This is a genomic window from Herbaspirillum sp. CF444 (assembly GCF_000282135.1).
Lineage (GTDB): Bacteria > Pseudomonadota > Gammaproteobacteria > Burkholderiales > Burkholderiaceae_D > Herbaspirillum.
This window is the reverse complement of record NZ_AKJW01000116.1, coordinates 1-56121: the sequence shown is the minus strand read 5'-3', so window position 1 is coordinate 56121 and position 56121 is coordinate 1. Positions and strand designations below refer to the sequence as shown.

The following is a 56121-nucleotide window of genomic DNA, read 5'->3' as shown; positions in this document are numbered from 1 at the left end:
TTCGCGCCGCGCTGGCAGCTTTCGTCGAACGAAGCACCGTCGATTGAGCGTCGCGCCATCGTCATCGGCGCCGGCCTGGCCGGCAGTGCTGCGTGCGAAAGCCTGGCGGCGCGCGGCTGGCAGGTGGCGCTGATCGAACAGCATGCACAAGCCGCGCAGGAAGCGTCCGGCAATCTGGCCGGCGTCTACATGCCGACGATTTCGCGCGACGACAATCCGACGGCGCGGCTCACGCGTGCGGCTTTCCTGTTTGCGCAGCAGGTCTGGGCGCGCAGCGGCGTGTTCGACAGTACACGCGAGGCCGGCAAGGCCTGTGGCGTGCTGCAGGTGGCGCGCGATGCCGAACAGGCCGCAGCCTTCGAGCAGGCGGCGCAGCACTGGCGTTATTCCGCCGACTATGCGCAATGGCTGCCGGCGGACGAAGCCAGTGTTCGCCTGGGCATGACGACCGGCAGCGGCTGGTTCTTCCCGACGGGCGGCTGGTTGCGACCGGCGGTCGTGTGCGAGGCGATGCTGGCGGCGTGCGGCGACCGCGTGCAGCGGCACTTCCGGCAAACGGCGGCGTCCTTGCTGCGTGTCGGCGACGCGTGGCAGGTCTGCGATGCGGACGGGAGGGTGATCGCGCGGGCGCCGGTCGTGATTCTGGCGAACGGCATGCATGCCACGCGATTCGCGCAGGCCGATTCCTTGCCTTTGCAGGCCATCCGCGGCCAGGTCAGTCATTTGCCGGCGGCGGTATTGCCGGACTTGCCTTTTGTGCTGTGCGGCGACGGTTATGTCACCGGCGCCGTCGACGGCATGGTCAGCGTGGGCGCCAGTTACGATCAGGATGACGATCCGGCGCCGCGCATCGACAGCCATCGCGGCAATCTCGACAAGCTCGGCCAATTGCTGCGGCAACCGGCGCTGGTGGGGAAATTGATGTCGGTTGCCGAAGAGGCGGCCTTGGCGGGCCGGGTTGGATTTCGCTGCGTGTCGGCCGACCGTTTGCCATTGATCGGGGCCTTGCCGGACAGGGCCGCGCTGGCCGACGCGGGAGAACTGCAACTCAGGGCCGTGCCGCGCCAGCCGCAGTTGCATGGCTTGCTGGCCTACGCGTCGCGCGGCCTGATATGGGCGCCGCTGGCCGCCGAGGTGCTGGCCTGCCATCTGGAAGGGGAGCCGGCGCCGCTCGGCAAGGACTTGCTGAGCTTGCTGGATCCCGCACGTTTTGCGTTGAAGGAACATCGGCAGGATACGCGCTGACCATCATTCCGGCGCACAGGATTTCAGACCATCAAAGGAGAGTTGCATGTTGGCAGACCATCAATTCGATATCGATTCCGTCGAGGTGCTGGAAGCCTTGTTCGGACAACCGGCGCAGGCCTCGCTGGTCAAGGAGCGCGACCATATCGACGCGTACTACCGGCAATGGATCGCGGCTTCGCCTTTCCTTGCCCTGGCCACGTCCGGGCCGGACGGCCTGGATTGTTCGCCGCGTGGCGACCCGCGCGGTTTTGTCGAGGTGGTCGACGCCAATACCTTGATCCTCCCGGAACGTCGCGGCAACAATCGCATCGACAGCCTGCGCAACCTGATCACCGATCCGCGCGTGGCGCTGTTGTTTCTGATTCCCGGTCTGGGCGAGACATTGCGCATCAACGGCCGTGCACGCATCAGCACCGATCCGGCCTTGCTGGAACGCTATGCCGTGGACGGCAAGCAACCCAAGGTGGTGCTGGTGATCACGGTGGAGACGGTGTTCTTTCAATGCTCGCGCGCGGTGGCGCGCGCCGGGCTGTGGGATGTCTCGCGCCATGTGGAACGCGGCAGTCTGCCGACGCCGGGGCAGATTCTGGAGCACGCCAGCCAGGCCGCCATCGATGGCGCGGCGTATGACAGCGCCTTGCCGGAACGCGTCGGGACGACCTTGTATTGATTGCGTCTTTGCTCCAATAAAAAAGCCTGCATGACGATCATGCAGGCTTTTTCTTTTTGGCGAGAGGCCGCCGGCGAGGTTTCCCGGATCAGCGTTCCCAGCCGCCGCGATTGAAGCGCCAGCCGTCGCGGTCCTGATGCCAGCCGGGCGATGCATAGTGGTGGTAGCCGCGGCGCACGCGTTCCCAATGGCCGCCGACCCAGACGTGGCGATGACCGTCCCATGCCCAGTAACCCGGCGCCCACACATAGCCGCGGTGCGGCGGCGGCACGCGTTCATAGCGTGGCGGAGGCGGCGGCGTGCCGATGCGGATATCTACCGAGCTGCGGGCTGCGCTTGCGCGACCGGCGCCGCCAGCATCGCCGATGCGGCGCTCGTGGTCAGCAAGATGGCCAGGACAATGTTCTTGTAGTTCATGATGTGCTCCGTGTTTTGAGGTGAGTCACCGGTTCCGTTTAAAGTCTGCTCAACCGATGGCTCCAATGTAGAGCGGCTGAAATGTACAGACTGTAATTTTGTGTATCCGTCCGTTGCGTCTTGCGCCGAACGGAAATGGCCGGAAACAGATTCTCCTCCAGTCGATTGTCAGAAATACGCAACTGCCGCCACACTTTCCTGCCGCCGTCGCCGTCCTTGCCTTGTCCCTGCCGCGCCGCGCATGCGACGATACGACTGTCACGGTCAACACGCACAGGAGGGAAATCATGAAGAAGCCATCGCAAACCGGTCTGCTGCGCATACGCGACGGCCACGAAGCGCGGGTCTCGTTCGTGGAGTTGTTCTTCGACCTGATTTACGTGTTTGCCGTCACCCAGTTGTCGCACCGCCTGCTGGAAAACCTCACCCTCAACGGCGCCGTCGAAACCCTGGTCCTGTGGTTCGCGGTCTGGCTGGCGTGGCAATACACCTCGTGGGTCACCAACTGGTTCAATCCGGAGACCTTGCCGATCCGGATTTTGCTGTTCGCCATCATGCTGGTCGGCCTGCTGATGGCGGCGGCGATTCCCGATGCCTTTGCCGGACGCGGCCTGGTATTCGCGATCGCCTATGCCGTCATCCAGGTCGGTCGCACGCTGTTCGTGCTGGTTTGCCTCGGTTCGCGCCATGCGCTCACGCCCAACTTCCGCCGCATGTTCGGCTGGCTGGTGATTTCCGCCGTGTTCTGGATTGCCGGCGGCATGTCGCAGGAACACCGCCTGTTGTTCTGGATCATTGCCGTCGCCTGTGAATACTTCTCGCCGATGACCGGTTTCGCCTTGCCCGGCATGGGCCGCTCCGACACGCAGGAATGGACCATCGAAGGCGGCCACCTGGCCGAGCGCTGCCAGTTGTTCGTGATCGTCGCGCTGGGCGAGGCCTTGCTGATCACCGGCGCCACCATCGCGCATTCGCACGAATGGGACGCGCCGATCATGGTCGCGTTCATCGTGACCTTTGTCGGCAGCCTGGCGATGTGGTGGCTCTACTTCGACACCAGCAGCAAGGACGGCAGCGAAGCCATCGTGCTCTCCAACGATCCCGGCCGCATCGGCGCCTACTTTCACTATGTGCACGTGATCATCGTCGCCGGCGTCATCGTGTCTGCGGTGGGCAACGAGCTGGTGATCGCGCATCCGGATCAGCGCATCGCGCCGACCACGCTGCTGGTGCTGATTGCGGGACCCGCCATGTATTTGTTCGGCAACGCCGTTTACAAAAAGGTCGTGTACCGGCGCTTTCCGCTGTCGCATAGCGTCGGACTGGTGCTGCTGGTGATCCTTGCCATGTTCGCTCACGTCACCGACCTGTTGATGGTCGGCGGACTGACGACGGCGGTGCTGATCTTCACCGCGGTGTGGGAAAGCTGTTCGCGCCGCAAGACCGCCTTGACTTATCAGGACGAGCACGCGTCTCAGTGGTGATGTAAAAAATCCAGGCCGCCGACAAGACCCGCTTCCCGCCGAAGCGGGTTTTTGTTGTCATGTTGCCATCCTGCAAACCTACGCAAACTCGCGCAGAGAACGTCGGCACGCCGCGGTAGAGTAAAATGCCGGCTGCCCCGGAGACTGTCTGCAGGCGTGCAGCGGCAAGGCGGCGATGAACAATGGAAAGAAGTAGATGCTGCGAATCAGTGAAATACAACTCCCCCTCGACCATCCTGAAGCCGACCTGCGCGCGGCGATTCTGGCGCGCCTGGGCGTGCCCGATGCGGAGTTGTTGAGCGTGAGCCTGTTTCGCCGCAGCTACGATGCCCGCAAGAAATCGGCGATCCTTCTGAATTACACGGTCGACGTCGAAGTGCGCGATGAAGCCGCCGTCTTGCGCAAGCAAAGCCTCAAGGACAAGTCGCCGATCGTGCCGACGCCCGACACCAATTATCATTTCGTCGCGAAAGCGCCGGCCGGCCTGAGCAAGCGTCCCGTCGTCATCGGCACCGGTCCGTGCGGCATTTTCGCCGGGCTGATCCTGGCCGAGATGGGCTTCAATCCGCTGATCCTGGAACGCGGCAAGACCGTGCGCGAGCGCACCAAGGATACCTGGGGCCTGTGGCGCCAGCGCGAACTGAAGCCGGAATCCAACGTGCAATACGGCGAAGGCGGCGCCGGCACCTTTTCGGACGGCAAGCTCTACAGCCAGGTCAAGGATCCGAAACACTACGGCCGCAAGGTGCTGACCGAATTCGTCGCCGCCGACGCGCCGCCGGAAATCATGTACGTCAGCAAACCGCACATCGGCACCTTCCGTCTGGTGAAGATGGTGCAGCTGATGCGCGAAAAGATCGTCGCGCTGGGCGGCGAATTCCGCTTCGAGCAAAAGGTCGACGACATCGTCATCGAAGACGGCCAGGTGCGCGGCGTGACGCTGGCCGGCGGCGAGCACATCGCAGCCGATCACGTCGTGCTGGCCATCGGCCACAGTGCGCGCGACACCTTCCAGATGCTGTACGACCGCGGCGTCTACATGGAAGCCAAGCCGTTCTCGATCGGCTTCCGCGCCGAACATCCGCAATCGCTGATCGACAAATGCCGCTTCGGCCCCAGCGCCGGCCATCCCATCCTCGGCGCGGCCGATTACAAGCTGGTGCATCATGCTTCCAACGGCCGTTCGGTCTACAGTTTCTGCATGTGTCCGGGCGGCACGGTGGTGGCGGCGACCTCGGAACCGGAGCGCGTGGTCACCAACGGCATGAGCCAGTATTCGCGCAACGAACGCAACGCCAACAGCGGCATCGTGGTCGGCATTTCGCCGGCCGATTATCCGGGCCATCCGCTGGCGGGCATCGAATTCCAGCGTCAATGGGAATCGCGCGCCTACGAACTGGGCGGCCGCAACTACGATGCGCCGGGCCAACTGGTCGGCGATTTCCTGGCGAAGAAGCCGTCGACCCAGCTCGGCAGCGTGATTCCTTCGTACAAGCCGGGTGTGTTGCTGGGCGACCTCGGCCCGTCCTTGCCCGACTACGCGATTGATGCAATCCGCGAAGCCTTGCCGTTCTTCGACAAGCAGATCCGCGGCTACGCCATGCACGATGCGGTGCTGACCGGCGTCGAGACGCGCACCTCGTCGCCGGTGCGCATCCGCCGCGACGACGACACGCTGCAAAGTCTCAATACCAAGGGTTTGTATCCGGCCGGCGAAGGCGCCGGTTATGCGGGCGGGATCATGTCGGCGTCCATCGACGGCATCAAGATCGCCGAAGCGGTGGCGCTGGCCATCGTCGGCGCTCCGGCGCAGTAATCAACCATCAGACGCCGCTGAACCAGTTGTAACCCTGGTCTTCCCAGTAACCGCCGGGATTCTCGTTGCTGACGTGGAGAGCGATGACGTGCTTGGGATTTTTGAATCCCAGCTTGGTCGGCACCCGCACCTTGAGCGGGAAGCCGTAAGGCGTGGGCAGCGGTTCCTTGCCGAAGTCCAGCGCCAGGATGGTCTGCGGATGCAGCGCCGTCGGCATGTCCAGGCTGGAGTAGTAGCGGTCTGCGCATTTGAAACCGACATACTTTGCCGACATGTCGGCCCCCACCGCCTGGAGAAATAATTTCAACGGCACGCCCGACCACTGGCCGATGGCGCTCCAGCCTTCGATGCAGATATGCCGGGTGATCTGCGCGACCTGCGGCAGGGCGCGCAGGCGCTCTGCGGTCCATGGTTTTTTGTCGCGTACCAGGCCGGAAACTTCCAGCCGCCAGTCCGTGATATCGATGTCGGGCGCGTCGGCCTCATCGTAGAAAGCATTGAAGGGAAACGGATTGGTGATCTGGCTCGCGGCATAGGTCGGGGCAAGTTTGTCGCCGCGAAAGAGTGCCGCCTGCACGCGGTCGTTCCAGCGCGACATGGCCCACAGGACCTTGTCCACCTGGTCGTTGTCCTGCAGGTCGCAGCCGGCCAGCAGCGACAGCGCACCCACCGACAGCGATGAACGCAGGAACAGGCGCCGTTCCAGCTTGACCAGCGCCGTGCGGTGATCCGCCAGGCGGATGCCGGCAGGTTTGCGCGAGGATTTGTCGTCTTGCCGGCTCATGGCGTATTCTCCGCATGCTCTGTCGAACGTCCCCGGCCGGTCACCATGGGAAGCAGGGTTTTGGGGACCAGCACCACCAGCAGCAGATGCACAAGGACAAACGCCGCGATCCCCGCCATGGCGGAAAAATGCACTTTGCGCGCGAAGTCGAAACCGCCGAACAGATTGCTCAGGATCTCCAGTTGTACCGGCTTCCAGATGGCAAGTCCCGACAGTACCGCCAGCACGCCCAATGCGATCACCGCCCAGTACAGCAACTTCTGGACGGCGTTGTAGATGCCCGGCCGGTGCGGCAGTTGCATGCGCAACGCCTGGCGTGCATCGGCCATCACGTCGCGCGCGTGCAGCGGCAGGAAATGCCGGCGGAAGTGTCCGCTGAGCACCCCGTAAAGCAGATAGAACAAGCCGTTGGCCACCAGCAGCCACATCGCCGCGAAGTGCCAGGCAATGGCGCCGCCCAGCCATCCGCCCAGGGTGGCCCATGCCGGAAACCTGAAGCCGAAGATCGGCGAGGCGTTGTAGATGGCCCAACCGCTCATCAGCATGCAGCCGATGGCGAACGCATTGAGCCAGTGCGCGACGCGGACCGCCAGCGGGTGCAACAGGATGGACTTGCGCATCATGGGGCTCACGGGGCCTTCTTACATCGGCGGCGTGACGCCGTTCTTGCCTGCGCTGACGGACACTGCCGTCAGGCTGCCGTCCGGATTCTTGCGGGAGCGCGCCACTACTTTGGCGCCGACCACCAGCAGGGAGCGATCGCCCGCTTCGATGTTGACGATAGGCACGTCTTCCGGCACCACGATTTTCTTTTCACCGCCCTTGTACTTGAGCGTGAGCGTGCGGCCGTTGCTGGCGACCACATCGCCGACGGTGCCGTTGGTCATGGTGCTGTTGGGCGCCAGGTCGAACGGACGGTGACCGTCGCCGGTGCCGGCCATCGCTGGTGGAAACACATGCACCTCCAACGCTTTTTGCGATCCGTCCGGTTGTGGAATGCCGGCGGTGCCGATATAGCTGCCGGGCTTGATGTCTTCGATGCGGGCGATGGAGATCGCCGCGACGCGGGTGTCCTTGTCCAGTTTGATGGTCTGTTCGACGCCGCGGTTGGTCTTGACGACGAGATTGTCGCCGCTTGCCGAGACGATGGTGCCGCGTACGCCGGTCGGTGCGGGCGTCTGCGCAAATGCTGCAGAATGGATGAGGCCGCCGGCGAGGGTGGATACAAGAATCGATACTATCGCACCGCGAAGGCGCTTTGGATGGGAGATATTCATTGTAGGGACCGATGGATGGAGGAAAAACCATTCTAGGCATCCAACCGGTCATTATCATGATATTTGGATGACAAAAATGTCATCTTCGGGCGATGTTGCCGACGTTGGCGGTCGATCAACTGTCCGCTTGCCCGGCAGCTTGCGCGGGCAGGAAACGATCTATCCGACGGAAACGTCGCGCATCACGCCTGCAACGGCAGTCATGCAGCGTGGCGCTGACCGGCTGTCCGGTATAGCCGCACCAGCATCAGTTCCGCGGCGCTGGCGTCGACGATGCAATGCTTCTCTTCCGCCGTAAGCATCACCGCATCGCCGGCATGCAGCTTGTTCTCATCCGACAGGCTGCAACTGCCGTTGACCACATAGATCAACACCGCATCGCCATGCATCGGCAGCGCTGTCTGCTGTATGACGGTGATTTGTTCCACCGTGTGGGAGAAAGCGGCGCGACGCGTCATGACGTTGAAGTCGACGATGCCGCCGCCGATCAGCGTGGAATGGACGGTGGTCGCACCGTCAAAGCGCAAGACCGGATCGCGCGGCGTCAGTGTCTGCGAGACGCCGCCGATGTCGAGCGCGATGCCTTTGCCTTCCAGCACCGCCAGCGAGCGGTCGACGCCAGGAAACGGCGAGAACGCGCCGCCTTGCTGCACCGTGGCGACGCTCACGCGCCAGTCGAACGATTCCAGTGAACTGTCTTCCGGAAAACGCATGATTTCGCACGTCATGCCGCCGCCGTTTTTCCAGCGCATCAGGCGTTGCTTGGATTGTGGGATCAGGAGGGACATGAAAGCAGTATAGGACGGGTTCCGGAGGCTTATACGGGTTGCAGAATCAGGTGCGCCAGTCGGGCAGCGACCTTGGCCGTCATGCCGTCGCGGTCGTAGACCGGATTGCACTCGGCGATGTCGGCCGCAGCCAGTTTGCCGCTGGCCTTGATGGTGCTCACCAGTCGTTCGATTTTTTCCAGCGCCATGCCGTAAGCCGCCGGGGCGGAGACGCCGGGCGCCTTTTCGCCGGGCAGCACATCGAGGTCGATGGTCAGGTAGACGTCGTCGACCTGTTGCAGCCGCACATGGAGTTGTGCATTGAGCGTGTTGAGGCTGCCGAGCGCGACGTCGGTGTCCATGACGTAGTCCACATTCAGTTGCCGCGCGCGCTTGAACAGCGCGGGCGTGTTGCCGAGCTGGCTGATGCCGTAGCAGAGGTAGTGGAATTCGACGTCGGCCCATTCGCACCATTCCGCCATTTGCTTGAACGGCGTGCCCGAGGTCGAGCGTTCGGCTTCGCGCAGGTCGAAGTGAGCGTCGAAATTGACGATCAGCAATTTGCGCTGCGCCATGGCCTTGCCGAAATGGCGCATGATGCCGAGGAAGGTGCCGTAAGCCACTTCATGGCCACCGCCCAGCACCAGCGGAAACGCGCCTTGCGATTTGACGTCGGCGATCTTGGCGGCCAGGCGTTGCTGCGCCTGTTCCAGGTCGCCGTCGTGGCAATCGATGTTGCCGGCGTCGGCCAGGGCGTCGATGCGATGCGCCGGCAGGTTGGCCATCATGCGGCGGATGGCGTCCGGACCTTGCGCCGCGCCGACGCGGCCGTGGTTGCGTCGCACGCCTTCATCGGACGCGAAGCCGATCAGCGCGCCGCCGTTCCTGATGCCGTTGTCGAAGGGGCGCACCAGTTGATGCAGGCGCCGTGTGTCGCCTGCGCTGTCATGGTCGAGACGGCCGTTCCAGAGTGAGTGATCCATGTTTTTTCTTGTCTGTCGCTATCTTATGCGGCCGTCGATGCCGGAGCCGATGAATTGTTGCGGGTCAGTACGGCTTGCAGGAAGCTACGTGTGCGCTCCTGCGTCGGATTGACGAAAATCTGGTCGGGCTTGCCGGCCTCGACGATGCGGCCCTGGTCCATCACCACCACCACGTCGGCTACTTCGCGCGCGAAACCCATTTCGTGCGTGACCACGATCATGGTCATGCCTTCGTTGGCGAGCGCCTTCATCACTTGCAGCACTTCACCGACCAGTTCCGGATCGAGCGCCGAGGTCGGTTCGTCGAACAGCATGACTTTCGGCTGCATCGCCAGTGCGCGCGCAATCGCCACGCGCTGCTTCTGCCCGCCCGACAGCGTGGCCGGCATGGCATCGGCCTTGGCGGCCAGTCCGACCTTGGCCAGCAGGCTGCGCGCCAGGGTTTCGGCTTCGTCCTTCGGCGTGCCGCGGATCTTGCGCGGACCGACCGTGACGTTTTCCAGCACCGACAAATGCGGGAACAGGTTGAACGACTGGAACACCATGCCGACCTGCGTGCGCAGATCGTTCAGGGCGTGGTCGGCGATCATCCTGCCGTCGACCAGCAGGTCCTGGTTGCAGATGGAGATGTTGCCTTCTTCCGCGACTTCGAGTCCGTTGCAGCAGCGCAGCAGCGTGCTCTTGCCGGAGCCGCTGGGGCCGATGATGACGACCACTTGCGAGGCGGCGACTTCCAGGTCGATGCCGTGCAGGATGCGATGGCCGGAGAAGGATTTGCCGAGTTTGGCGATATTGATCATGGGCGATGTCGTGGACGGCTGCATCAGACGGCTCCTCCTGCGCGCAGGTGTTTCTCGACCCGTTGCAGGGCCATGCTGGTAAGGCTGGTCAGCACCAGATACACCAGCGCAACCGCGATATAGACTTCCAGCGAACGGTAGGACACGCTGATGATCTTCTGGCCTTCGTGCATCAGATCGGCGATGGTCAGCAGCGACACCAGCGCCGAGTTCTTGATCAGCGCGATGAACTCGTTGCCCAGCGGCGGAATCATGCGCACCACGGCCTGCGGCAGGATGATGGTGCGCATCGCCTTGCCGGACGACATGCCCAGCGAGCGCGCCGCTTCCATCTGACCCTTGTCGATCGACTGGATGGCGCCGCGCACGATTTCGGAGACATAGGCGCCGGAATAAATACCGAGTCCGAGCACGCCGCACAAGAAGGCCGGCAGCAGGATGTCGAACTGCGGCAGGCCGAAGAACAGCAGGAACAATTGCACCAGCAGCGGCGTGCCGCGGATGAAGGTGACGTAAGCAGTACAGATGCCGTAGCGCACGCGCTTGCTGCGGTCGAGCCGCCCCAGGCCGACCAGCAGGCCGAGCATGCAACCCAGCACCAACGAGATGGCGGTGATTTCCACCGTGACGATTGCGCCATGCAGCAGGTCCGGCCAGCCTTCAAGCACCGGCAAAAAATCCAGGCTCATCTGTTCTCCTTACGTCTGTTTTTTTATTGAATTGCGTTGCTGTCGAATTACTTGGCCGACGACAACCACTTCTGCACCAGCTTGTCGTAGCTGCCGTCGAGCTTGACCTTCTTGAGCGCGGCGTTCATTTCTTCGGTCAGTTGCGGCAGGTCCTTGCGCACGGCGTAGCCGTACAGTTCGACGCTGACTTGTTTGTCCAGCACCTTCATGCCGGGACGGGTCTTGGCGTATTCGATGGCGGCAGGCTTGCCGGTGACGGCGGCGTCGGCGCGGCCGATTTCAACCAGGTTGAACATTTCCTGGTTCTTCTCGACTTCGATGCGCTCGGCTTGCGGGTAGTACTCCTTCAGGTAGTTGGCCGACTTGGTGCCGACCTGTACCGAGACTTTCTTGCCGGCCAGGTCCGACGGCTGCTTGATCGCGGTATTGCTGGCCTTGGTCAGCACCACCAGGCCGCCCGGGTAGTAAGGATCGGTGAAGTTGACTACGCGACGGCGTTCTTCGGTGATGTAGATCGCCGAAGAAGCAACGTCGAAGCGGCGCGACACCAGACCGGGGATCAGGCCCTTGAAATCGATGTCGGTCCATTCGACTTTCTTGTGCATGGTCTTGGCCAGCAGTTCGATCAGTTCGATGTCGAAACCGGTGCGCTTGCCGTCCTTGAAGAATTCGAAGGGCGGAAAGGTGGCGTCGGTGGCGACGCGGATGACGTCGACGGTCTGGGCGGAGGCCGGTGCGGCAATGACACTGGCGGCGAAACTGAAAACAAGGCTGACGGCAAGCATGCTGGCAAAGCGACGGCGGTGGATCATGGTTTCTCCCTCGGATGAATGGTTCTGATGACTGCTGGAAACTGCTGCTTTAAAACAAGGAAAGACGTTCGCTGATGGCGGCGGCGGCCTGGACCGTGGCGGCAATCAGCTCGCGCTGCCGCTCTTCGACCCGGATTGCCGGGGCCATCAGGGTAATGGCCCCGGCCGCCTGGCCGGGTTTGTAAAACACGGGAGCGCTCACGCCCCACACACCCAAGTCGACTTCGCTTTCGCTGACCGCATAACCCTGCGCGCGGATGGCGGCGAGTTCTTTTTGCAGGCGGGCGATGTCGTCGTCCTGGCCGTGCAACTGGCGCTGCACGATGTTGTCGGCCATGGCGACGGGCAATTGCGCCAGCACCGCCTTGGCCGAGGCGCCGCGCGACAGCGGATGCGAGCGGCCTTTGGAAAACGAGCAGCGCAGCGATTGTTCGCTTTCGACCATGTCCAGGCAGGTCACCTGGTCGTTGACGGCGACCATCAGGCCGACGCTTTCGCCGCATTTCTTGGCCAGTTGCAGCATTTCCGGCCGGGCGTTGCTGACGAGATAGGAGGTATGGTCGAAGCCCCAGGCCAGTTGCACGCTCAAAGGGCCGGGCGCGTAAAAGTTGTCCTGTTCCTGCACCAGACCCCATTTTTTCAGCGGCAGCAGGTGTCGGTACAGCGTGCTTTGCGGCAAGCCGGTCAGCTCTTTCAGCTTGCGCACGGCGATCGGTTTGCCGTATCGGGCGATGACGGACAGCACCATGAGCGAGCGCTCGCTGGTGGCGACGACGGGTGCTTGCGGCGTGGCGGCGACGGAATTCATGGCCGGATGATTCCTCATTTTTCTCATATTTGAAAATTGAATTCTCGATTTGTGAGAATCCGAGTGTAAATGAGTTGCGGCCGGATTGGCGTAAATGCGGGGGAAGGAAGCGGCAGGGCAATGCGCGGAGCGGGCAATAAAAAACGGACCGCATAGGCGGTCCGTCCGGAGTGTGCAGCAGCAGTCTGACGACTGCGCCGTAGCATTGCTACGGATTACTTCTTGCGGCTGGTGGTCTTTTCAGCAGCTTGCGTGAATTGCTTGGCCGCGTTGCTCAGGTGGCCTTCCAGTGTTTCCACGGCTTGCTTGGTGTTCTTGGTCAATTGCTCGTAGCTGGCGTTGGCGTTGCCGATGGCCGACTTCAGCAGAGCCACGGCGTTTTCCGAACCGGCTGGGGCGTTCTTGGCGATTTCGTCGACCAGGGCGCTGACTTTGCGGCTGGTTTCGGCGACTTGCGCTTCGGTTGCCTTGGTCAGTTCAGCCTGGGTAGCCGACACGATGCTGGCCAGATGACGGCCGTAAGCGGCTGCCTTTTCTGCTGTCGGTTGGGCTTGTGCCTGCGCCAGGGCCAGCAGTTCTTGCGGATCCTTGATGGAGGCGAATTGTTGCGCAGTGGCGGCGGACTCTTCCAGCGATGCCTTGGCGGCGCTCAGGTTCAGTTCAACAATCTTTTCCAGACCTTCGAAAGTCTTGGTGGTCAGTGTGTTGATCAGATCCAGTTGAGCTTGGAAATGGGTCTTGGTTGCAGCGGAAAATTGATCTTGGTACGAAAACATGGACTTCTCCTTTGGTTTCAAAAACAGTTGACGATTGGCGGCTTCGGTCTCGAAAAACTATTTTTGTGCGCCGCAACAAATACTATTTTACGCACTTATTTGGTGAGGTCAAGAACTTTTTGTGCGCCGCACAAAAATGATGGAAATTGCAATTTTAACAACACAATCTGTTATTGCACAGCGTTAATTACCTACGCCGCCGGCCGGCATCAGCCGGTGGTCACTTCCACCAGGGGCGGCAGCTCATGCACCACCACGCCGGTGTCCGACACCTGGAACGGGCAACCATGGCTCACTTCGATACCGCGCATGGCATCCTGATAGCCTTGCTCCCAGCGCCACTCGATCGAGCCGCGCGAGAAGTTGACGTCCTTGGACGCCATGTTCCAGTCGCGCCCCGCATACGGCAACCGCACGATATGGATCGTGGTATCGGCGCCGAGTTCGGCCAGTTGCTTGCGGTCGCCGGGTTGGCGCAGGTCCGCAGGCAGCCGCTCGTACAGCTCGCGCGCCAGCTTGCGCAACTGGTATTGCTTCAGATAGGCCTCGATATGGCGCTGCGAGCGCGAGGCGAAGGTGACGTCTTTCTGGCGCGTCTGGACTTCTTCATAGGTGCGCGGTTCGGGGCCGTCGGCATGCCACAGGTCGACCATCATGCATAGCGTGTCCTGGCGCGGCTCGTCGTTGAGTACCGCTTCCAGCGGCGTGTTCGAATACAGACCGCCATCCCAGTACAGGTCGCCGTCGACGCGCACCGGGGCAAAGCCGGGCGGCAGCGCGCCGCTGGCCATCACGTGGTCGGCGCTGATCGGCTGATTGTTGGTGTCGAACTTGACCAGCGTGCCGCAGGTCACCTTGACGGCGCTGACGGTCAGCCGGATGCCGACATCCTTGTTGTTGAGATAGTCGAAATCGACGTATTTGTTGAGCGTTGCGCGCAGTTCCTCGGTGTTGTAGAAGCTGGCCTCTTCCGGCGGCACCGGCAAGCCGATGGCGAACGGGCTGAAGGAGCGGGGAGTAAAAAACCCCGGCACGCCGCGCGCGAAGGTGTCCATGGTGGTCATCCAGGTCGCCAGCTGGCGCGTGGCGTCGGGGACTTGCTGCAGGTTGACCAGGTCGGCGTGAGAGACGCTTTCCCAGAATTCACGCAGGCGCTGGATGCGGAATTCGCGTTCGTTGCCGGCAATGATGGCGGCGTTGATGGCGCCGATCGAGGTGCCGACCACCCAGTCCGGCGTCAGGTTGTTTTCGTGCATGGCTTGATAAACACCGGCCTGGTAGGCGCCGAGGGCGCCGCCGCCTTGCAGCACCAGTGCAATGCGGTGCTTGCGTTCAGTGGATACGGAGGGCGGGGAAGGGCTTACTGCGGGTTTGCGTCGCATCTTGGTCCTTGCGGTTGGAATACAGCAGACTGCGCATTATCCAAATTGTTCAACGCAGCAACTGATAAAAATCATACGCCACAAATATGACAAGCGAGCCGCAACCCGACATTCAGGCGTTTTGCGGCGTCCGTATCTTGCGCCAGGCATCGATCAGCTGGCGCGCTTCCTTGCCGACGGCGTCAAGGTCGACGGCGTGGGTGCGCTCGATGATCATCACCGCATAGACGTCGGCCAGCGCATTGACTTCGGGCGACAAGGCGCATTCCTCGCCGGTGGCGGGACGCTGGATGCGCCAGTAGTTGATTGCTTCTTCCAGTTCCGTCAGGGAAATAATGGTTTCGCTCATTTGTTTATTGTACGCCTGCGTTCCGGCCGTACAAAAGCATGCCGCCGCTTCTTTAGCGAACGATAAAAATCCCGAGACAACTCGTCGCCTCTGCCGACCAGTTTCGAGAAGTGAATTGGCGGATATCAAGGAAACCGGAATATCTGCATCGCCGTGCCCGAATGCGTTGCATTCAACCGGAGCCAAAACTATATTCGCTGCGCCGACCACAGCAACAAGATATCCCGTTCGATCCGGCAGCCCGCCCATCTTTTTCCCAGCCAGCCAGTCAGTCCTGCCGAATTGCGTCATCCGGAGGTCGGCGCTGACCGTCACTTACTTATCACTGGGAAATTCAATGTCCATTTACATCAAGAGCAGAAAACACGGCGCCGCCGGCCGTCCACTTAACTTGCGCGCTTCGCTGGGCGCTTCCATCACCGCTTCGACGCTGGCGCTGGCCGCGCCGTTCAATGTTTCGGCGCAACAGAACGACGGCAATTTGCCGCCGGTCGAAGTCAAGGAACGCAACGAGTCCTACAAGGCCGAGCGCATCAGTTCGCCCAAATTCACGCAGCCGCTGGTCGACACCACGCAAACCATCACCGTCATCAAGAAGGAGTTGCTGCAATCGCAACAGGCGACCACGCTGACCGAAGCGCTGCAGAACAGCGCCGGCGTCGGCACCTTCAATACCGGCGAAAACGGCAGCACCGCAACGGGCGATTCCATCTTCATGCGCGGTTTCAGCACCGCCAACAGCATCTTCGTCGACAACATCCGCGACCTCGGCAGCGTCTCGCGCGACCTGTTCAACATCGAGCAGGTCGAAGTGGTCAAAGGACCGGCCGGCGCCGACAACGGCCGCGGCGCGCCGACCGGTTACATCAACATGGTGACCAAGCAGCCGACGCTGGAGAACGCTTATTCCGGCACGGCAACCTACGGCACCGGCGACAATAAACGCCTTACCGCCGACCTCAACAGGCACCTCGACGGACTCAACGGCGCGGCATTCCGGCTCAACCTGCTCAAGCAGGACAGCGGCGTGCCCGGCCGCGACCGTGTGGAAAACAATCGCTGGGGCATCGCGCCGTCGTTCGCCTTCGGCCTCGGCACGCCGACGCGGATGCTGTTCAACTATCTCCATCTCGACCGCGACAACGTGCCAGATGCCGGCATCCCGACCATCGGCGCGCCGGGCTTTTACAATGCCACGACGGCAGGCAAGAGCACTGCTCCGGTGGCGGGCAGCAACTACTACGGCATGGCCGGCGACTACGACAAAAGCACCTCCGACATGTTCACCGCGATTGTTGAACACGATCTCAGCGCCGACGTGACGATCCGCAACACGACGCGCTACGGCAAGACCAAACAGAATTATCTGATCGGCAGCCCGTTCACCGTCGATGGCAGCAATGTCAATCCGGCCAACTGGACGGTAAGCCGGGTGTTGCAAACCAGGGATCAGGAAAACGAGATCTTCACCAACCAGACCAATGCCCTTATCAAATTCAGCACCGGGTCCGTCAAACACGCCATGACGACGGGGCTGGAGTTCATTCGTGAAAAACAGACAACGATTCTCTATGCCGGCCCTGCGCTTGCGGCGGCCAATCTGTATGCACCGAATCCTTATGCGCCGGCGAGCGTATCGATCCAGCCCAGCGGCGGCCGCAACCAGGGCGCCACCAACACCATCGGCGCGTATCTGTTCGACACCCTGGAGCTGACGCCGTCCTTCCAGATCAACGGCGGTCTGCGGCTCGATCGCTACAGCACCGACTTCAACGGTGTCGCCGTATCGACCACCGCCAGCAATCCGGGCCTGCCCGTCGGCACGCTGGTGCCCACCACGCTCGGCAAGAACGGCAGCTTGCTGAACTGGAAAATCGGCGCACTTTATAAACCCGCGTCCAATGGCAGCATCTACGCCGCCTATGCCACATCGCAGCAACCGCCGGGCGGCGCCGCGTTTGCCCTGAGCACCAACGGCAGCAGCGCCGACAATCCCAATTTCGCGCCGCAGAAAACCAGCACGACGGAAGTGGGCACCAAGTGGGAAGTCTTCAACAAGAAACTGTTGGTGTCGGCGGCATTGTTCCGTACGGAGGTCAGCAACGAGATCACGCAGGACGCCGTCACCAGCAATCTGTATGTGCAAAACGGCAAGAAGCGCGTAGACGGTCTCGAGCTGTCGGCTTCCGGTGAAATCACTTCGGGTTGGTCGGTCAACGCCAGCGCGGCATGGATGAACGCCAAAGTGTCGAGCGGCACCACCAACGCGTCCGCCACCAGTAATCAGAACAACGCCGCGATGAGTTTCTCGCCAAAAAAGACGATGACGCTGTGGAGCACCTACTTGCTGCCGTCGGGCTTCACCATCGGCGGCGGCGTGCGTTACGTCGACGCCATGGCGCGCACCGCCAGCACCACCATCGGCGGGACCACCAATACTCCCTACGCGCAAAGCTACTGGGTGGCCGACGCCATGGCGGCATATCAGCTCAACAAGAACGTCAACATACAGCTCAACCTTTACAACCTGACCAACGAGCATTACGTTGCCTCCCTCAACAACAGCGGCACGCGCTACATTCCCGGCGCCGAGCGTTCCGCCAGACTCAGTCTGAACCTGGCTTATTGATCTTCCTCGCCCCGCAGCCGGAAAACGCCGGAACGCGGGGCGGGCGTTTGCGGTTCCGGTTCCGATTCCGATTCCGATTCCTGCGCCATTCTTTACAAGGAGTTATTTTGTGTTGCTGCACATTCCTCGTGTCTTGACTGCGGAGCAGGTAGCGCTGTTGCGCACCAGGCTGGACGCTGCCGATTGGACCGACGGCCGTGCCACGGTCGGCTCGCAAGGCGCACGCGTCAAGCGCAATCGCCAATTGCCGGAGCACCAGCCTCAGGCAAAAGAGCTGGGCGGCATCGTCACGGCCGCGTTGGCCGCCAATCCGACGTTCTTCGCGGCTGCTTTGCCGGCACGCACCATGCCGCCCCTGTTCAATCGTTATGAAAGCGGCGAAGAATACGGCGTACATATCGACGGCGCGGTGCGCATGGTTGCCGATACCGGCCATCAATTGCGCACTGACGTGTCGTCCACGCTGTTCCTGAGCGAACCCGATGATTACGAAGGCGGCGAACTGGTCGTGCACGACACCTATGGCGCGCACGAGGTCAAGTTGCCGGCCGGCGATCTGATTCTGTATCCCTCCACCAGCCGCCACGAAGTCACCGCCGTGACGCGCGGTTGCCGCGTCAGCGCCTTTTTCTGGACCCAAAGCATGATCCGTGACGATCACCGGCGCGGCATGCTGTTCGAACTCGACCAGGCCATCCATGCATTGCGCCGGCGGCATGGCGACAGCGAAGAGACCGTCGTTCTGGCAGGGCATTATCACAATCTTTTACGACTCTGGGCCGAGACCTGAACGCAGGAGAGGCATCCCTGTTCATGCAATTTTTGAACTAGGAAATGCGAAATACTTCGTTTTGTAAAAACAAGGACTTTGATTTAATGGCCCATTGCTAATCTTGTCTGCGCTTGCCGCCCTCTGCGGCAATGCGGTCAATCTCGCGGAGCCATCCATCATGTCAGCGGTCATCGAAAAATCGATCGCGGGCGCAGCCGTCTCTACGTCCCGTGCGCCGGCGCACCGCATCCTCAGTGAAACAGAAGCGCTGGATACAGCTCGCAAGCTGGCCCAGGATTTCGCCGCGGAAGCCGCCGAGCGGGACCGGCAGCGCCGCTTGCCGCATGCGGAGATCGAGCGTTTTTCTTCCAGCGGCTTGTGGGCCATCACGGTGCCCAGGGCATACGGCGGCATTGGCGCGTCGTGGGTGACGCTGGCTGAAGTCGTCAAGATCATCTCCGCCGCCGATCCCTCCATCGGCCAGATCCCGCAAAATCATTTCGGTATTCTGAACGTGCTGGCGCAGACGGCCAGCGAAAGCCAGAAACACTATTTCTACGGTGAAGTACTGAAAGGCGCCCGCTTCGGCAACGCCGGTCCCGAGCGCACCAGCAAGAACGTGCTCGACGTCCGCACGCGCATCAGCAAGGATCCGGGCAGCCCCGATTACCTGCTCAACGGCACGCGCTTCTATTCAACGGGCGCGCTGTACGCCGACTGGGTGCCGACGCGCGCGCTCGACGAGGAAGGCAAGGGCGTGTTTGTTTTTGCCGAGCGCCATGCGCCGGGCTTGAGCGTGGTCGACGACTGGTCAGGCTTCGGCCAGCGCACCACCGCCAGCGGCACCGTCGTCTTCGACAACGTACGCGTATCTGCCGGACACATCGTGCCGCTGCATCAACTGGCGCAACAACCCAACAACATCGGACCGGTGGCGCAGCTGATCCAGGCCGCCATCGACGCCGGCATCGCGCATGCGGCCGTCGACGATGCGGTTGCCTTCATCCGCCAGCGTTCGCGTCCCTGGGCCGACAGCGGCGTCGAGCGCGCCGGCGACGATCCGCTGACGATCAATCAGATCGGCGACCTGAAGATTCGCCTGCATGCCGCCGATGCCTTGCTCGAACGCGCTGCCCGCACGCTCGACAATCTGCCGCTGCCGATCGACTACGAACAAATGGCGCAAGCCTCGGTCGCCGTGGCCGAGGCCAAAGTGCTGACGACCGAAATCGCGCTGCATGCCAGCGAAAAACTGTTCGAACTGGCCGGTACGCAGTCGACCCTGTCGGCACACGATCTGGACCGCCACTGGCGCAACGCGCGCGTGCACACGCTGCACGATCCGGTGCGCTGGAAGTATCACGCCGTCGGCAACTACTACCTCAACGACACGCCGCCGCCGCGCCATAACTGGTCCTGAACCGGCCGGTCATTTTCATCGAAAGCACACATCATGAGTCATCCCGCCATTGCCATCGCATCCTCCGATGCGCCATCAGGTTCCGCAGAGCCGCGTCTTGTCGCCAGGATCCGCGACGACGCCGAGGCTATCGAAGTCGCACACAAACTGGCCGTAGAACTGGCGCGCGAAGCCTCCGAGCGCGACCGTGAACGCCGCCTGCCGTGGGCCGAACTGGAACGTTATGTCCGCTCGGGTTTGTGGGGCATCACCGTGCCGAAGGAATACGGCGGCGCCGGCGTCTCCAACGTCACGCTGGCGCAGGTGACGGCGATCATCGCCGAGGCCGATGGCTCGCTCGGCCAGATTCCGCAAAACCATTTTTATGCCGTCGAAATCATCCGCGTCAACGGCAGCGACGCGCAAAAGCGCTTCTATTTCGACCGTGTCTTGCAGGGCGACCGCTTCGGCAACGCGCTGGCGGAAATCGGCACCAAAAACTCCGCGGAGCGCAAGACGCGCCTGAGCAAAGACGACACTAAAGACGGCGATGGTTACCGCATCAACGGCCGCAAGTTCTACGCCACCGGCGCACTCTACGCCGACTGGGTGCCGACCTCGGCCATCGACGACGACGGCGTGCAGCAACTGGCCCTGGTGCCGCGCGATGCGGAAGGCCTGAGCATCGTCGACGACTGGTCGGGCTTCGGCCAGCGCACCACCGGAAGCGGTTCTGCGATCTTCGACAACGTGCGCGTTTCGGCCGATGCCGTGCTGGGTTTCCAGGCTTCCTTCGACCGTCCGACCACGGTGGGTCCGCTCGCGCAGATCCTGCATGCGGCGATCGACCTCGGCATCGCGCGTGCCGCCTACAAGGACCTGATCCGTTTCGTTTCGACGCGCTCGCGGCCATGGATCGACAGTGGCGTCGAACGCGCCGGCGACGATCCGCTGACCATCCGCGAAGTCGGCGACCTGACCGTGCAATTGCACGCCGCCGAAGCGCTGGTGGATCGCGCCGGATTGAAGGTCGATCTGGCCGCCGTCAATCCCACGGCGGATACCGTCGCCGCCGCATCGATCGCGGTCGCCGAGTCGCGCGTATTGACCAACAACGTTTCGCTGGCCGCCGGCAGCAAGCTGTTCGAACTGGCCGGCACGCAATCCACGCTGGCCGAAAACAACCTCGATCGCCACTGGCGCAACGCCCGCACGCATACGCTGCACGATCCGGTGCGCTGGAAGTATCACGCCATCGGCAACTACTACCTCAACGACAAGAAGCCGCCGCGCCACGGCGCGATCTGAGGGGCTCTCCGTTGACTTCGCCGTCCACACAACAAAAAAAGACATCATGCACAATCGCCTCACGACTTCCTTGATTTCCGCACTGGTGCTGGCGTCGCTGCCTTTCATCGCTGCAGCGCAGACGCCCAAATCCGGCGGCACGCTGGTCGCCATCGTCCAGCCGGAACCGGTCACGCTGACCGGCGCCGTCAATACTGCACAACCGACTTCGCTGATCGCCACCAACGTCTATGACGGCCTGCTGTCCTACGACAACGATCTCAAGCCGCACGGCCAGTTGGCCGAACGCTGGGAAGTGTCCAAGGACGGCCTTGCCATCACTTTCCATTTGCGCAAGGGCGTCAAGTGGCACGACGGCAAACCGTTCACCTCGGCCGACGTCAAATGGTCGGTGGAAAACGTGTGGAAGACCATCCATCCGCGCAACAAGGCCATCCTCGTCAATCTGACGCAAGTCGATACGCCGGATGTCAATACCGCCATTTTCCGCTTCACCAAGCCGTCGCTGGCCTTGCTGTCGACGCTCAATTCCTGGGGCGCGCCGGTATTGCCGAAGCACTTGTATGAAGGCACCGACGTCCTCAACAATCCGAACAACAACAAGCCGGTCGGCACCGGCCCGTTCGTGTTCAAGGAATGGAGCCGCGGCAACTACATCACGCTGGAGCGCAATCCGAACTACTGGGATAAGAGTAACGGCGGGGGCAAGCCCTACCTCGATAAGATCATCTTCAAGGTCGTACCTGACGCTGGTGCGCGTGCTGCAATGCTGGAAAACGGCGACGCCCAGTACGCCGTGTTCAGCCCGGTGCCGCCGAAGGAAGCGCAACGCCTGGCCGACTCCGGCAAGGTCAAGGTCGAAACCAACGGCTACCAGTGGTCCTCGCCGGTGCTCTACCTCGACTACAACCTCAACAACAAGTATTTGAAAGACGTGCGCGTGCGCCGCGCCATTGCCCACGCGGCCAATCTGGAAGGCCTGAACAAGGTAGTCTGGTACGGCTATGGCAAGCCGTCGGTCAGCATCGTGCCGACGACCTTGTCGCAGTTCTTCGACAACACCGTGCCGCGTTATCCCTACGACATCAGGAAGGCCGAAGCGCTGCTCGATGAAGCCGGCTTCCCGCGCGGCGCCGACGGCGTGCGCTTCGCCATCAGCAACGACTACCTGCCGTACGGCGACGACTATCGCCGCACCGCCGAATACCTCAAGCAGTCGCTCAAGCGCGTCGGCATCGAAGTCAACATCCGCAGCCAGGACACGGCGGCCTTCACCAAGCGCGTCTACGGCGACCGCGACTTCGATACCGCGATCACCTGGAATGCTTCCTTTCCCGATCCGCAGATCGGCCTGACGCGCATGTACTGGTCGGGCTGGGTCGGCAAGAACATTCCCTGGACCAACAGCTCGGGTTACAGCAATCCGGAAGTCGACCGCGTGATCGAACAGGCGCAGGGTGCGCCTACCCAGGCCGAGCGCATTGCGCTGTTCAAGAAATTCCAGCAGATCACCCAGACCGAATTGCCGACCTTGCCGCTGATCGAACTGCATTTCTTCACCGTGCACTCGCCGCGTCTCAAAGGCATCACGCAGGATGGCGACCAGTCGCAGGGGGCGCTGAAAAACGCGTGGCTGGAGCCGGCCAACGCCAACCTGGCGAAAGCCGGGCAATAAAAATACCGAGGGAAAACACAACATGAACAAGACTGTATTCAAACTGCTGGCGGCCACCGCTGCTGCTGCCATCGCGCTGGCTTTCACCGCGCATGCCTTTGCGCAGACGCGCGGCGGCACGCTGACCGCCATCATCCAGCCCGAGCCGGTGATCCTGACGTCCGCATTGAACACGGCGGCGCCGACCGGCTTCTTCAGCGCCAACGTGTTCGACGGGCTGATTGAATACGACAACGACTTCAAGCTGCGTCCGGCGCTGGCGGAAAGCTGGGACGTTTCCAAGGACAGCAAGACGCTGACCTTCCATCTGCGCCACGGCGTGAAGTGGCATGACGGAAAACCGTTCACCTCGGCCGACGTCAAATGGACGCTGGAGAACGTCTGGAAGAAGTTCCACCCGCGCAACCAGATCATCTTCGGCACCGTCACCGGCGTCGACACACCGGACGACTACACCGTCATCATCCGTTTCAGCGAACCCTCGCTGGCCGTGTTGAGCTCGCTCAACAGCAACGGCGCGCAAGTGCTGCCCAAGCATCTGTACGAAGGCACCGACATCCTCAACAATCCCTACAACAACAAGCCGGTCGGCACCGGCCCGTTCGTGTTCAAGGAATGGAGCCGCGGCAACTACATCACCCTGGAGCGCAATCCCAACTACTGGGATAAAAGTAGCGTCGGGAGCAAGGGCGTGAGCAAGCCTTACCTTGACAAGATCATCTTCAAGGTCGTGCCTGACGCCGGCGCGCGCGCCGCCGCGCTGGAGAAGGGCGAAGCGCAGTACGCGCCGTTCTCGCCGGTGCCCTTGAAGGATGCCGAGCGCCTCGCCAAGCTGCCCGGGCTGAAGCTGGAGACGCGCGGCTACGACTGGATCTCGCCGTGGCTGTTCCTCGATGTCAACGTCGACCGTCCTTATTTCAAAGATGTGCGCGTGCGCCAGGCGCTGGCCTATGCGATCGACCTGAACGCTTTCAACAAGGTGGTCTGGTACGGCTTCGGCAAACCGGCGGTCAGCCCGGTGGTGTCGACGCTCAAGCAATTTCACACCGACGACGTGCCGAAATACGGCTACGACCCGAAGAAGGCCGAAGCACTGCTCGACGAAGCCGGCCTGAAGCGCGGCGCCGACGGCACCCGCCTGCGCATCAACCTCGACTACCTGCCTTACGGCGACGACTACAAGCGCAGCGGCGAATACATCAAGCAGGCCCTGAAACGCATCGGCATCGAGGTCAATGTGCGCGCGCAAGACACGCCGACTTACACCAAGCGCATCTACGGCGACCGCGACTACGACCTGTCGGTGGTGTGGTTCGCCGGCTTTGCCGATCCGCTGGTGGGCGTCACGCGTGCTTACTGGAGCGATTCGGTCGGCAAGAACATCCCATGGAGCAACGGCTCGGGTTACCGCAGCGCCGAGGCCGACAAGCTGATCGAACAGGCGCAATCCTCGGCCAGCCAGAACGAACGCGTCGCGTTGTTCAAGAAATTCCAGCAACGCGTGCAGGCCGACCTGCCGTCGATCCCGCTGCTTGAGCTGCACTTCTTCACCGTGCAGGCATCCAATCTGAAGGACACCGTCACCGGCGTCGATCAGATCTACAGCTCGCTCAAGAACGCCTGGTTCGACAGCGCGCCCAAGGTCGCCAACGCGACGCAAGCTGTTTCGCCATCCACGCAACAGGCCGTCAAATGAAGATCGGAAATGTCGTCGTGCGCCGCCTGTTGCAACTGGTCAGCGTGGCGCTCGGCGTGGCCGTCATCAACTTCTTCCTGCTGCGCCTGGCGCCGGGCGATGCCGCCCAGGTGCTGGCCGGGGAGGCCGGGGCGGCGACGCCGGAATACATGGCGGCGCTGCGCGCGCAGTTCGGTCTCGACCAGCCGCTGCTGGTGCAGTTCTGGAAGTACATCCTTAACCTCGCGCACTTCAATCTCGGCTATTCCTTCCGCCATGGCATGCCGGTGGCGCAACTGATCGGCGAGCGCGTGCCGGCCACCTTGCTGCTGATGGGGGCGAGCATTCTGTTTGCCGTTGTCGCAGGCGCGACGCTGGGCGCGATTGCCGCTTACCGCGCCGGCAAGATCGCCGACGTGGTGATCTCGACATTGGCGCTGGTGTTCTTCGCCACGCCGCTGTTCTGGATCGGCCTGATGCTGGTGGTGGTGTTCTCGGTCTGGCTTGACTGGCTGCCGGTGGGCGGCATGTTCACGATCGAGGCCGGTTATACCGGCTGGGCCCGCATCGTCGACGTGGCGCGCCATCTGGTGTTGCCGGCGGTGACGCTGGGTCTGTTCTACATGGCGGTCTACACGCGCCTGATGCGCGCGACCATGGTCGAGGTGCGTCGCCAGGATTTCGTACGCACCGCCGTCGCCAAGGGCGCGCGGCCGCCGCGCGTGCTGTTCGCGCATGTGCTGAGGAATGCTTTGCTGCCGCTGGTCACGATGCTGGGCGTGCAGGTCAGTTCCATCATCGGCGGCGCGGTGCTGGTGGAGACCGTGTTCTCGTGGCCCGGCCTGGGGCGGTTGGCGTTCGAGGCGCTGTTCCAGCGCGACTTCAACCTGCTGCTCGGCATTTTGTTGTGCAGCTCCATCGTCGTGATCGTGGTGAACTGGGTGGTCGACTTCGTCTACACCCGCCTCGATCCGCGCATTCGTTTTGCCTGAATTGTCCGAAAGAGAATCTGCAATGAGCGAACTTGTTTCCACGCTGGCGTTGAATACCGCTGACGCACCCGCCAGCCTGATCGCCGCACCGACCACGCGCGGCTGGTTCGGTCGCCTGCTGCGTTCGCCGTCGGCGCTGGTCGGCGGCGTGCTGTTGCTGGTGGTCGTGCTGATGGCGGTGTCGTCGCCGTGGCTGTTTCCCGGCGATCCGCTGGACATGGTGGCGGAGCCCTTCCTGCATCCCGGCGTCGACGCGGCGCATCTGTTGGGCAGCGACATGCTGGGCCGCGATCTGCTGAGCGGCATCTTTCACGGCGCGCGCGTGTCGCTGCTGATCGCCGTCGTCTCGACCTTATTGGCGCTGCTGCTGGGCGTGAGCGGCGGCTTGCTGGCCGGCTATTACGGCGGCCTTGCCGATGCGGTCCTGATGCGCGTGACGGAATTTTTCCAGACCATTCCCTCCTTCCTGTTTGCGCTGGCGATCGTCGCCGTGGTGCAACCGACCTTGCTGACGATTGCGCTGGCCATCGGCGTGACCGCCTGGCCGAGCCTGGCGCGGCTGGTGCGCGCCGAAGTGCTCAAGCTGCGTCACAGCGACATGGTGCAGGCCAGCGCCGCGCTTGGCGCGACCGATCTGCGCATCATGCTGCGCGACATTTTGCCCAACACCCTGACGCCGATCCTGGTGTCGACCTCGTTGATGGTGGCCACCGCCATCCTCACCGAATCCAGCCTGGCTTTCCTCGGCCTGGGCGATCCCAACGCGGTGAGCTGGGGCAACATGGTCGGTTCCGGCCGCGAAGTGATCCGCACCGACTGGTACATCACCACGATTCCCGGCATCGCCATCGTGGTGACGGTGCTGGCCTTGAATTTATTAGGCGACGGACTGGCCGACGTGCTCGATCCGCGCGACAGAAAATAGGAGAAACACCATGGCACGCGTATCCACCTTGCTATCCAACCAGTTGCCGGAAGGCGCCGCCCGCACGATCTTCGAGAAGGTCGAGAACGAATACGGCGCCTTCGGCAACATGCTCGGCGTGCTGGCGCATCGCCCGGCGTCGATCGAACACATCTACGGCCTGCTGCTGCAGTTCGCCGCCGAAGGCAACATCTCCAAGCTGCACCTGGAGATCGTGCTGGTTACCGCTTCTAGGGCCAATGAGTGCAGCTACTGCGTGTCGCACCATGCTCCCAAGCTGGCGGCGCAGCACGTGTCGGCGGAGACGGTGGAGCGCATCCTTGATCCTGACGTACCCGGCCTCGGTCCGGTGGAAAAGCTGGTGCGCGACTATGCGCTGGCGGCCACGCGTCAACGCGTCGGCGACAGTCTGGTGACGCGTTTGCGTGAACATTTTTCGGAATCGCAGATCGTCGAGCTGACCTTGCGCGCCGCGCTGTGCGCCTTCTTCGCGCGCTTCAACGAAGCCCTCGACGTGCAGCTCGAACCTGAATATGTCACGGCGGACGCAGCATGAGCACAGACGCCGGCAAGAAGGAGATCCGCCTCAACGCCTTCAACATGAATTGCGTGAACCACATCAACCACGGCTTGTGGACGCATCCGCGCGACCGCTCGCAGGACTACACCGACATCGCCTACTGGATCGACCTGGCGAAACTGCTGGAGCGCGGCAAGTTCGACGGCCTGTTCCTGGCCGACATCGTCGGCGTCTACGACGTGTATCAGAACTCGGTCGACATCACGTTGCGCGAGTCGATCCAGCTGCCGGTCAATGATCCGCTGCTGCTGATTTCGGCGATGGGATTCGTGACCGAACATCTCGGCTTCGGCATCACCGCCAACCTGACCTACGAAGCGCCTTTCCTGTTTGCGCGCCGCATGTCGACGCTCGATCACCTGACCAAGGGCCGCGTCGGCTGGAACATCGTCACCGGCTACCTCGACAGCGCCGCGCGCGCGATGGGATTGTCGGAACAGCTGGAGCACGACCAGCGCTACGACCGCGCCGACGAGTTCATGGAAGTGGTCTACAAATTGTGGGAAGGCAGCTGGGAAGACGACGCCGTCATCCGCGACCGCCGGAACCGCGTCTACGCGCAACCGGACAAGGTGCACAAGATCCGTCACAGCGGCGATTACTACAAGGTCGAGGGCTATCACCTGAGCGAGCCGTCGCGCCAGCGTACGCCGGTGCTGTACCAGGCCGGTTCGTCCGGCCGCGGCCAGGCCTTCGGCGCGCGTCATGCGGAATGCGTGTTCGTCTCCGGCCAGAGCAAGGATGCCGTGCGCAAGCTGGTGAGCGGCATCCGCGAAGGTGCCGTGCGCGAAGGGCGCAAGCCGGACGACGTCAAGGTCTTCATGGGCCTGACCGTGGTGGTGGCGCCGACCGAAAAGGAAGCGCGCGAGAAGTACGCCGAGTACGCGCGTTACGCCAGCCCCGAAGCCGGCCTCGCGCATTTCTCCAGCGGCACCGGCATCGACTTTTCGCAGTACGAACTGGACGAGCCGATCCGCCAGGTCAAGACCAATTCCATCGAATCGCTGGTCAAGACCGTGACCAACCCCGAACTCAATTGGACCAAGCGCAAACTGCTCCAGCAACTGGAACTGGGTGGCCGTTACGCCACCATCGTCGGCTCGCCGCAGCAAGTAGCGGACGAGCTGGAGGCGTGGATACGCGAGACCGACATCGATGGCTTCAACCTGACGCGCACCGTGACGCCGGAGAGCTTTGAAGCCTTCGTCGACCTGGTCATTCCCGAGTTGCAGACACGCGGCTCTTACAAGCACGACTACGCTCCCGGCACCTTGCGCGAAAAATTGTTTACCGGCGACGCGCGCCTGCCGGAACGACATGCCGGCGCAAGCTATCGGGCAGGCAAGCGCGCAGGCGTGCCTGCGTGAGCGTCGATCACGGAAAGATTCCCATGAGCCAGCTCCTCGACATCCGCAATCTCAACGTCTCCTTTCCCGGTCACGACGCCGTGAAGGATCTCAGCTTCGGCATCGCCGCCGGCGAGACGCTGGCGCTGGTCGGCGAATCCGGTTGCGGCAAGTCGACCACGGCCTTGTCCTTGCTGCGCCTGCTGCCGCCGAGCGCGCGCGTATCCGGCAACATTGTGTTCGAAGGTCGCGACTTGCAAGCCTTGCAGGAAGAAGAAATCTGCGCGCTGCGCGGCAATGCGATCTCGATGATCTTCCAGGAGCCGATGACCTCGCTCAACCCGGTGCTGACCATCGGGCAACAAGTGGTCGAAGCCATCCGCCTGCATCAGCCGCTGTCGGCCCGGGCCGCCAGGGCGTGCGCCATCGAGCTGCTGGAACTGGTGCGCATCTCCGAGCCGCAGCGCCGTTTCAACGACTATCCGCATAACCTGTCCGGCGGCCAACGCCAGCGCGTCATGATCGCCATGGCCGTGTCTTGCCATCCGCGTCTGCTGGTGGCGGACGAGCCGACCACGGCGCTGGACGTGACCATACAAGCGCAGATTCTGGAGTTGCTGGATCAACTGCGGCGCGACCTGTCGATGGCGGTGCTGCTGATCACGCATGACCTGGCCGTGGTGGAGCAATGGGCTGACCGCGTCGCCGTCATGTACGGCGGCAAGAAGGTCGAAGAAGCGCGCAGCGATATCCTGTTCGCGCATCCGCAGCATTCTTATACGCGTGGCCTGCTCGGCGCGTCCTTGCAGATGGAACAGGACTATCATTACCGCGACGGACGACTGCCGGAAATCCGTACTTCGCTCGACAAGGATGACGAACGCATCTTCACCCTGACCGGGCGCGCGCATGCGCAGCCCTTGCCGCCGATCGCAACGCCGGCAAAGCCTTTGCTGTCGCTGCAGGACGTGCACACGCATTACCGCTCGCGCAACGGCGTCGTGCACGCCGTCAAAGGCGCGTCGTTCGACATCGCGGCCGGCGAGTCGGTAGGACTGGTCGGCGAATCCGGTTGTGGAAAATCGACGTTGTCGAAAACCATCGTGCGTCTGGTCGCATCCAGCGCCGGCAAGATTCTGCTCGACGGCGACGACATCGCGCAGCTCGACGGTGCACGTTTGCGGCCGTATCGCCGCCGCGTGCAGATGATCTTCCAGGATCCCTACGCATCGCTCAATCCGCGCCACACGGTCGCCGAGATCCTCGACGCCGCGCTGGCGATCCATGACGTCAAGGACAAGACGGAACGCCGCCGCCGCATCGAGCAGATCGTCGACCTGGTCGGCTTGCCGCAGCGCGCCTTGCGCAGCTATCCGCATCAGTTCTCCGGCGGCCAGCGTCAGCGCATCGGCATTGCGCGCGCCCTGGTGCTCAAGCCGGCGCTGGTGATTTGCGACGAACCGGTGTCGGCGCTCGATGTCTCGGTGCAGGCGCAGATACTGAATCTGCTGGTCGACCTCAAGCGCGAATTCGGCTTGTCGTATCTGTTCATCTCGCACGATCTGTCGGTGGTGCGTTACATCGCCGACAAGGTGCTGGTGATGAACGGCGGACGGATTGTCGAATCGGGCGACCACGACAGCATCTGGCAAGCGCCGCGGCACGAATACACGCGGTCGCTGATCGCTGCAGTGCCTTCAGCCGCTGCGCGTCGAGGTGTGGAAGAAGCGTCGCGCGAGTTGCTGATCGCGTGATCGCCGTCGGATTCGGCGGCAATTGAAAAGCAAATATTCAAACGCCGAAAGATTCGTTGGGAACGTCGCAGGCGGCAGATAAATTAGCGCTATTTGAGGATGATTCATGGCGCGATTTTTTACCCGCTTGCTGACGGGCTTGTTGTTGACCGGCGTTGCGGCGACGTTTTCCACGACTGCGGCAGCGCAAGACAAAACACTGAAGGTCGGCGTCACCAGCGGCCCGCACGCACAGATTTTTGAAGTGGTCAAACGCGTCTTCGAACGCAGCAATCCCGGCTACAAAATCCAGATCGTCGAGTTCAATGATTACATCCAGCCGGACGCCGCGCTGGATGCCGGCGAGCTCGACGCCAACAGTTTCCAGCATCGCCCCTTTCTTAACGCGCAGATCAAGACGCGCGGCTACAAGCTGTTCGGCACCGGGCGTACTTTCATCGGGCCGATGGCGATCTACTCCAAAAAGTATCGCGGCCTGAATGACATTCCTGCCGGCGCCAGGATCGGCATTCCCAACGATCCGGCCAATGAGAGCCGCGTGTTGCTGTTGTTGCAGAAGCAGGGGGTGATCAAGCTGCGTGCGGGAATCGATCCGCTGACGGGAGTGAATGCGACGCCGATCGACATCGTCGAGAATCCGAAGAAGTGGAAGTTCATCGAGATCGATGCGGCGCAGTTGCCGCGTACCTTGGACGATCTGGATGCGTCGGCGGTGAATGCCGACTATGCGGCCAAGGCTGGTTTGCATCCGGTGCGCGATAGCCTCGTGGTGGAGAGTGGGGATAGTCCTTATGCTTGCCTGATTGCCGTGCGGGAGAAGGATAAGGAGCAGGTGTGGTTGCCTAAGCTAGTGAAGGCTTATCAGTCGGATGAGGTGAAGAGGTTTATTGATTCGGAGTTTAAAGGAGGGATTTTGGCCGCTTGGTGATTGACGGGTATTTTTGTATGTCGTTTTTTCTTCGATCAACCTTGGTTTGCCGGGCCGCCCCCGGCAGGCTTGATCGAAGAAAGAAAAACCGAAGCTACCTAAAAATGGCAAGTCGGAACAAAACACAGAACATACAACCTATCTCTGCATCCCCCACCGCTTGACAGTAACCCTCTCAATCACATTAAACCCCAGATTCTCCACCAGCAACCCAATCAAAATCACCATCGCCAGCCCCGCAAACACCTTGTCGGTATACAGCTCATTGCGATTCTGAAAGATATACCAACCCAGCCCACCCTTGCCGCTGGACGCGCCAAACACCAGCTCCGCCGCAATCAGCGTGCGCCACGCAAACGCCCAACCGATGCGCAAGCCGGCGAGGATGGAAGGCAAGGCCGCCGGCACCAGCATGAAAAGCACGAACCGCAGTCCGCGCAATCCATAGTTGCGCCCGGCCATGCGCAAGGTATCCGATACGCCCAGAAATCCGGCATAGGTGTTGAGCGCCAACGCCCACAACACCGAATGCACCAGCACAAAGATCAGGCTGTTTTCACCAAGCCCGAACCACAGCAAAGCCAGCGGCAGCATCGCAATCGCCGGCAGGGGATTGAACATCGATGTCAGTGTGCTGAGCAGATCGCGGCCCAATTGCGTGGACACCGCCAGCGTGGTCAGCGCAAACGCCAGCACGATGCCGATCAGGTAGCCCTTGAGCAGCACCTTCAGCGAGATCCACACCTTGCCGATCAGTTCTCCGGTGACGATGCCGTCGACAAAGGCCTGCGCCGTCTGCACAAAGCCCGGCAGCAGCAGGTCGTTGTTCTGGATGCGGGCGACGACCTCCCAGGTCAGCGCGAGGATCAGCAGGATCACGGTCTTGCGCACCCAGCCTTGTTGCCATATGCGTTGCGGCAGCGACAGCGTGCGTTCCAGCGGGACGTTGTCCAGCGGCGTGAGGGTGATTTCGTATTCGTCGCGGATGGGCGGGGAGAGATTCATGGCGGACTTGACCTTGTGGATTGCCGTATGGTGTTGAAAAATCATTCACCCTAGCGAATCTTGTCGCCGGCGCACACGAATCATTTCGCACAAACAAATGCGGATTTTGTATATGGCGGCTTGATACGGTTGTTTTTGCGGGGACGCGAAGGGGAGGTCGATCGTCGCCGGCGCCATGCGCGCGCATGGCTGGGGCGGCGAGATGGGGGGAGGGGAGGTCGGGGGCTGGGGATGCTCAGCTCGGGCGGCCGTGGAAGGCCTTGTTGGCGATCTTCCAGCCGTCGGCTGTTTTCAGCAGTACGAAGTAGTCGGTAAACGTGACCGGACCATGCACCAGTGTGATCTTGGCGGCGGCCGAGAGACCGCCGATGTCGATCCAGTCAACCGTGCGCCGGCGGTCCGCTTCATCGGCGGCGGGGGTGCCTTTGAAGCGCTCGCAGTAGACGTCCAGCGGCCACGAGGTGAACACGCCGTCGCGCATCGATTCGATGTGGGCGGTCGGCAGGAAGGCTAGTCGCATAGGGGCGGCATCGTCGCGGGCATGGCCGAGGAAATACTGTTCGATCGGCTTCAACACTTCGGATTGTTCGGCGTCGCAGGTCGGCTGGGATGCTGTTGCGGTTGTGGTCATGGCGGGTTCCCGGATAGTAAAAATGCCCCATGATGCGCGAACCACACTGCCGTGGGCCGCGCCGTCGCTGATAATGGATATATGCAAAGTCAGATAGTCGTCGCGGCTGTTCTTCCCGCTGGAACGCGGCTTGCCGCCGCGCCCTCGGGAGGAGGGCCACCGCTCAGTAAGAAAAGCGCACGTCCTTGAAATTCACCTGCGCGGCGGGTTCGGCCTGGCCTTCGTCGAACAGCAGGCGATGGATGCGCCGCGCGGTTTCCTGGAAGCCGACGCCGCCCAGGCTTTGCAGGTCGTACTGGTGGCTGTTGATCTCGGCGCGGACGCGGCCCGGGTGCGGCGACAACAGCAGGATGCGGTTGCCGACCACCAGCGCTTCTTCGATCGAGTGGGTGACGAACAGCAGCGTGAAGCGCACTTCTTCCCACAGGATCAGCAACTCTTCCTGCATCTTGCGGCGGGTCAGTGCGTCGAGAGCGGCGAAGGGTTCGTCCATCAACAGAATCTTCGGCTGCATCGCCAATGCGCGCGCGATGGCGACGCGCGCCTTCATGCCGCCGGACAGCGTGTGCGGATAGGCATCGGCGAATTTGCCGAGACCGACTTTGTCGAGATAGTGCAGGGCGCGCTCGGCAGCTTCGCGTTTGCCCAGCGTGCGCGAAGCCAGCAGCGGGAACATGACGTTTTGCTTCACGGTTTTCCATGGCGGCAACTGGTCGAATTCCTGAAACACGACGATGCGATCCGGTCCGGGTTGGTGGATGGCGACGCCGTCGAGACGGATTTCACCGGCAGCCGGCTTGAGGAAGCCGGCGACGGCTTTCAACAGACTCGACTTGCCGCAACCGGACGGGCCGAGCAACACGAAGCGGTCGGCCGGATAGACGTCGAAGCTGACGTCATGCGTGGCCTGCACCACGGCGGTGGCGCTGCGGTATTGCAGGCCGACGCGGTCGACGTGCAACAACGGCGTGCGACCGCTGACGTCACTATTGACGTCGCTGCCGCCGACGACGTGCAAAGCGCTGTGCGCCTGATCAACTGCCTGGTTGTGCATACGCTTCTTCAAAAAAATAGTCTTTCCATGACGCTGCACGGTTCTTCAGCACGCCGATGTCGTGCAGCTTGTCGGCGTAGACGTAGCTGCGTTGCGGCGAGACGGTGAAGTCGATTTCCGGATCTTCGACGATCTTGCGCACGAATTCAGGCGAGAGTTTCGACTTTTGTACGCGGATGAAGGTGTCGGCCGCCTTGGCCTTGTTGGCGCGGATGAATTGCGCCGCCTCGACCAGGGCGTTGTAGAACGCCTTGTAGGTCTTCGGATTGTCGTCGTGGAATTTTTGCGTGGTGTAGAGCACGTTGAAGGTCGCCGGTCCGCCGAGGATGTCGTAGGAACTGAGGACCTTGTGGACGTTCTTGTTCTCCAGCGCCTGGTACTGGAATGGCGGACTGGAGAAATGGGTATTGATCTCGGAACCGCCGGAGATCAATGCAACGGTGGCGTCGGGATGCGGCAGGCTCACCGAGATATTGTCGAAGCGTTTGTAGTCGGCCTTGCCGAACACGCGCGCGGTTTCGATCTGCAAGGTGCGCGACTGGTAGCCGACGCCGGCGGCCGGCACGGCGATGCGATCCTTGTCGCTCAGGTCTTGCAGCGTCCTGACCTTGGGATTGTTGCTCAGCAAATAGTTGGGCATGGAACCCAGCGAGGCGATCGCCTTGACGTTCTGGCGGCCGCGCGTGCGGTCCCACAGCGTCAGCATCGGCGGCACGCCGGCCGAGACGACATCAAGCGCGCCGGCCAGCAGCGCCTCGTTCATGGCGGTCGCGCCGGAGATGCTGTTCCATTCGACCTTGATGTCGATACCTTGCTGCTTGCCGTATTTTTCGATCAGTTTCTGGTCTTGCACGACGTCGAGGATCAGGTAGCCGATGCCGAATTGCTGGGCGATGCGGATCTGGCCTTCGGCGTGGGCGCTGGTGCTCAGGCTGAGTGCTGCGGCGATGGCGGTGGTGGCGATAAGTGAGGCGAAGCGCATCTTAGCTGCCTCCGTTGATGTGGGCGTCGTCGAAGAAGTAGTCCTTCACCGAAGCCGGCTTGTTCTTGATGGCGCCGACGCGTTGCATGAATTCGGCGAGCGGATAGGTGTTTTGCGGCGTGATCTTGAACTGCACTTCCGGGTTCTTGATGATTTTCAGCAGCAGGTCGCGGTCGATCTTGGCGTTGCTGACGCGGATATACGTGTCGGCAGCCTTGTCCGGATTGGCGGTGACGAATTTGGCGGCTTCGTCCAATGCGCCGACGAAGGCTTTATAGGTCTTGGGATTGTCCTTGCGGAATTTCTCGGTGGCGTACAGCACCGTGGCCGACGATGGGCCGCCGAGCACCTGATAGGAACTCAGCACGATGTGGGCTTTGGGATTGCCGGCCAGCTCCTGTTCCTGGAACGGCGGATTGCCGAAGTGCGCGCTGATTTCGGTGCCGCCGTTGATGATGGCGGCGGCAGCGTCAGGATGCGGCACGGCGACGCTGATCTTGTCGAGCTTGTTGTACTGGGCGTCGCCCCATTGCCTGGCGGACGCCAGTTGCAGCACGCGCGATTGCACCGACACGCCGACGGCCGGCAGGGCGATGCGGTCCTTGTCGCTGAAGTCGGCGATGGTCTTGACGCTGGGGTTGTTGCTGACGAGGTAGTAGGGCAGGTTGCCCAGCGACGCGACGCCGCGCACGTTCTGGCGGCCGTGGGTGCGGTCCCAGATGGTCAGCAGCGGGCCGACGCCGGCGCCGGCGATGTCGATGGCGCCCGACAGCAGCGCGTCGTTGACGGCCGAACCGCCCGACAGCTTGACCCAGTCGACCTTGATGTCGACGCCCTGGGCCTTGCCGTGTTTCTCGATCAGTTTCTGATCCTGGGCGACGTTCAGCAATAAATAGACGATGCCGAATTGCTCGGCGATGCGCAGTTGGCCTTCGGCGCGCGCCGGCGATGGGGCTGCGGCGGCCACTGCGAGCACGCTGAAACTGAGCGTGACATTGCGTGCTGCAGAAAGAAAACGTTTGGCGGGCATGGATACTCCGGAGAAAAAACAGTCTTAAGAACAAACAGCAGCGAAAGCCGCAGTTCTTTATGAGCCTGGAGTATATAAAGCCGCCGGAAGAATGGAAAACGCGTTTATTGCATATCTTTATGCGGTTTTCGCAGCATTTTGGAAGCCATTGCCGCGAATTGCGGTTTACAGGAAAAACCGTCGCGCACCGGCCGTCGCAGATGCCCGCTCCGGGTGTAATGTCAAGGCCGGCACGCAGTACAGATGCCTTTGCGCAACGCAGCATCCCACCGGGGAAATAGTGCGATAAAGTACGCGCTTACCGGCTCCGAAATCGACGACTGCGAGAATGCAAACAACTGCGCAACGCCGTCCGGCCTCCTATGCAGCCGCTGCCGGTACGCAACTCGAACTAAAAGCATCAAAACCAAATACGGGAAAACAATGAGTTCATCTCAGGTCAGACCAAATTATTCCTTCCGGTCGCAAAAACTCCACATCATCACTCTGGCGGCACTGGGCGTCGTCTTCGGCGACATCGGCACCAGTCCGCTGTATGCGCTCAAGGAATGTTTCAGTCCGGAACACGGCATCGCGTTCTCGCATGACGCCGTGCTGGGCATCATCTCGATGCTGTTCTGGTCGATCACGATCGTGGTCTCGCTCAAATACGTGCTGTTCGTCATGCGCGCCGACAACAACGGCGAAGGCGGCGTGCTGGCGTTGATGGCCTTGTCGCTGCGCACGGCCGTGAGCGGTTCGCGACGCGCCAAGTTCCTCATGATGCTTGGCGTGTTCGGCGCCTGTATGTTTTACGGCGACGTGGTGATCACGCCGGCGATTTCGGTGCTGTCGGCGGTGGAGGGGATGGAGATCGCCGCGCCGGGTACTTCGCATTATGTGATTCCGCTAACGCTGGTGATTCTGATCGGCTTGTTCCTGATTCAGCGCCACGGCACCAATCTGGTCGGCAAACTGTTCGGTCCGATCATGTTCATCTGGTTCGTCTCGCTAGGCGCGCTGGGCCTGTTCCACATCCTCAAGGCGCCGGGCATCCTGGTGGCGATCAATCCCTATTACGCCGTGCATTTCATGATCGAGCATTCGCTGCAGGCGTTCATCGTGCTCGGTTCGGTGGTGCTGGTATTGACCGGTGCCGAAGCGCTGTATGCCGACATGGGCCACTTCGGCATTCGTCCGATCCGTTTCGCCTGGTTGTACACCGTGATGCCGTGCCTGGTGATCAATTACTTCGGCCAGGGCGCCAATCTGCTTGCCAATCCTGACGCGATCAAGAATCCGTTTTATCTGATGGTGCCGGACCTGCTGCTGGTGCCGATGGTGGTGCTGGCGACGTTCGCGACGGTGATCGCGTCGCAGGCGGTGATTTCCGGGGCGTTCTCGCTGACCAGTCAGGCCATCCTGCTGGGCTTCGTGCCGCGCATGCGCATTCAGCATACGTCGGAAGACGAGCGCGGCCAGATCTATATCCCGTTGATCAACTGGATGCTGCTGGTGCTGGTGGTGGCGGTGGTGCTGGCGTTCAAGAAGTCCGACAATCTGGCGGCGGCGTATGGCGTGGCCGTGACGACGACGATGGTGATCACCACCATGCTGGCGGCGGTGGTCATGCGCATCGAATGGAAATGGCATCCGGTGCTGGTGACGTTGGTGATCGGAGCGTTCTTCATCGTCGACTTCGCGTTCTTTGCCGCCAATTTGCTGAAGATCGCCGACGGCGGCTGGTTCCCGCTGCTGCTGGGCGGCACGGCGTTCTTCTTGCTGATGACCTGGTATTCGGGCCGCATGTTGCTGCGCACGCGCATCAAGGACGACGGCATTCCGTTGGAGCCGTTCGTCGAAGGCTTGCTGGCGCATCCGCCGCATCGCGTCGGCGGCACCGCGGTGTTCATGACCGGCAACATCAACACCGTGCCGGTGGCGCTGCTGCATAACCTCAAGCACAATCGCATCCTGCACGAGCGGGTGTTCTTCCTGAAGATCAGTATCTGGGACGTGCCGTTCGTCGCCGACGCAGAGCGTCTGACGCTCAAGGATCTGGGCGGCAACGTTTATCTGCTGCGCGCCGCGTTCGGCTTCAAGGAAGCGCCGGAAATGCACAAGGTGCTGGACCTGACGGCGGCGCAGTTCAACATGGAGTTCGACCTGATGGACACGTCCTTCTTCCTGGCGCGCGACACCGTGGTGCCGAGCAAGTTGCTGGGCATGTCCTTGTGGCGCGAACAGCTGTTTGCGTGGATGTACCAGAACGGCGCCAAGCCTTCGGACTTTTTCCATATCCCGGCCAACCGGGTTGTGGAATTGGGTACCAAGGTCGAAATCTAAGGTTTCATCCACGTTGGCGCTATCGATGCATCCCCAGCACGATGGCGCCGACAGTGATGACGATGCAGGCGAAGATGCGCCGCATCGTCAGTTTTTCTCCCAGAAAGATCGCACCGATCAACGCTGCAAACAGCACCGACGTTTCGCGCAAGGCTGAGACGGTTCCCATCGGCGCCAGCGTCACCGCCCAGATCACAATGCCGTAAGCCAGCAGAGACATGACCCCGCCGGCGAGGCCGAGCCAGTTTTGCCTGCGTTCCACCGCCATCGGCAGGCGCCGGTGCATCCACATGAAAATCAGCGCCATCGGAAAGCTGTCGAGCACGAATAGCCAGCCCGAATAAGAGATGGCGTTGCCCGCCAGTCGCGCGCCGATGCCGTCAGTCACGGTATAGGCTGCGATGAACGCGCCGGTGGTGAACGCCGCAATCGGACCGGACAGGTTGTGGCGGTCCTTGATGTGCGCCAGGCTGATGATGCCGATCGACACCAGCGCCACGCCCAGCCAGGTGTGGCTGCTCATCTGTTCGCCGACGAAGATGGCGGCGCCGATCGACACCAGCATCGGCGACGAACCGCGCGCAATCGGGTAGGACTGGCCGAAGTCGCCGATGCGATAGGCGCGGACCAGGAACAGGTTGTAGCCGGTGTGCAGGATCGCGGAGAGGATGATGTAGAACCAGGCGTCCGCGTGCGGCAGCGGCGTGAAGACCACCAGCGGAATCGCGCCGATGCCGGCGCCGATGGTCATGACGGTCAGCGAGGCGAGGCGGTCGCCGCTGCTTTTCAGCAAGGCGTTCCATGAGGCGTGCAACAAGGCGGCGCAGAGCACCAGGGCGATGACGGCAAAACTCATGAAAGATATCCGGGAAGAAGGGCCATGTCGGCGAGGATTAAGGGATGGGTATAAGCGAGGAGGGTTGTAGGAGAGGCAAGTCGCTAGCGCACTTGTACCCGGCAACGCCACAGGGAATGACCGGAGGCGAGGTACTTGCGCTCGAACGGCGTGATCGGCGCATCGGTCGCGTAGGCCTCGCTTGCCGCCGCGCGGTCGAGCTTGTCCTGAGCGACCTGATTGAGCGCCGCCGCGAACTCTTCGATGTAGATCTGCCAGTTGCTGCGGCATTCGATATAGCCGCCCAGCGCGACGATGGTCGGGAATACCGCATGCCCTTGCCAGCGGCGCGCCACGTGGCCGATCTTGGGCCAGGGGTTGGGGTAAAGCAGATACTGGCGCGCGGGAAAGATGCCGGCCTCCAGCAGCAGTCGCCAGTAATCGACCAGATCGGCGCGGACGAAACACAGGTTGAGCGGCTCGGGGCCGTTCCAGTGGGTGTTGCGCGCCAGGCGGTCTTCGGACTGATCGATGCCGATGACGAAGTGATCGGGAAACTGCACCGCCAGATGGTAGGAGGAAAGCCCCACGCCGCAGCCGGTGTCGAGGATCAGCGGCGGCGCGCCAGCCGCGCGCCAGGCGACGATGCTGCGGTCGAATGCGCTGCGGTTGTAATCGGTGACGGGTTTGCGGAACGGCGTCGCGACATGCCTGGCGACCAGCGCGGAGAGCTGCTCATGGATGCCGGTCTGGCTACTGGTGATGGGAGACGAGTTCACTTCGGGCCTGGAGGCGAAAGAAGCCTGACATTATAGCCGTCCGGAAAGTGCGTGAGTTTGCGGAAGTCTGAAGGAAGCGGCCGGATCGCCGGCGTTGTTGCGGAAGGGGGGAGATGGGCGCGGTACCCGAGAAGGCAGGCGCGAGGCAATCCCGCTACATTGTCATGCTGCGGGATTGCACCGTGAGAGTTAGTGCAAAGTCATCGGATGACGCATCATCAGATCGTACTTGCTGAGGAAGGTATCGATGTCTTCCATCGATGGTTCCGTCGCAATCAGATCCTGCACGTCCTTGCGAAACAGTTCGGCGGCGGGGCCGTCGATGTAGATTTCGCGCTGGCCCGATTTGTCCATGATTTCATAACCGCCGAAGCGCAGGGCTTCATGGTCGTGGTCGGCACCGAATTCAACGACGCTGTATTGCTCACTGTTGTAGATCAGGTTCATAGTGGCTCCTTGTGCAAATGCTAGCTTTGTGAAGGAAGTGGCGTCATATCCGGGGATTTCAAGGGTAGAGCAGTCCTGCCCGAGAACCTGTTCTTGAATCTCCCTGAGTGTAATTACGGCGTAATTGAGGAGAACTTGTGCCCGGATGACAAAATGACATGAACAAACAGGCGAGCAGCCTTCAACAGTGGATGAGCCTGCGGCGAGAAGGTTCCGGAACGCTTGCCGGGCATCAAGGCAAACAACGATCAGGCAGACGGAAAGGCTGACGGGAAGGGGATGGTAGAAATACGGTAAGCGGCAAAACGGCCAATGCCGCTTTGCCACCGGGCATCAAGGATCAGATGCCTTTTTTGGACAGCTTGCCGGGCTCCACGCCCAGCTGTTTGAGTTTGCGGTACAAGTGGGTGCGTTCCAGGCCGGTGCGTTCGGCCACGCGCGTCATGCTGCCGTTTTCGCGGACCAGGTGATATTCGAAATAAGCGCGCTCGAACGCATCGCGCGCTTCGCGCAGCGGCAAGTCGAAGGAAATATTGGAGGCGTTGTCGGCAATCGGTGCATACGCCGGCGCGGCCGTCATGCCGTGCCCGTGATGCAGCGTGTCCGCGGCGCCCGGCGGTGCGTAGGAAGATTGGGGACTCGGATGGTGGTCGATGCTGTCGGCGCTTGCCGCCACCGTCGGTCGGATGTAGGACACCGGACGCGCCGGTTCGCGGCTGTGCGAGAGACCTTGCTGGACTGCCTTGAGCAGTTTTTGCAGGGCGATCGGTTTTTCCAGGAAATTGAGCGCGCCGATGCGGGTCGCTTCGACGGCGGTATCGATGGTGGCGTGGCCGGACATCATGATGACCGGCATGGTCAGCAGACCGTCGCGCTGCCATTCCTTGAGCAAGGTGACGCCATCGGTGTCCGGCATCCAGATGTCGAGCAGCACCAGATCGGGAACGCTGCCCGATCGCAATTCACGCGCCTGTTGTGCATTCTCGGCGGTTGCTACGACATGTCCTTCATCGCCCAAAATTTCCGAGAGCAATTCGCGGATGCCCATTTCGTCATCGACGACCAGGATGTTAGCCATGTGCCTGCTTTCCTCACTAGATATTTTTGAGATTTTCTGTGCGACCGGTGAATTCTTTGCAAAGCACCGTTGCAAAATCAATCTGGCGTGTCGGCGAGGACGGTACGCATAATCGTACGGCACGCAGACACAAAAAACGCCGGGTTAATTTCGCAACCTTACTCGGTAAAGACCCATGTATCAACGGCAGCTACGGCAAAAATCTTAATCCTTATGCATCGGATGCTAACTTTAACAGCAAAATCAGTATTTTTGCGCCTCTTGTTTCGCTTCGATTTTGTATATCGACGCGGCCCCCATGTTCATCAATGATTTTCTTGACCATTGCGAGGCCCAAACCAGTACCTTTTGGTTTCGATGTTACATAAGGTTCGAATGCGTTCGCCAAAATCTTTGAGGCGAAGCCGGGGCCGTTGTCGGTGATGGTCAATCTCACGGCGCTGCGCGCCGCACCGCCCGAACCCTGATACTTGACCAGTTCCGTGGCCACTTCGATGCGCGGTGCGATGTCGCCGTTTTCGGCCACGGCGTCTTGTGCGTTCTGCAGCAGGTTGTGGATGACCTGGCGCAGTTGCGTGGCGTCTCCCATGACCTTCGGCAGATCCGGCGCCAGCCTGACGTGGATGCTGTCGCGGCCGTCGCCGGCCAGGTACAGGTGCAGAATTTCTTCGGTCAGGGCATTCAGGTCCAGCGCGGAAGGCTTGGCCGGCGGCGTCTTTGCATATTCGCGGAAGTCGTCGACCATGTGCTTCATGGCGGTGACCTGATTGACGATCGTGGTCGTGCCTTTTGCCAGTATTGCTGCGTCCTGCGGCAGCAGCTTGTCGGACAGGCGCATCTGCAGGCGCTCGGCGGACAACTGGATCGGCGTCAACGGATTCTTGATTTCATGGGCCAGGCGCCGCGCCACTTCGCCCCAGGCAATCGAGCGCTGGGCGGAAATCACGTTGCTGATGTCGTCGAACACGACGACATAGCCGACGCCGCTTTCCACCGGCAGGTGCGAGCCGCGCGCCAGCAGGGTGGTCTTGCCGCTGGCCGAATCGCCTTCCTTGTGGCCTTCCTTGCGGTGTTCCGGCGCGGGGACGTCGATGCCGCCGTCAGTGCTGGTGTTTATGCCGCGATGCGGCAGTTCGATCTGCTGCTGCCAGTGCAGGCTGTCTTGCGGCGCGTCGGAGGCCAGCTGCGCGCGCTGTTCGGAAAAAGCCTTGATGATCGCTTCGGCAAACAAGGCCTGGCCTTCGATGGTGTGCAGCGGGGTGCCGATGCGGCCGCTGAAGTCGTAGCCGAGAATCCGGCGCACCGAGTCGTTGACGCTGACGATGCAGAACTCGCTGTCGAGCACCATCACGCCGGCCGACATGTTGGCCAGCACGGACTCCAGATAGGCCTTGGCGTTTTCCAGTTCGGCGCGGTTTTTTTCCACGGAGGTGCGCGCTTCCAGCAATTGCCGCGTCATGATGTTGAAGGACTGCGTCAGCGTGCCGAGTTCGTCCGAGGTGCTGACGATGGGTCGCGGCGACAGGTCGCCCTCGGCTACCGCCTTGGTGCCTTCGGCCAGCAGCAGCAAAGGTTTGGCCAGGTCGCTGGCGATCAGGAAGGCGCTGGCGATGGCGCCGAAGATCGCCAGCAGCAGCGTCAGGGTCAGCGTGACGATGTAGATCTTGCGCAGACCGGAGCGCGCCACCGAGCGTTGCTGGTATTCGCTGTAGGCCAGCCGCAGGGTTTCCGCGTTGGTGGCGAGGTAGTCCGGCACCGGCTGCAGGATCTGCAGGAAGCGGCTGTCGTTTTGCAGGCCCATGGCCTTGGACGAGGCCGGCACCGAGATCACCACGTGCAGGCGCAGGTTGCCGTCCGAATCCGACTCGCCGTTGAGAGGACGCGAGTCGTCGCTTTCCACGACCGAGTAGCCGCGCGTGACCTTGGCCTGTCGCATCATCGCCGTGGTCGGCACGGTCGGCGTGAGCACGCCGATGCGTCCGCCCACGGTCGCCAGCACCTGGCCGCTGGCGCTGACGACGGTGATCTCCATGCTCTGGTCGCGTTGCCGCGACAGATAGGTAACCTGTTCGGAATCGGACATGTCGGCCAGTTCCTGCGCCATCGCGCGGCCGCGCGCGGTCAGGTCGGTCAGCGACGAGTCCAGCGCATTGCGGCCGAGATTGAGGCCGGCTTCCAGCGCGGCTTCCATGCGTACGTCGAACCACGATTCGATCGAGCGCGAGACAAATTGCACCGACACCAGATAAATCACCGCGCCGGGCAGGATGCCGATCAACGCGAACAGCATGACCAGCCGCGCCAGCAGTTTGGAGCCGAACTTGCCGCGCCGGTAGCGCTTGTACAGCCGCGTGAGCAGCAGCACGACCAGGAACAGCAGGGCCACGGCCGCCAGCGCGTTCAGGCCCAGCAGCCAGGGATAGTGCTGATCGAACAGGGCGGAGTTTTCAGAGGCCGAGGCCAGCAGGAACAGGAGGATGCTGATGACGCTGCCGCCCACCACCAGCAGATAGCGCAGGGTACGGGTCATTCGACTTTGAAGGTAAATTCTTTCCAATCGGAGGAAAGGCGCCAGTCGCTGTTATTGAGCGCGTTGATCTGGAACGGTTTGGGCAGCTGGGCCACGTCCAGGCGCATGCGCAGGCCGACGTTGTAGATGTCGCCGGACTTGAGCGTGCTCTTGTCGGCAATGATCCAGCGTGGCGGCCGGCGGATCAGCGACAGGGCATCTTCCAGCGATGAAAAACTTTGTTGCAACTGGCCGCTGGTCGAGGCGTGATACTGGCGCGTCAGCACGTTGAAAGAGATGCGCACCGTGCGCGAAACCGAAATCGACACTTCGTCGAACCAGTACCAGCGCCGCCGCGTGAGTTGCACGTCGGTGGTGAAGTACAGCGGCACGCCGCGCACCAGGGCGTCTTCCAGGCTGCGATTGAGTTCGAACGAATACGACGCCGACAGCCGGTAGCCGTCGTCGGTGGCCTCCAGCGAGGCTTGCGTGATATCGATTTCCGCTGCGTGGCCATGGGGCTGCGAAAACAGCAGGACCAGCGCCAGCATCACGCAGCGCAGTTGCCAAAGCAGTTGCAGGAGCGGACGGATGGCAGTCGACGTCACCGGCGCAGGATGGCGGAATGACGGCAGATGAGTGGAGATAAGGGCCGATTGCGTCAATTCATGGTCCAGTTTTTTGAAACAGCGCATAAAACAGGCCGTCATGGTCGGTTTCTGCACTGGCGGTCGGCAGCAGTTGACCTGGAGCGGGCAGTCGGACGGCCTGGTTGCGCTGGGCGAACGCGGCAGCCTGATCTTCCGACTCCTGCGGCCACAACGAACAAGTTACCAACAGCAATTTACCATCCGGCTTTAGCATCTGCCAAAGATTGTCGAGGATTTGCGAGGAAAGTGTTGCGAGTTGCGTCGTATCAGTTTTGCGGCGCAGCCAGCGAATGTCCGGGTGTCGGCGCACAATGCCCGAGGCAGTGCAGGGGACATCGGCGAGAATGCGGTCGAATTGTTTTCCATCCCACCAGCCGTCGCCAGCACCGTCACTACGTGCATCGCCGGCTTTGAGCACGGCGCTCAATTGCAGGCGCTGCAGGTTTTCTTCGATGCGGCGCAGACGCTTGGGATCATGGTCCAACGCCACCAGATCGATGTCGGCGCATTCGAGCAAGTGGCCGGTCTTGCCGCCGGGAGCGGCGCAGGCGTCGAGCACGTACATGCCGTCGTGCACGTCCAGCAAAGGCGCGGCCAGTTGCGCGGCAGCGTCCTGCACCGACGCCAGGCCATCGGTAAAGCCGGGTATTTGCGCGACCGGCGCGGGTTTGTCCAGGCGCACCGCGTCCGGGCCGACCTGGCGCGCGCCGATGCCTTGCGCGGTCAGCGTCTGCAAATAAGCAGCGACGGTGGTTTTGCGGCGATTGACGCGCAGGGTCAGCGGCGGCGGGGCATTACCGGCGCGCAGGATGTCTTGCCACTGGTCCGGATAGGCGGCCTTGAGCCGGTCGATCCACCAGGTCGGATAATTCCATGCACCGGCCGGCGTCTTTTCCACCTGCGGCAGCAAGGTCGCGCGTTCACGCAGGAAGCGGCGCAGGATGGCGTTGACTACGCCTTTGGCATGGCTCATCTCGGGATCGGCCGCGGCGGCCTCGACTGCCTGATTCACCACCGTGAAATCGTCGTAGGCGGGATTGGCTTGATCCAGCAGCAGGCTCAGCGCACAGGTCAGCAGACCGTGCAGCACCGCCGGTTGCGGCGGCTTGTTGGCCAGCAGGCTGAGCAGGCCGTCGGCCACGCCCAGTTTGCGCATGCTCAGATAGGACAGGTCCTGGATCGCGCCGCGCGCCTGCGGCGTTGCGGCGCCGTGCGAAAAGATGCGCGCCAGCGCCTGCGGCAGGGCGACGCCGTCGCGCACGCTGACGATCGCCTGTGCGGCGCCATGCAGGCCATGGGCCAGGGAATCTGTTTTTAAGGAAACTTGAGTCACGTTAATGCTTGTTAAGGGCTGGTTCGACGCCGAAGCCGACGCCTGTCAAAACGCCGCCGATTGCGCGGTCCGACCTGGCTTGCTCAATCCGGGCGTCCACGCGGAGCGTCAGTGTACCAGCGACCAAGGCCGCGCCGCTATTGCGGATGACCGGTGCGGCAACAAAAATCGGACTTTCACCTTGCAGCAAGGGCGGGATGGGTCTCACCGGCAGGATTTCGCCAATTCGGCTACAGTGTCTCCCTCTTTTCTGACCCGGAAGACCCGTCTCATGGAAACCGCTTCTGCAATACAGGGCAAGCAGCAGGACATCGCCGGCTGGATGATTACGCTGCTGGCTGCCGCTTGCGGCATCATCGTCGCCAATCTTTACTACGCGCAGCCGCTGATCGGCCCGATTGCGGCCGCCACCGGCATCTCGCCCGGCGCCGCCGGACTGATCGTCACGCTGGCGCAGGTCGGCTATGGGCTGGGTTTGCTGTTCATCGTCCCGGCCGGCGACCTGCTCGAAAACCGCAAGCTGGTCGTGAGCCTGATGGTGATCACCTGCATCGCCCTGGTCGGCGCCGCCTATGCGAACAACGCCACGCAATTTTTCCTGGCGGCGTTCATCATCGGCGTCAGTTCCGTCGGCGCTCAGGTGCTGGTGCCGTACGCCGCACACATGTCGCTGCCGGAAACGCGCGGGCGCGCCGTCGGCAATGTCATGAGCGGCTTGCTGATGGGGATACTGCTGGCGCGGCCCTTGGCTAGCCTGGTGGCGGATTTGCTGGGCTGGCACGCGATCTTCGGCTTGTCGGCGGTCGCCATCGCATTGCTGGCGCTGGTGTTGCTGCGCTATCTGCCGCAACGCCGGCCGCCGGCAGGCATGCACTATTTCGCCTTGCTGGCGTCGATGTGGCATCTGGTCAAAACGACGCCGGTCCTGCGCCGCCGTTCGATGTATCACGCGTTGGCGTTTGCCGCCTTCAGCCTGTTCTGGACGACCTCGCCGCTGTGGTTGGCAAGTCCTGCATTCAACATGTCGCAACAGGGCATTGCGCTGTTCGCCTTTGCCGGCGTGATTGGCGTGATCGCGGCGCCGATTGCCGGTCGGGTGGCCGACCGCGGCTGGAGCCGTCCGGCCACCGGCATCGCCATGCTGTCGATCGCCGTCGCATTCTTGCTGACGCATTTCTGGTCGGGCGGACGCGAATCGTCGCTGGCGGTCTTGCTGGCGGCGGCGATTTTGCTCGACTTCGGCGTATCGGCCAATCTGGTGCTGAGCCAGCGCGCCATCTACGCGCTGGGCGGAGAAATCCGCAGCCGCCTCAACGGCTTGTTCATGGCGACGTTCTTCGGCGGCGGCGCGCTTGGATCGGCGCTGGGCGCCTGGATTTATGCCGAAGGCGGCTGGAGCGCCACGTCCTTGCTGGGTTTTGCGTTTCCGGCGATGGCGTTGCTGTATTACTTCACCGAGTTCCGGGCGACGGCCAGATAAGCCTTTTCGGAGGCCAAAAAGCAACACAGGAGCCGCAGCTCCTGTGTTCTCGCCAACTTCCCCGGGTTTGAAACCTCAAACGCCCCAGAGGATGTCGTAATTTCCCTTCTTTGCTTCACGCAACATGTCCAGCAGCGGGTAAGCGCGCGCCGAAAATGTTACCGGCTCGATTTTTTCGTGGCCGTGGTCGTCGCCGTTCTCGTTGTGATGCGCATGCACGTCGCGCTCCAGCGCTGCGACCGCTTCATGCGCCTTGCTGGAGTCGATTTGCTTTTCCAGCAGGGCGAGCGCTTCGCCGCTTTCGGCCGCGGTGATCACGCCGCGCGTGATGTCTTTGCGCAGCAGGTCGAGGATGGGCTTGGCATGCGATTCATACATGACAACATCGGCAGCAGCTTTTGATTTGAACGTAACCAGCATATTTCCTCAGGGTATTGATGTTAGTCAGAGCGTTTCCCTTGAACAGGTTCTTACGGATAACGCTTAATGCAATATTCGGTCTACAACTGTCTTATAGGATACCTCGTCACCGCCGCGCTTGTCATCTTCGCCTTGGAGGGGCGCCTCAGGCGGGCTTGAAGGAGGTGTAAAAGGTTTCGATGTTTTCCGGCGTCAGCGCTTTTTCGCCGCCGACGATCAGCACCTGGTAGATCCGCTTGTCCCTGGCCACCAGCCGCGCCATCAGCACGGCGGGCTGGCCGCGCGCCACGCCGGCGACCACCACGTCAAGCACCTGGCCGCCTTCCACTTTGCCCGGGATGGACGTGTCGCGCACCGTGCCGTCGATATTGTTGATCAGCGCGGTGCGCATCGATTCCAGCGCCTTGGGCGCCTGCGCGGCGTCGGTCAGTTCCGCCGCGCCGACGGCGAAGGTTACGCCGTCGATTTCGGCGGCGGTCATGGTCATCGTCACCGGCAGGCCGTTCAGGTCGATCTGGCGCGAGAACGAGGCCGGCTTGGCGGGCAACAGGACGGTGAACTGGATCTTGTCGCCATGCGCTTCGCGCCAGTTGTACTTGGGCGAGCACGCGGCCAGCAAGGCAAGGGCGCAGCCCGGGATAAGGAATCGGAGTGAACGCATGGGCAGGACTCAGGGTGTGGGTGACGCCGGCGCTTGCCGGGAAAAGGTGCGCACGCCGAACACCACGCCGATGCACAGGAAGGCGACGCCGGCCAGTATTTTCATGCCCGGCGCCGTGCCGCGCAAGAGGAAGGCGTACAGCAGCGCCGCCAGGGTTTCGAACACGATCAACTGCGCCACCAGTGCGGTGGGCAGCAACTGGCTGGCCTTGTTCCACAGCAGCGTGCCGATCCAGGACGCGGACAGGCCGATCAGCAGCATCATCAGAATGTAGACGCCCGGACGCGGCCCCAGCGGGAAGTCGTAAGCGTTGCCGGCGACATGGTTGTAGATGCCGTACAGGACGAAACCGGCCAGCGCCATCGGCAGCGTCGCCAGACCCTGCGCGGTGGCCCAGGTGATTGAGTTGATGCGCGGATGCGCGCGCAGGTAGCGTGAATTGACGATCGGATACCAGGTCCAGCCGGCAACGGCGCAGATCGCGACGATGCAGCCCAGCATGTAGTCCGTGGTCGAGCGGGTATTGCCGGTGTTGTTCCTGAGATGTTCAAGCTCGCTGCTGTTGACCAGCACCAGGCCCAGGCCCAGAATCGCCAGCGATGGCGCCAGACGGCTCCAGGCCACCGATTCCGATACATGTCCAGGACGCCAGTTGGCGCAGACCGAAATGACGATCGGCAAGGTGCCGATCAGCATGGTCGGCAGCGGCGCATCCGCCAGCTGGATTGAGGTGGCCAGCATGGCGTAGTACAACAGGTTGCCCACCAGCGAGAGCTTGAAGGCGACCTTCCAGTCCTCCCGGCTCAACGCGGCGATGCGCTTGCGGTCGAAGCAGGCCGGCACCAGCGCGATCAGGCCGAACGCGACATAGCGCCCCAGCGACAACACCACGCCGGGATAGTCGGCCAGCAACAAGGGCGTGACGAAAACCAGGCCCCACATCAGGCCGGCGCACAGGGCGCAGAGAATGCCAATCAGCATGGAAGACAATCAGAGAACATGAAAAACACGGGCATCATACGTGATCACGAAAATCAGAGTGGAGTATCGCGACGGCGCCAGTATCGCCGCTTACCGGCATTCGCGCTGGAACTGATCTTCCAGCCGCGCGCGCCGGCCATACCGGATCTGGCCCGTGGCGCTGTTGGATGAATTGACCTGCACGCCGGGAATGGATGAGGGCGGCGGGACAAAGCCGCCGTCGCGGCGCCGTTCCTGCGGATAGGTATTGTGCTGTGGTTCCGGTTCGCCATGCCGGGCGCGCTCGATGTCGGCGCGCAACTGGCGGCAGCGCGGGCTGAGTTCGGGTTCTTTCGTGCTGGTGTTTCCGGCATCTCTGGCGGCTTGATCGTCAAGGCTCTTTTGCACATCGGGCGGCAGCAGATTCATGGCCTTGCCGATATCGCGATCGCTGGCAATATTTTCGGCGCCGCAAGCGACTGCGCTGGTCAAAGCCAGCAAGAGGGAAACGACGGCGATGCGGACGTGTTTGTTCATGAGGGGGGACGCAGGTTTATTGTTCGCGCAAGGCGCGGCGGTATTGAATCGCTTCCGCGATGTGCGCCTTGCCGATGACCGGCGCCTGGGCCAGATCGGCGATGGTGCGGGCGACCTTCAGCACGCGATGATAGGCGCGTGCCGACCAGTTCAGGCGCGTCATGGCGGTGCGAAGCAAGTCTTCGCCGGCGGCGTCGGGTTTGCAGTGGGTGTCGATTTCGCTGGTCGACAAGAGATGGTTGCTCTTTTGCTGACGCTGTTGTTGCAGGTCGAAGCTGAGCGCCACGCGCCCGGCGATGCTGGCCGATGTCTCGCCATTGGCTTGCTGCAGCAGTTCCTCATGCGCGAGCGCGCCGACCTGGATTTGCATGTCGATGCGATCGAGCAGCGGTCCGGAAATTTTTCCCTGGTAACGTCCCACCTGATCCGGCGTGCAGCGGCATTGTTTCTCCGGATGGCCGAGAAATCCGCACGGACAGGGATTCATCGCGGCAATCAGTTGGAACCGCGCCGGGAAGTCCGCCTGCCGCGCCGCGCGTGAAATCGTGATGCGGCCGGACTCCAGCGGCTCGCGCAAGACTTCCAGCACCCTGCGATCGAATTCCGGCAGTTCGTCCAAAAACAAGACCCCGCGATGCGCCAGCGAAATTTCTCCCGGACGCGGGGTGCCGCCGCCGCCCACCAGCGCCACGCCGGAAGCGGTATGGTGCGGCGAGCGATAGGGACGGGTTTTCCATCGCGCAGACGAGAAGCCGCCCGTCAGCGATTGCACCGCGGCGGACTCCAGCGCTTCGTCGTCGGTCATCGGCGGCAGGATGCCGGGGAAACGGGCCGCCAGCATGGACTTGCCGGTTCCCGGCGGACCGACCAGCAGGACGCTGTGCCCGCCCGCTGCCGCCACCTCCAGCGCGCGCTTGGCTTGCAACTGGCCCTTGACGTCGGAAAAATCGAGATAGGCCGGCGCGCCGGGGGGCTGCACGGAAGGGCGATGCCGGCTCAGTTTCGCATCCGGGTCATGGCCGGCAAAATGGGCGCACACCTGCAGCAGCGAGTCGGCGGGAAAGATCGTCGCATCGGTGACCAATGCAGCCTCGTCGGCGTTCTCGCGCGGCAGGATGAAGGTGCGTGGGCAACCGTCGCTGTGGTTCGATTTGTGCATGGCGTAGGTCATCGCCAGCGCGCCGCGAATCGGACGCAGGTCGCCGGACAAGGACAGCTCGCCGGCGAATTCGTAGCCGTCGAGCGCATCGCCCGGCATCTGGCCCGATGCCGCCAGGATGCCCAGCGCGATCGGCAGATCGAAGCGGCCGGATTCCTTGGGTAAATCGGCGGGAGCCAGGTTGACGGTGATTCTCTTGGCGGGGAATTCAAAGCGCGCGTTCTGCAATGCCGCGCGCACGCGATCCTTGGATTCCTTGACCTCGGTTTCGGGGAGACCGACGATGGTGAAGGAGGGCAAGCCGTTGGCCAGATGTACTTCCACCGTGACTTGCGGCGCTTCCATGCCCGCCAGCGCACGGCTCTTCAATACGGCAAGACTCATGCAGCCGGCGCCTCAGACCGCTTTCTGGCGTGCTTCCAGTTCCGCCACGCGCGCTTCCAGTTCATCCAGCTTGGCGCGCGTCTTGGCCAGCACCTGCGCCTGGATATCGAACTCTTCGCGGGTCACCAGGTCGAGCTTGGAAAAGCCCTGGCTCAGCATCGCCTTGACGTTTTTTTCGATGTCTTTGGCGGGAGAATTTTCGATGGCTTTGTTGATTTTGGATTGAAGATCTTCGAAAAATTGTGGCTTGTCCATGATGGGTTCCTTTAGGGGTAATGACACTTCGACAAGTGTAGCGCTTTCGTTGTGCCGAGGGAAAACAAAAAGAGAAAAGCGCCCGCTCCTGCTTGGTGTGAATCAGGCGGGCACAGTTCAATGCAATGCGCGGATATTGTCGGGAGCAAGCTCAGCGCAACCGGGGTTCAGCGCTTAGCAGGGGAGGCAGTTCGGTCTTCAGGAAATCGACGAAAGTACGCACGGCCGGCGCGAGGCCGCGTCGCGACGGGAACAGCACCACCAGATGCCCCGCCTTCGGACGCCATGCGGGCAGTACGAGGTTGAGCGTACGGGCTTCCAGTGCGTCGATGCAGAGATAGAACGGCAGCGCCGCGACTCCCATCCCTGCCATGACGGTCTCTTTCAGGATGGACAGATTGTCGCTTTGCAGGCGCAGTTTTTTGATCGGGATGTCGCGCCGCGCATTGTCGCCATCGCAAAGCTCCCAGGCGATCTCCGTGCCGTTCATCGGCGCATACAGCAGGGCGTCGGCTTGCGCGAGCGCTTCAAGGGTGTCGATCCGGCCGTTTTGCGCGAGATAGATCGGGCTTGCCGCCAGCACCCAGCGCGTCGTGCAGAGATTGGCCTTGACCAGGCTGGACGATTCCATCTCGGCGTTGACGCCGCGCACGACGACGTCGATGTTCTCTTCGATCAGATCGACGCGGCGGTTGGCAGCCTGGATGATCAGACGGATTTTCGGATACTTCAGCATGAAACCCGGCAGCAGGCGCGCCAGTACGAGGTCGGCGATCGCCACCGGCAAGCTGGCGCGGACCGTGCCGGCCGGTTCTGCCTGGCGTTGGCGCACGGCGGCTTCTCCGGCCATCGCTTCGGCCACCATCGCGGCACAGTGCACGTACAGCTCTTGCCCGGCGTCGGTCAGGCTCAGGCTGCGCGATGTCCGTTGCAGCAGGCGCGTGTCCAGCGTCGCTTCCAATTGGGAAATACGGCGGGAAATGCTCGATTTCGGCATGTCCAGCGCATCGCCGGCGGCGGTGAAACTGCGGCGTTCGACCACTTGGGTGAAGAGATAGAGATCATTCAAATCAACGGACAGCAGGTTCATCAGAAATCCTGTTTTTGAACGTTCCGTGGGTGGAACGATAGGTTATGGATTTGCGTATTTTTCTTTCAACGTGGCCTGGCTAGGATGGTCGCACATGAAGAAGCGCCGTGTCGGATACCGGGCTTCTGTAGCGAGATGTCTACGCGGCGTCGCTTCTTCATCAGTCGCTGTCAACTCTATCCGCAATTCATTTCTCCGAGGGGAACCGCATGAAGAATCAACGAAAAATCACCCATATTCTGGCCGCAGCAGTTTTTTCCGCATTTGCCATGGCGTCGGCCAGTTCCGCAATCGCCGCCGACGCCGCGACTCCGGTTGCGGCGGTCAAGGCGTCGAACCTGTCTCTGCTGTCGCGCGACAATACCGTTCTGGTGCTGGTCGATCATCAGGTGGGGCTGTTCACCGGCGTGCGCGACATCCCGGTAGCGGACCTCAAGCACAATGTGGTGGCGCTGGCCAAGGCCGCCAAACTCATGGGTATTCCCGTGGTGATGACCGCCACCATGCCGGATGGCATGTGGGGGCCGACCATTCCCGAACTGACCGCGGTGCTGCCCGACGTGCCGGTCATCAGCCGCACCGTCATCAACGCCTGGGACGATCCAAAGGTACGCGAAGCGATCAAGAAGACCGGCCGCAAGCAAATTCTGATCGCCGGCGTTTCGCTGGAAGTGTGTGCCGCATTCCCCGCGCTGTCGGCGACGGCTGCCGGCTACGATGCCCGCGTCGTGCTGGATGCTTCCGGCACCTTCAACGAAGCCAAGCGTGTTGCCGGCCTGCAGCGGCTGACGGTGGCAGGCGTGCCGGTGACGGACTATGCCTCCGCCGGCGTCGAATTGCTGCGTGACAACGCCGATCCGAAAGCGCACGACGTCTACACCGCGCTGGACATCCCGTTTGCCACCCTGGTCTGGCAAGTGACCAATGCCGTTTCCAGGCAAAAATAAATTCCTCTAAAGGGAGACGCCGAGCATGACTGCCGAACTGCATTTTTCACCCGTCGTCGAAGCCGCGCCTTTTGCCATCGGCGCGAGTTTCGAGGCGCGGCAAATAGCCGAGCAGGCCTTCGGCGGTCTGATCGACCCGGTCGTCATGGTCGATCACTTCCACATGAGTGCGCCGACTTTCGCGCCGCACCCGCACGCCGGCATGTCCGCCGTCACCTATATGTTCGAAGATTCGGTCGGACATCATATGAACTACGACTCGATCGGCAACAACGGTCCGATCAAGCCGGGCGCCCTGCATTGGCTGGTGGCCGGGCGCGGCGTGGTGCACACCGAGCAACCCGAAGGGGCGGGGCTGCACATCCACGCGCTGCAGATATTCGTCAATTTGCCCGCCGCTAGGAAATATATCGAACCGCATGCCGTGCATGTCGAGGCGGAAGATATGCCGGAATTTTACGCACCGGGGGTGCGGGTGCGCGTGGTGAGCGGTGAAACCCACAACCTGCGATCGCCGGCGGTGTTGCCGGAGCCGTTTACATTACTGGACGGTTTTCTGGCCGAAGGCGCGTCGTTCGCATATGCGCTGCCCCCGGGCTGGCATGCCCTGGTTTATACCGTCAAAGGCGGTGTGGAGATTGACGACGTGCAGCCGCTCATCGTGCCGGAAGGGCGTGCCGTGGGTATTGGCGGCGCCGGGGCCGTATCGCTGCAGGCGCCCAAAGCCGCGCACTTCGTCCTGCTGGCGGGGCGGGCGCTGAAAGAGCCCTTGGTGAAGCATGGTCCGTTCGTCATGAACAGCGGTGCACAGATTGAAGAACGCATCCGTGCCTATCAACAGGGGCAATTCGGCCGGCTGGAAGGTTTTCCGGGCGCGAGCGCTGAAAGATAGCGATAAGACAGCAAGCGCCAGGTGCTTGCACCATAAAAAACATGAAATTCCCCATGGGAAATGTTGTGGCAAAATTGTTGTGCACTATTGTTGTGCATTGATGTTTGTGTTCAACTTTGATGCACCGTTTTTGGGAAAAAAAGAAAAAATGCCGAATTGGAATGTTGATTTGCGCTAAAAAAAGGAAGGCAAACCGGTCAAAAAGGGGTGGCATGGCTCCTGCTATACAAGTTATGCAGAAATGAATAATTTGTTGTTTAACAGAAACCTAGAGGGACGCCATGAAAAAACTGATTCTTGCAGCAGCAGTCGCAGCATCGTTTGTATCGAGCTTCGCGCATGCCGAGGACGCACCCAAGCCGGATAATGAATTCACTTTCAACGCGGCCGTCGTCAGCGACTACCGCTATCGCGGCCTGACACAAACACGCTTCGACCCTGCATTGCAAGTTGGAGCCGACTACACGAACAACCCGACCGGTCTGTATGTCGGTACATGGATGACCAACATCAAATGGATCAAGGATGCCGGCACGCTGACCGGCACCAACACCAAGGGCAATATCGAGTGGGATATCTATGGCGGCAAGCGCGGCGATATCGGCGGCGGTTTCACCTATGACGTCGGCGGCCTGTACTACTACTACCCGGGCAACACGCTGTCCAACAGCGGCGTCAAGAACGCCAACACATTCGAGCTCTATGGCCAGGTCGGTTACGGTCCTGCTTATTTCAAGTATTCGCAATCGCTGACCAACCTGTTCGGCAACGTCGACAGCAAGTACAGCCAGTACTTCGATCTGGGCGCCAACATCGATACTTGGTACGGTACGGTGCTGGGCTTGCACCTTGGTCGCCAGAACGTCAAGGGCAGCAATGCCGGCGTCTCCAACGGTCAATATAGCTACACCGACTGGAAAATCGGCCTGAGCAAAACGTTCGACGATCTGGCAGGTATCACATTGGGTGTTGCCTACCTCGGCACCAACCTGAAGAACGGCGTGCAAACGACGCCTGTTCAAAATGGCGCCAAGAACGTCGGCAAGAGCGGTTTCGTGGTTTCCCTTAGCAAAACTTTCTAATTGAGGTCGGTATGAAACTGATTACAGCGATCATCAAACCATTCAAACTCGACGAGGTTCGTGAAGCCTTGTCGGCAATCGGCGTACAAGGCATCACCGTGACGGAAGTCAAGGGTTTTGGCCGCCAAAAAGGCCACACCGAGCTGTATCGCGGTGCGGAATATGTCGTGGACTTCTTGCCGAAGACCAAGATCGAAGCCGCAGTCGACGATTCCATCGTCGAGCGCGCGCTGGAAGCCATCGAGGCTGCAGCACGCACAGGCAAAATCGGCGACGGCAAGATCTTCGTGCAAGATCTGCTGGACGTTATCCGCATCCGTACCGGCGAAACCGGCAAAGACGCTCTTTAAGGGGGAACAGTAATGAGTATCAAAAAAATGTTGTCAAGTGCGCTGGCAATCGGCACTTTGTTGTTGGCAGTAGGTTTTGCCGCTCCGGCGCAAGCGCAGGATGCGCCTAAGCCGGAAGCTGCCGCCGCAGCTGCTGCTCCGGCAGCACCAGCTGCCGCTGAAGCACCGAAAGCAGCTGCACCGGCAGCAGCTCCGGCCGCC

General features: G+C 61.7%; 54 protein-coding genes and 1 pseudogene (1 of these 55 only partly in view). 23 read left to right on the top strand and 32 right to left on the bottom strand.

The window, feature by feature from the left end; translation table 11 throughout:
• Both mnmC and PMI16_RS24105 read left to right on the top strand, forming a co-directional pair.
• On the top strand, positions 1-1245 hold the 3' portion of the coding sequence (gene mnmC / locus PMI16_RS24110) for an FAD-dependent 5-carboxymethylaminomethyl-2-thiouridine(34) oxidoreductase MnmC (protein WP_007884473.1). 552 nt of this gene lie to the left of the window's left edge; only the last 1245 of its 1797 coding nucleotides appear in the window; the start codon falls outside the window, past its left edge; the stop codon is at positions 1243-1245.
• 46 nt (positions 1246-1291) lie between these two features.
• Entirely contained in the window at positions 1292-1918 is a 627-nt protein-coding gene (locus tag PMI16_RS24105; protein ID WP_007884471.1) for a pyridoxamine 5'-phosphate oxidase family protein, read from the top strand.
• Between the two features lie 88 nt (positions 1919-2006).
• Here PMI16_RS24105 and PMI16_RS26605 read toward each other — a convergent pair whose 3' ends face one another.
• Complete coding sequence (locus PMI16_RS26605) at positions 2007-2189, bottom strand: YXWGXW repeat-containing protein (RefSeq protein WP_051994722.1); 183 nt, start codon at positions 2187-2189, stop codon at positions 2007-2009.
• A 433-nt stretch (positions 2190-2622) separates the two neighbouring features.
• Between PMI16_RS26605 and PMI16_RS24095 the strand changes: the two genes are divergently transcribed.
• The gene (locus PMI16_RS24095) at positions 2623-3819 is read left to right on the top strand and encodes a low temperature requirement protein A (RefSeq protein ID WP_007884467.1); all 1197 of its coding nucleotides are present in this window, start codon (positions 2623-2625) and stop codon (positions 3817-3819) included.
• 196 nt (positions 3820-4015) lie between these two features.
• Positions 4016-5635, top strand: a complete 1620-nt coding sequence (locus PMI16_RS24090) for an NAD(P)/FAD-dependent oxidoreductase (RefSeq protein WP_007884466.1) — start codon at positions 4016-4018, stop codon at positions 5633-5635.
• 7 nt (positions 5636-5642) lie between these two features.
• On the opposite strand, the gene PMI16_RS24085 is transcribed toward PMI16_RS24090, so the two are convergent.
• The 12 genes from PMI16_RS24085 to PMI16_RS24030 form a co-directional block, all read right to left on the bottom strand.
• Entirely contained in the window at positions 5643-6419 is a 777-nt protein-coding gene (locus PMI16_RS24085) for a molybdopterin-dependent oxidoreductase (protein WP_007884464.1), read from the bottom strand.
• Positions 6416-7042: a cytochrome b/b6 domain-containing protein gene (locus PMI16_RS24080; RefSeq protein ID WP_443134904.1), complete on the bottom strand. Its 627-nt coding sequence runs from the start codon at positions 7040-7042 to the stop codon at positions 6416-6418. The genes PMI16_RS24085 and PMI16_RS24080 overlap by 4 nt, the downstream gene beginning before the upstream one ends.
• An 18-nt stretch (positions 7043-7060) precedes the next feature.
• On the bottom strand, positions 7061-7696 hold the full coding sequence (locus tag PMI16_RS24075; protein WP_007884461.1) for a hypothetical protein: 636 nt from the start codon (positions 7694-7696) through the stop codon (positions 7061-7063).
• A 200-nt stretch (positions 7697-7896) separates the two neighbouring features.
• Entirely contained in the window at positions 7897-8484 is a 588-nt protein-coding gene (locus PMI16_RS24070; protein ID WP_007884460.1) for a HutD/Ves family protein, read from the bottom strand.
• A gap of 29 nt (positions 8485-8513) precedes the next feature.
• A complete protein-coding gene (gene hutG, locus PMI16_RS24065; protein ID WP_007884459.1) occupies positions 8514-9446 on the bottom strand; it encodes a formimidoylglutamase in 933 nt (310 codons plus the stop codon).
• A gap of 23 nt (positions 9447-9469) precedes the next feature.
• Positions 9470-10270: an amino acid ABC transporter ATP-binding protein gene (locus PMI16_RS24060; protein ID WP_007884458.1), complete on the bottom strand. Its 801-nt coding sequence runs from the start codon at positions 10268-10270 to the stop codon at positions 9470-9472.
• Positions 10270-10935 (bottom strand): amino acid ABC transporter permease, encoded by a 666-nt coding sequence (locus tag PMI16_RS24055; RefSeq protein WP_007884456.1) that lies wholly within the window; start codon positions 10933-10935, stop codon positions 10270-10272. The genes PMI16_RS24060 and PMI16_RS24055 overlap by 1 nt, the downstream gene beginning before the upstream one ends.
• Before the next feature lie 47 nt (positions 10936-10982).
• A complete protein-coding gene (locus tag PMI16_RS24050) occupies positions 10983-11747 on the bottom strand; it encodes a transporter substrate-binding domain-containing protein (protein ID WP_007884455.1) in 765 nt (254 codons plus the stop codon).
• A gap of 49 nt (positions 11748-11796) precedes the next feature.
• Entirely contained in the window at positions 11797-12555 is a 759-nt protein-coding gene (locus PMI16_RS24045; protein ID WP_007884454.1) for an IclR family transcriptional regulator, read from the bottom strand.
• A 215-nt stretch (positions 12556-12770) separates the two neighbouring features.
• Positions 12771-13331, bottom strand: a complete 561-nt coding sequence (gene phaP, locus PMI16_RS24040) for a TIGR01841 family phasin (RefSeq protein ID WP_007884453.1) — start codon at positions 13329-13331, stop codon at positions 12771-12773.
• A 209-nt stretch (positions 13332-13540) separates the two neighbouring features.
• Complete coding sequence (locus PMI16_RS24035; protein WP_007884452.1) at positions 13541-14713, bottom strand: patatin-like phospholipase family protein; 1173 nt, start codon at positions 14711-14713, stop codon at positions 13541-13543.
• A 112-nt stretch (positions 14714-14825) separates the two neighbouring features.
• A complete protein-coding gene (locus PMI16_RS24030; protein ID WP_007884451.1) occupies positions 14826-15062 on the bottom strand; it encodes a DUF3717 domain-containing protein in 237 nt (78 codons plus the stop codon).
• Between the two features lie 337 nt (positions 15063-15399).
• Here PMI16_RS24030 and PMI16_RS24025 point away from each other — a divergent pair, with 337 nt between their 5' ends.
• From PMI16_RS24025 to PMI16_RS23970, 12 genes are all read left to right on the top strand, one after another.
• Positions 15400-17691 (top strand): catecholate siderophore receptor Fiu, encoded by a 2292-nt coding sequence (locus PMI16_RS24025; RefSeq protein WP_007884450.1) that lies wholly within the window; start codon positions 15400-15402, stop codon positions 17689-17691.
• A 109-nt stretch (positions 17692-17800) separates the two neighbouring features.
• A complete protein-coding gene (locus PMI16_RS24020; protein WP_007884449.1) occupies positions 17801-18481 on the top strand; it encodes a Fe2+-dependent dioxygenase in 681 nt (226 codons plus the stop codon).
• A 160-nt stretch (positions 18482-18641) separates the two neighbouring features.
• Complete coding sequence (locus tag PMI16_RS24015; RefSeq protein WP_007884448.1) at positions 18642-19883, top strand: SfnB family sulfur acquisition oxidoreductase; 1242 nt, start codon at positions 18642-18644, stop codon at positions 19881-19883.
• Positions 19884-19916: 33 nt separating this feature from the next.
• Positions 19917-21170 carry an SfnB family sulfur acquisition oxidoreductase gene (locus tag PMI16_RS24010; RefSeq protein WP_007884446.1) on the top strand — a complete coding sequence of 418 codons (1254 nt, stop codon included), beginning with the start codon at positions 19917-19919 and terminating at the stop codon, positions 21168-21170.
• A 46-nt stretch (positions 21171-21216) separates the two neighbouring features.
• Positions 21217-22845: an ABC transporter substrate-binding protein gene (locus PMI16_RS24005; protein ID WP_007884444.1), complete on the top strand. Its 1629-nt coding sequence runs from the start codon at positions 21217-21219 to the stop codon at positions 22843-22845.
• A 22-nt stretch (positions 22846-22867) separates the two neighbouring features.
• Positions 22868-24541 (top strand): ABC transporter substrate-binding protein, encoded by a 1674-nt coding sequence (locus tag PMI16_RS24000; RefSeq protein WP_007884443.1) that lies wholly within the window; start codon positions 22868-22870, stop codon positions 24539-24541.
• Positions 24538-25512: an ABC transporter permease gene (locus PMI16_RS23995; protein WP_007884436.1), complete on the top strand. Its 975-nt coding sequence runs from the start codon at positions 24538-24540 to the stop codon at positions 25510-25512. The genes PMI16_RS24000 and PMI16_RS23995 overlap by 4 nt, the downstream gene beginning before the upstream one ends.
• A gap of 22 nt (positions 25513-25534) precedes the next feature.
• Positions 25535-26437 carry an ABC transporter permease gene (locus PMI16_RS23990; protein ID WP_007884435.1) on the top strand — a complete coding sequence of 301 codons (903 nt, stop codon included), beginning with the start codon at positions 25535-25537 and terminating at the stop codon, positions 26435-26437.
• 10 nt (positions 26438-26447) lie between these two features.
• The gene (locus PMI16_RS23985) at positions 26448-26993 is read left to right on the top strand and encodes a carboxymuconolactone decarboxylase family protein (protein WP_007884434.1); all 546 of its coding nucleotides are present in this window, start codon (positions 26448-26450) and stop codon (positions 26991-26993) included.
• Complete coding sequence (locus PMI16_RS23980; RefSeq protein ID WP_007884433.1) at positions 26990-28384, top strand: LLM class flavin-dependent oxidoreductase; 1395 nt, start codon at positions 26990-26992, stop codon at positions 28382-28384. Before PMI16_RS23985 ends, PMI16_RS23980 begins: the two co-directional genes overlap by 4 nt.
• A 23-nt stretch (positions 28385-28407) precedes the next feature.
• Positions 28408-30117: an ABC transporter ATP-binding protein gene (locus PMI16_RS23975; RefSeq protein WP_007884432.1), complete on the top strand. Its 1710-nt coding sequence runs from the start codon at positions 28408-28410 to the stop codon at positions 30115-30117.
• 106 nt (positions 30118-30223) lie between these two features.
• Positions 30224-31045, top strand: a complete 822-nt coding sequence (locus PMI16_RS23970) for a MetQ/NlpA family ABC transporter substrate-binding protein (protein WP_007884430.1) — start codon at positions 30224-30226, stop codon at positions 31043-31045.
• 138 nt (positions 31046-31183) lie between these two features.
• Here PMI16_RS23970 and PMI16_RS23965 read toward each other — a convergent pair whose 3' ends face one another.
• The 5 genes from PMI16_RS23965 to PMI16_RS23945 form a co-directional block, all read right to left on the bottom strand.
• Positions 31184-32050 (bottom strand): ABC transporter permease, encoded by an 867-nt coding sequence (locus PMI16_RS23965; RefSeq protein WP_007884429.1) that lies wholly within the window; start codon positions 32048-32050, stop codon positions 31184-31186.
• Between the two features lie 235 nt (positions 32051-32285).
• On the bottom strand, positions 32286-32681 hold the full coding sequence (locus PMI16_RS23960; RefSeq protein WP_007884427.1) for a nuclear transport factor 2 family protein: 396 nt from the start codon (positions 32679-32681) through the stop codon (positions 32286-32288).
• 163 nt (positions 32682-32844) lie between these two features.
• On the bottom strand, positions 32845-33735 hold the full coding sequence (locus tag PMI16_RS23955; RefSeq protein WP_007884425.1) for an ABC transporter ATP-binding protein: 891 nt from the start codon (positions 33733-33735) through the stop codon (positions 32845-32847).
• The gene (locus tag PMI16_RS23950; RefSeq protein WP_007884423.1) at positions 33716-34717 is read right to left on the bottom strand and encodes an ABC transporter substrate-binding protein; all 1002 of its coding nucleotides are present in this window, start codon (positions 34715-34717) and stop codon (positions 33716-33718) included. The genes PMI16_RS23955 and PMI16_RS23950 overlap by 20 nt, the downstream gene beginning before the upstream one ends.
• Position 34718: 1 nt before the next feature.
• Entirely contained in the window at positions 34719-35747 is a 1029-nt protein-coding gene (locus PMI16_RS23945; RefSeq protein ID WP_007884421.1) for an ABC transporter substrate-binding protein, read from the bottom strand.
• A gap of 423 nt (positions 35748-36170) precedes the next feature.
• Between PMI16_RS23945 and PMI16_RS23940 the strand changes: the two genes are divergently transcribed.
• Positions 36171-38072 (top strand): potassium transporter Kup, encoded by a 1902-nt coding sequence (locus tag PMI16_RS23940; RefSeq protein ID WP_007884420.1) that lies wholly within the window; start codon positions 36171-36173, stop codon positions 38070-38072.
• Positions 38073-38091: 19 nt separating this feature from the next.
• On the opposite strand, the gene PMI16_RS23935 is transcribed toward PMI16_RS23940, so the two are convergent.
• From PMI16_RS23935 to rsmB, 7 genes are all read right to left on the bottom strand, one after another.
• Positions 38092-38928, bottom strand: coding sequence for a DMT family transporter (locus PMI16_RS23935; RefSeq protein WP_007884418.1), 837 nt, complete (start codon positions 38926-38928; stop codon positions 38092-38094).
• Between the two features lie 83 nt (positions 38929-39011).
• Positions 39012-39686 carry a tRNA (guanine(46)-N(7))-methyltransferase TrmB gene (gene trmB / locus PMI16_RS23930; RefSeq protein WP_007884417.1) on the bottom strand — a complete coding sequence of 225 codons (675 nt, stop codon included), beginning with the start codon at positions 39684-39686 and terminating at the stop codon, positions 39012-39014.
• A 189-nt stretch (positions 39687-39875) separates the two neighbouring features.
• Positions 39876-40133, bottom strand: a complete 258-nt coding sequence (locus tag PMI16_RS23925) for a BTH_I0359 family protein (RefSeq protein ID WP_007884416.1) — start codon at positions 40131-40133, stop codon at positions 39876-39878.
• Positions 40134-40473: 340 nt separating this feature from the next.
• Positions 40474-41211 carry a response regulator gene (locus tag PMI16_RS23920; RefSeq protein WP_007884415.1) on the bottom strand — a complete coding sequence of 246 codons (738 nt, stop codon included), beginning with the start codon at positions 41209-41211 and terminating at the stop codon, positions 40474-40476.
• A 211-nt stretch (positions 41212-41422) separates the two neighbouring features.
• The gene (locus tag PMI16_RS23915) at positions 41423-43741 is read right to left on the bottom strand and encodes a sensor histidine kinase (RefSeq protein WP_007884414.1); all 2319 of its coding nucleotides are present in this window, start codon (positions 43739-43741) and stop codon (positions 41423-41425) included.
• Positions 43738-44415, bottom strand: a complete 678-nt coding sequence (locus PMI16_RS23910; protein ID WP_007884413.1) for a DUF4390 domain-containing protein — start codon at positions 44413-44415, stop codon at positions 43738-43740. Before PMI16_RS23910 ends, PMI16_RS23915 begins: the two co-directional genes overlap by 4 nt.
• Positions 44387-45703, bottom strand: coding sequence for a 16S rRNA (cytosine(967)-C(5))-methyltransferase RsmB (gene rsmB / locus PMI16_RS23905; protein ID WP_007884412.1), 1317 nt, complete (start codon positions 45701-45703; stop codon positions 44387-44389). Before rsmB ends, PMI16_RS23910 begins: the two co-directional genes overlap by 29 nt.
• 271 nt (positions 45704-45974) lie before the next feature.
• Between rsmB and PMI16_RS23895 the strand changes: the two genes are divergently transcribed.
• Positions 45975-47183 (top strand): MFS transporter, encoded by a 1209-nt coding sequence (locus PMI16_RS23895; protein WP_034382117.1) that lies wholly within the window; start codon positions 45975-45977, stop codon positions 47181-47183.
• Positions 47184-47258: 75 nt separating this feature from the next.
• Here the strand turns inward: PMI16_RS23895 and PMI16_RS23890 are convergent, their stop codons facing one another.
• The 7 genes from PMI16_RS23890 to PMI16_RS23860 form a co-directional block, all read right to left on the bottom strand.
• Positions 47259-47603 (bottom strand): DUF1840 domain-containing protein, encoded by a 345-nt coding sequence (locus PMI16_RS23890; RefSeq protein ID WP_007884409.1) that lies wholly within the window; start codon positions 47601-47603, stop codon positions 47259-47261.
• Between the two features lie 145 nt (positions 47604-47748).
• Positions 47749-48264 carry a hypothetical protein gene (locus PMI16_RS23885; protein WP_007884407.1) on the bottom strand — a complete coding sequence of 172 codons (516 nt, stop codon included), beginning with the start codon at positions 48262-48264 and terminating at the stop codon, positions 47749-47751.
• A 9-nt stretch (positions 48265-48273) separates the two neighbouring features.
• Complete coding sequence (locus PMI16_RS23880; protein WP_007884406.1) at positions 48274-49245, bottom strand: DMT family transporter; 972 nt, start codon at positions 49243-49245, stop codon at positions 48274-48276.
• A gap of 90 nt (positions 49246-49335) precedes the next feature.
• Positions 49336-49761: a hypothetical protein gene (locus tag PMI16_RS23875; RefSeq protein WP_007884405.1), complete on the bottom strand. Its 426-nt coding sequence runs from the start codon at positions 49759-49761 to the stop codon at positions 49336-49338.
• Positions 49762-49777: 16 nt separating this feature from the next.
• Entirely contained in the window at positions 49778-51304 is a 1527-nt protein-coding gene (locus PMI16_RS23870) for a YifB family Mg chelatase-like AAA ATPase (RefSeq protein ID WP_007884404.1), read from the bottom strand.
• A 12-nt stretch (positions 51305-51316) separates the two neighbouring features.
• Positions 51317-51559: an accessory factor UbiK family protein gene (locus PMI16_RS23865; protein ID WP_007884403.1), complete on the bottom strand. Its 243-nt coding sequence runs from the start codon at positions 51557-51559 to the stop codon at positions 51317-51319.
• Between the two features lie 151 nt (positions 51560-51710).
• Positions 51711-52649: a LysR substrate-binding domain-containing protein gene (locus tag PMI16_RS23860; protein ID WP_007884401.1), complete on the bottom strand. Its 939-nt coding sequence runs from the start codon at positions 52647-52649 to the stop codon at positions 51711-51713.
• A gap of 209 nt (positions 52650-52858) precedes the next feature.
• Between PMI16_RS23860 and PMI16_RS23855 the strand changes: the two genes are divergently transcribed.
• The 5 genes and pseudogenes from PMI16_RS23855 to PMI16_RS25575 form a co-directional block, all read left to right on the top strand.
• The gene (locus tag PMI16_RS23855; RefSeq protein ID WP_007884400.1) at positions 52859-53596 is read left to right on the top strand and encodes an isochorismatase family protein; all 738 of its coding nucleotides are present in this window, start codon (positions 52859-52861) and stop codon (positions 53594-53596) included.
• Between the two features lie 25 nt (positions 53597-53621).
• Positions 53622-54488, top strand: a complete 867-nt coding sequence (locus PMI16_RS23850; protein WP_007884399.1) for a pirin family protein — start codon at positions 53622-53624, stop codon at positions 54486-54488.
• 281 nt (positions 54489-54769) lie between these two features.
• Positions 54770-55570 carry a TorF family putative porin gene (locus tag PMI16_RS23845; RefSeq protein WP_007884398.1) on the top strand — a complete coding sequence of 267 codons (801 nt, stop codon included), beginning with the start codon at positions 54770-54772 and terminating at the stop codon, positions 55568-55570.
• A gap of 11 nt (positions 55571-55581) precedes the next feature.
• Complete coding sequence (locus PMI16_RS23840; RefSeq protein WP_007884397.1) at positions 55582-55920, top strand: P-II family nitrogen regulator; 339 nt, start codon at positions 55582-55584, stop codon at positions 55918-55920.
• A gap of 12 nt (positions 55921-55932) precedes the next feature.
• A pseudogene (locus PMI16_RS25575) lies at positions 55933-56121 on the top strand (ammonium transporter); the annotation flags it as partial.

Excerpts from the sequence above, each read along its gene's own strand:
- PMI16_RS24005 (WP_007884444.1), top strand. The coding sequence starts at position 21,217 with ATGCACAATCGCCTCACGACTTCCTTGATTTCCGCACTGGTGCTGGCG.
- PMI16_RS23875 (WP_007884405.1), bottom strand. The coding sequence starts at position 49,761 with ATGAACAAACACGTCCGCATCGCCGTCGTTTCCCTCTTGCTGGCTTTG.
- PMI16_RS24010 (WP_007884446.1), top strand. The coding sequence starts at position 19,917 with ATGAGTCATCCCGCCATTGCCATCGCATCCTCCGATGCGCCATCAGGT.
- PMI16_RS23840 (WP_007884397.1), top strand. The coding sequence starts at position 55,582 with ATGAAACTGATTACAGCGATCATCAAACCATTCAAACTCGACGAGGTT.
- PMI16_RS24105 (WP_007884471.1), top strand. The coding sequence starts at position 1,292 with ATGTTGGCAGACCATCAATTCGATATCGATTCCGTCGAGGTGCTGGAA.
- phaP (WP_007884453.1), bottom strand. The coding sequence starts at position 13,331 with ATGTTTTCGTACCAAGATCAATTTTCCGCTGCAACCAAGACCCATTTC.
- PMI16_RS23860 (WP_007884401.1), bottom strand. The coding sequence starts at position 52,649 with ATGAACCTGCTGTCCGTTGATTTGAATGATCTCTATCTCTTCACCCAA.
- PMI16_RS23960 (WP_007884427.1), bottom strand. The coding sequence starts at position 32,681 with ATGACCACAACCGCAACAGCATCCCAGCCGACCTGCGACGCCGAACAA.
- PMI16_RS23865 (WP_007884403.1), bottom strand. The coding sequence starts at position 51,559 with ATGGACAAGCCACAATTTTTCGAAGATCTTCAATCCAAAATCAACAAA.
- PMI16_RS23910 (WP_007884413.1), bottom strand. The coding sequence starts at position 44,415 with ATGCGCTGTTTCAAAAAACTGGACCATGAATTGACGCAATCGGCCCTT.
- PMI16_RS24080 (WP_443134904.1), bottom strand. The coding sequence starts at position 7,042 with ATGATGCGCAAGTCCATCCTGTTGCACCCGCTGGCGGTCCGCGTCGCG.
- PMI16_RS23895 (WP_034382117.1), top strand. The coding sequence starts at position 45,975 with ATGGAAACCGCTTCTGCAATACAGGGCAAGCAGCAGGACATCGCCGGC.
- PMI16_RS23940 (WP_007884420.1), top strand. The coding sequence starts at position 36,171 with ATGAGTTCATCTCAGGTCAGACCAAATTATTCCTTCCGGTCGCAAAAA.
- PMI16_RS23945 (WP_007884421.1), bottom strand. The coding sequence starts at position 35,747 with ATGCCCGCCAAACGTTTTCTTTCTGCAGCACGCAATGTCACGCTCAGT.
- PMI16_RS24095 (WP_007884467.1), top strand. The coding sequence starts at position 2,623 with ATGAAGAAGCCATCGCAAACCGGTCTGCTGCGCATACGCGACGGCCAC.
- PMI16_RS23870 (WP_007884404.1), bottom strand. The coding sequence starts at position 51,304 with ATGAGTCTTGCCGTATTGAAGAGCCGTGCGCTGGCGGGCATGGAAGCG.
- PMI16_RS24045 (WP_007884454.1), bottom strand. The coding sequence starts at position 12,555 with ATGAATTCCGTCGCCGCCACGCCGCAAGCACCCGTCGTCGCCACCAGC.
- PMI16_RS23970 (WP_007884430.1), top strand. The coding sequence starts at position 30,224 with ATGGCGCGATTTTTTACCCGCTTGCTGACGGGCTTGTTGTTGACCGGC.
- PMI16_RS23920 (WP_007884415.1), bottom strand. The coding sequence starts at position 41,211 with ATGGCTAACATCCTGGTCGTCGATGACGAAATGGGCATCCGCGAATTG.
- PMI16_RS24085 (WP_007884464.1), bottom strand. The coding sequence starts at position 6,419 with ATGAGCCGGCAAGACGACAAATCCTCGCGCAAACCTGCCGGCATCCGC.
- PMI16_RS24050 (WP_007884455.1), bottom strand. The coding sequence starts at position 11,747 with ATGATCCACCGCCGTCGCTTTGCCAGCATGCTTGCCGTCAGCCTTGTT.
- PMI16_RS24025 (WP_007884450.1), top strand. The coding sequence starts at position 15,400 with ATGTCCATTTACATCAAGAGCAGAAAACACGGCGCCGCCGGCCGTCCA.
- PMI16_RS23980 (WP_007884433.1), top strand. The coding sequence starts at position 26,990 with ATGAGCACAGACGCCGGCAAGAAGGAGATCCGCCTCAACGCCTTCAAC.
- PMI16_RS23975 (WP_007884432.1), top strand. The coding sequence starts at position 28,408 with ATGAGCCAGCTCCTCGACATCCGCAATCTCAACGTCTCCTTTCCCGGT.
- PMI16_RS23890 (WP_007884409.1), bottom strand. The coding sequence starts at position 47,603 with ATGCTGGTTACGTTCAAATCAAAAGCTGCTGCCGATGTTGTCATGTAT.
- PMI16_RS24000 (WP_007884443.1), top strand. The coding sequence starts at position 22,868 with ATGAACAAGACTGTATTCAAACTGCTGGCGGCCACCGCTGCTGCTGCC.
- PMI16_RS23845 (WP_007884398.1), top strand. The coding sequence starts at position 54,770 with ATGAAAAAACTGATTCTTGCAGCAGCAGTCGCAGCATCGTTTGTATCG.
- PMI16_RS23850 (WP_007884399.1), top strand. The coding sequence starts at position 53,622 with ATGACTGCCGAACTGCATTTTTCACCCGTCGTCGAAGCCGCGCCTTTT.
- PMI16_RS24060 (WP_007884458.1), bottom strand. The coding sequence starts at position 10,270 with ATGCAGCCGTCCACGACATCGCCCATGATCAATATCGCCAAACTCGGC.
- PMI16_RS23925 (WP_007884416.1), bottom strand. The coding sequence starts at position 40,133 with ATGAACCTGATCTACAACAGTGAGCAATACAGCGTCGTTGAATTCGGT.
- PMI16_RS23935 (WP_007884418.1), bottom strand. The coding sequence starts at position 38,928 with ATGAGTTTTGCCGTCATCGCCCTGGTGCTCTGCGCCGCCTTGTTGCAC.
- PMI16_RS23855 (WP_007884400.1), top strand. The coding sequence starts at position 52,859 with ATGAAGAATCAACGAAAAATCACCCATATTCTGGCCGCAGCAGTTTTT.
- PMI16_RS24015 (WP_007884448.1), top strand. The coding sequence starts at position 18,642 with ATGTCAGCGGTCATCGAAAAATCGATCGCGGGCGCAGCCGTCTCTACG.
- PMI16_RS24030 (WP_007884451.1), bottom strand. The coding sequence starts at position 15,062 with ATGAGCGAAACCATTATTTCCCTGACGGAACTGGAAGAAGCAATCAAC.
- PMI16_RS24055 (WP_007884456.1), bottom strand. The coding sequence starts at position 10,935 with ATGAGCCTGGATTTTTTGCCGGTGCTTGAAGGCTGGCCGGACCTGCTG.
- PMI16_RS23955 (WP_007884425.1), bottom strand. The coding sequence starts at position 33,735 with ATGCACAACCAGGCAGTTGATCAGGCGCACAGCGCTTTGCACGTCGTC.
- PMI16_RS23885 (WP_007884407.1), bottom strand. The coding sequence starts at position 48,264 with ATGCGTTCACTCCGATTCCTTATCCCGGGCTGCGCCCTTGCCTTGCTG.
- PMI16_RS24070 (WP_007884460.1), bottom strand. The coding sequence starts at position 8,484 with ATGTCCCTCCTGATCCCACAATCCAAGCAACGCCTGATGCGCTGGAAA.
- PMI16_RS23965 (WP_007884429.1), bottom strand. The coding sequence starts at position 32,050 with ATGAATCTCTCCCCGCCCATCCGCGACGAATACGAAATCACCCTCACG.
- PMI16_RS23990 (WP_007884435.1), top strand. The coding sequence starts at position 25,535 with ATGAGCGAACTTGTTTCCACGCTGGCGTTGAATACCGCTGACGCACCC.
- PMI16_RS23950 (WP_007884423.1), bottom strand. The coding sequence starts at position 34,717 with ATGCGCTTCGCCTCACTTATCGCCACCACCGCCATCGCCGCAGCACTC.
- PMI16_RS24075 (WP_007884461.1), bottom strand. The coding sequence starts at position 7,696 with ATGAATATCTCCCATCCAAAGCGCCTTCGCGGTGCGATAGTATCGATT.
- PMI16_RS24035 (WP_007884452.1), bottom strand. The coding sequence starts at position 14,713 with ATGCGACGCAAACCCGCAGTAAGCCCTTCCCCGCCCTCCGTATCCACT.
- PMI16_RS23995 (WP_007884436.1), top strand. The coding sequence starts at position 24,538 with ATGAAGATCGGAAATGTCGTCGTGCGCCGCCTGTTGCAACTGGTCAGC.
- PMI16_RS24090 (WP_007884466.1), top strand. The coding sequence starts at position 4,016 with ATGCTGCGAATCAGTGAAATACAACTCCCCCTCGACCATCCTGAAGCC.
- PMI16_RS23915 (WP_007884414.1), bottom strand. The coding sequence starts at position 43,741 with ATGACCCGTACCCTGCGCTATCTGCTGGTGGTGGGCGGCAGCGTCATC.
- PMI16_RS23880 (WP_007884406.1), bottom strand. The coding sequence starts at position 49,245 with ATGCTGATTGGCATTCTCTGCGCCCTGTGCGCCGGCCTGATGTGGGGC.
- PMI16_RS23985 (WP_007884434.1), top strand. The coding sequence starts at position 26,448 with ATGGCACGCGTATCCACCTTGCTATCCAACCAGTTGCCGGAAGGCGCC.
- hutG (WP_007884459.1), bottom strand. The coding sequence starts at position 9,446 with ATGGATCACTCACTCTGGAACGGCCGTCTCGACCATGACAGCGCAGGC.